Origin of the sequence: uncultured Mailhella sp., from assembly GCF_944324615.1 — a bacterium.
Classification (GTDB): domain Bacteria; phylum Desulfobacterota; class Desulfovibrionia; order Desulfovibrionales; family Desulfovibrionaceae; genus Mailhella.
In genome coordinates this window covers 1-54859 of record NZ_CALUWY010000013.1, presented here as the reverse complement: position 1 = coordinate 54859, position 54859 = coordinate 1, and the positions used below count along the sequence as shown (strand labels likewise).

Sequence of the window (54859 nt, the reverse complement as noted above, 5' to 3'; positions counted from 1 at the left end):
AGTGAGAATGGATGAAAGTATAATTTTATAGACTGTTAATCACTAGGTTGGCGGTTCAAGTCCGTCTCGGGGAGCCATTTATGGCTCTGAAGAAGAATCCCAAAGTCCAATAAGGCTTTGGGATTCTTTGTTTTAAGCTTTTTTCAGCGTCCAGCGGAATCCAAGGGCGTGCATTTGCATCCAATTTTTTTGTGGGTATATCTGTGGGTATGAATGTGCTATGCATATTCCGATACCCACAGGTTAACCGGTTAGAAAATAAAGCTTTTTCAGTCCATGTGGGTATCTTCCAATCCAATAAGATCCAAGGAGTACCTACATGCCTCTGACAGAAACCCAGATCCGCAATCTAAAACCCGCCTCCACGCCGAAAAAGCACTTCGACGGCGAAGGTCTTTTCCTCTACGTCACCCCGGCCGGAAGCAAGCTCTGGCGCATGGCCTACCGTTTCGAGGGCAGGGAAAAGCTCCTCAGCTTCGGCAAATATCCCACCGTTTCCCTGAGGGATGCCCGCGCCCGCCGCGATGAGGCAAAATCCCTGCTCGACAAGGGCGCAGACCCTTCGGCGGTCAAGAAACAGCAGAAGCAGGAACGCGAGGCTGTGACCCGCGACACCTTCGAGCTCTTCGCCCGCGAGTGGCACAAAGTCCGCACGGCCGCCTATTCCGAGGCCTACGGCAAGGCCATCCTCTATCGGCTGGAAACGTATGTGTTCCCGGTCATCGGCAAGACGCCCGTGACGCGCCTCGCGCCCATGGACATACTTGGCGTGGTCAAGCCGCTGGACGACAAGGGCCATCACGAGACCGCCAGCCGTATTCTCCAGATCATCGGGCAGATTTTCCGCTACGCGATCATTCTCGGCAAGGTGAAGCAGAACCCCGTGAGCGAACTTCGCGGTGCGCTGAAACCTCACAAGGTGGTGCATCGGGCGTCCGTGACTTCGCCGCCGAAAGTCGGCCAGCTTCTGCGCGACATCGACCGCTACGAGGGCTATTTCCCCCTAGTCTGTGCGTTGAAGCTCGCCCCGCTGGTATTCACTCGCCACACCGAACTGCGTGCCGCCGAATGGAAGGAGTTTGACTTCTCGAAGTCTGAATGGCGTATCCCCGCCGAACGCATGAAGATGCGCACGGCCCACATCGTCCCGCTGTCCCGACAAGCTGTGGCGATTCTGGAAGAATTGCGGCTCTACTCCGGCGAAGGCAAATACCTCTTCCCCTCGATTCGCACCGACGTGCGCCCCATCTCCGAAGTGACCATGCTCAATGCCCTGCGCCGCATGGGCTACGAGAAGGATGAAATGAGCGTGCACGGCTTCCGCTCGCTGGCATCCACGCTCCTTAACGAACGTGGATACAACCGCGACTGGATAGAACGCCAGCTTGCGCACTCGGAACGGAACGGCGTTCGGGCGGCCTACAACTACGCGGAATATCTACCCGAACGCCGCTGCATGATGCAGGAATGGGCCGACTACCTCGACGAACTCAAGAACGCCGCCTGACACGGAGGGACGACAAATGAACAATACCGCTGACGAAACGAGAATCTACGCTCCTGCAGAGATTCCCTCCTATGAGACCGAAGGCTATCCCCAACTCTCTATCGCCGATAACGGCTGGACGGACGAAGAACGGAACGCCATGCTCCAACACGGCTACGACAGCATGGATATGCTGAGAGCGTGGCTCGGCTAAGCCCCCATCCTCTTACCCTAAATAATGGGCGGACTTCCCGAAGCTGAATTATGGCCTCTGGAAGTCCGCGTTTTTTTCTTATCGCTTCCTCGTGAAGCATCAAAAAATCCCCCTTACAAATTCCCCTTCTGATACTGGACAAGTGTGAACCAGTTCTTATTTCTATGAGGGGGTAGGGGGAGTATTAATATTAACTTCTTAATATTAATGAGTAGCCAGATTTTGACTGGGAGCAGTCAGATTTTGGCTACCTGTAGTCAGAATCTGGCTCCCCGCGCTTCTTCTCTTCTTCGCCCCTTCTTTCTCTCGCGGCACTTCCCGCCGCGCTCTTTTTCTCCCGACACATTCCCTTTCTTTTCATTCCTCTCTAACAAAAGGAGGCTCTATAGACATGCCCGAAAACGTCCACATTCCCCTTGGCAAAGTCCAGGCCGCGTACGGCCTGACTGACGACGAACTCTACGACCTGATCCAGAAGCTATGGGAGCGCAAGCAGCTCTTCTATAAAGAACTCTGGGCAGAAACCTACGAAAAGTACTGGCACTTCGCCGCCACTGGATCTCTGCCGTCCACGCAGGAAAAACTTTCCGAGCTTCCCGAGCCCGACAGCCGTCACCAGTCCAACTTTTATCCCATATTCTACGGCACGCAGATGGTGCGCTACCTCATGCAGCTCATCAAACTTGTTTCCTACAAGCCGTTCCGGCTAGGACTGGATTACCTCTTCGATACGGCCTTCGAGGATGGTCACAGCGTTGCCGCAGAAGAGCGCGACATCCTCTATAAATATTTCGAGTTCACGGAGCTTGACCGTAAGCCTCCCCGAAAAGATTATTACAGGCATTTCAAGGCCGGCCAACCCTATCTCGTAAGTTTTATTTCCAGAAATATGACGGGAACGCTGATGGCCGACCGTGACGCGGTCATCGAGTTTCTTGGCGACTATCCGTTGAAGCGCGAGGTCAAGGGGCTAACGCACCGCGTGGTGAACTCCATTCTGGACAGACTCGTCACGTCTGCCGCTAACATTCAGCTTGAAATCCAGCCCGAAATTCCCGTTGAAGCCTCCGTCTCGTCCTTGCCCTCTGCCGAAAACATCGTTGTTCCGTCTTCACTCTGGATGGGCAAAGCTCCGGCCTCCGTGCGCGATGCCATGAAGGAAGACTTCGACGAGTGCGTCACTGCCCACGTTCTCCTGAACTGGTGCAAGCTTGGCAAAACTCAGGTCGGCAGGTTGCTCTCCCCGAAGGAGTTCGGTGACGACAAATCCTATCGCAATCACGTGGATAAACTATTGCTTCGCGCCGCCCGCCTGAGCATCCGTCAGGAGTGATTCCCGTTATCTTCCCGGTTTTCCACAAAATTCCCGGAAAATTCCCGATTTCTTCCCGAACATTTCCCGCCGTTTTTCCTAACCTCCGAGGTGCTAAATCCACCAAGGAGGTTTTTCCTTATGCAAAAAACAATAGCACTTCCCGCAGTCGGCTATGTCCGCCTGCCCCAGCTCCTCAAGATCTTCCCCATCAGCAAGAGCGCATGGTGGGAGGGCTGCCGAAGCGGCGTCTTTCCCAAGCCCGTGAAGCTCGGGCCGCGCACGTCAGCGTGGCGCGTGGGGGACATCCGTGCCCTCATGGAGCGCATCAACACGGCGAGCATCGCCTATGACTAGGGAGCCGCTATGTCGTACCTCGTCCTTCATATGGATAAGTTCAAGCGCGAGTCGCTGCGCGGCATCCAGAGCCACAACAGGCGCGAGCGGAGAAGCCGTTCCAATCCCGACATCCGGCACGAGAAGAGCCACGAAAACTACGACCTGCACCAGCCGGAACTGCGCGACTACGCCCGCGCGGTGCAGGCCAGAATCGAGGCACTCAACCTGCCCAAGGCCGTGCGCAAAGACGCCGTTGTGCTCTGCGGCCTGATTGTCACCTCCGACCTGCCTTTCTTTGCCCGCCTGCCACCAGAGGAACAGCGGCGATTCTTCGAGGAGAGCCGCGACTTTCTCACCCGTTTCGTGGGGCGTGAGAATGTCATTTCGGCCATGATCCACATGGACGAAAAAACGCCGCACATGCACTTCCTGCACGTCCCGGTGACGCCGGACGGTCGGCTCAACGCCAACGCCATCTACACGCGGGAAAGCCTGCGCCGCCTGCAAAGTGAGCTACCCGCACATCTCCAATCCTGCGGTTTCCGTATTGAGCGCGGCGTAGAGCAGGTTCCCGGCGCGCGGCGCATCCACCTGAACACCCGCGAGTTCAAGCAGGAAAAGGAAGAGCGCGAGCGCATCGCCGCCGATAACGTGAAAGTCCTGCGCCATGCGCTCGATACGCTCTACGCCGCGAACGAACTCGAAGAGCATCTCAAGGGCAAGATCAAGGACTACGAGAAGCAGGCCCGCGTGGCCGAGCGTTATCTCAGCCGCAACGAAGAACTGCCCGAAGCCACGCTCTTCAACTTCAAGACTGTGCTGGCTCAGGCGCGGCGCGTCATTGAGGAGCAGAAAAAGGCTCTAGCCGAAAAGGCCATTCTGGAGGGACGGAAGGAAATCGTTGATGGACTTCTTGCCGAGCGAAATCGCGAACTGAAAGAACAGGCCCGTAGGATCGACCGCCTCCTCCGAGAACTTGAGGAAGTCAAAGCACAAAAGAGAAAAGCCGAAGGGGAGGCTCATGCGCTCAAAGAGTTCATTGCCCAACCGGACGAAAAGCCGCGCTTTGAGAGGTTCCTCGCTGACAAGCAGGAAGAGGAACTCCGTGCCGAAATGGAGCGGCAACCCTGCCTCACCACACGCAAATCTACGCCTGCCCACGAAGACGATGGGCCTTCCTTCTCTTTTCACTAATCGGCACTCCCCAAACCTTGGCCCAAGGCCCAAGATATAGCCCACTATGCTTTGCAGGAGCAAAGCGTGGGCGACCGTCCCGCTCGACCGGGAATCGGTGAACCTCTAACCCGACGCAATGCATACGTCGAAAGGATGAATCTATGATCAAAACCAATACTGAGACTGTCCGCAAGATCATAGCGGAATTTCCCAACCTTCAGCACGAGAAAAAGACGCTGGAAGGCAACCACGAAATGACGTTCCGCGAGGCTATCCGTGCCCTTTATCCGACACTTCGAGACATGAAAAAGCGCGGCTTCACCACCAGAGAAATCGCTGAAAAGCTGAAGGAGTACAGAGTGTATATCGAACTCTCCACGCTCTCCAAGTATATGCACGATATGGCGCAGGAGACGTCCCAGAAGAGCAAGGCCAGCTCCACGCGCCGCGTAAGGAAGCCTGCCTCCCAGCCTACCAGCTCCGCAAAAGCCTATGCTCCCGCCACGCCCAGCGAGACCGAATAACCGTGCCGACGCACTGCCACCGCAAGGAGCCCGCCTATGGAGAAGGTTTATGGATACGTCCGCGTATCCAGTACCGATCAGCACGAGGACCGCCAGCTCATCGCCATGGCGGAACGCGGCATACCGCAAAGCCGCGTCTATATAGATAAGCAGTCCGGCAAGGACTTCGACCGTCCGCGCTACCGGGCATTGATGAAAAAACTGCGCCCCGGCGACCAGCTCTGCATTACGAGCATAGACAGGCTGGGGCGCAACTACGAAGAAATTCAGGAACAGTGGCGCATCCTGACGCGCGAAAAGAAGGTGGACATTCTGGTCTTCGATATGCCTCTTCTCGACACGCACCGTGACAAAGATCTGGTCGGTACGCTGATTGCCGACCTTGTTCTTCAACTGCTGTCCTTCGTAGCCCAGAAGGAACGCGAGAACATACGCCAGCGGCAGGCCGAAGGCATAGCGGCGGCAAAGGCTCGCGGTGTCCGCTTCGGACGCGAAGCCCGCCCTCTGCCTGAGAACTTCAGCCGCATGGTTTCGCTATGGAACGAAGGAAAGATTTCCGGAACTCAGGCCGCGAAAAATTGTGGGATTCCGCTCTCCACGTTCCGCTACCATGCAAAGAGAAGAAAATCGGATGAAAAGGAGAATTGTTAAAGATTTCTGTAGCTAAGTGTACTTTCTTGCAAAGGGAAAATTGGGAGGATGCTGGCAGGCCAGTCAGAAGAGGCGGAGTTGTAACTTTGCTAGATTTATGGCAAAAATGGAGTGCTCAATTTTGCGCTCACGGCTTGCAAGAAAGTACACCTTTTTGCAAGGCCGGCGGGCGTATTCCCAAGGGATAACGGCATGGTCAGCAGAGATAAGTCGTTGGAAACATACAGGAAGGAAACCTCCATCCCCGATCGGAGGTTCCATGGCAAAGCTTGAAGAACTCACCGTCGGCAGCAGTGTTCTCGGCATCGCACCGCAGGAAGCCGTAACTATCGTGGCGGCCCAGTGGTACGGCAACGCCGTTCTGGACATCACCTATAAGGACAGCCGGGGCACGCCGGGCACTCGCCTTCTCTATCGGGAAGACGAGCCCTCGCTCACGCTCCAGAAGGCCGAACTGCCGTGGAGCTTCGATGCCGACGGCGCACAGCTCCGCCTTGCGTCCGAGGCGTGGCGCATCCACTACGCCCACCTCTTCGACCCGTACCTCGCCGTCCACACATCCGATGTCGAGCCGCTCCCGCATCAGATTTCCGCTGTCTATCAGGAACTTCTGGGCCGCCTGCCCCTGCGCTACATCCTTGCGGATGACCCCGGTGCGGGCAAAACCATCATGACCGGCCTGTTCATCAAGGAACTTATCGCTCGCGGCGATCTGAAGCGTTGCCTCATCGTAAGCCCCGGTTCGCTGGCCGAGCAGTGGCAGGACGAGCTTTTCCGCAAGTTCCACCTGCGCTTCGAGATACTCAATAACGAGCGCATCGAAGCCGCCGCTTCCGGCAACGTGTTTCAGGAAGCGGGCTTCGCCATTGCGCGGCTCGACAAGCTGGCCCGCAACGAGAACCTGCTCGACAAGCTCCGCGTCACCGACTGGGACCTGATAGTCTGCGACGAAGCCCACAAGATGTCCGCCACGGTCTGGGGCGGCGACGTGAAAATGACGCGCCGCTACCAGCTCGGCCGCCTGCTTTCCAGCATCACGCGGCACTTCCTCCTGCTCACCGCTACGCCGCACAACGGCAAGGAAGAAGATTTCCAGCTCTTCCTCGCGCTCGTGGATCAGGATCGCTTCGGCGGTGCCTCCCGCACCGGCGCACAGTCCGTCAACGTGTCGGATGTCATGCGCCGCCTGGTGAAGGAAGAACTCCTGAAGTTCGACGGCTCTAAACTCTTCCCCGACCGCCACGCCGCCACGGTGGACTACAGCCTCTCGCCGCAGGAAGCCGAACTCTACAAGGCCGTGACCGAGTACGTGGAGAACGAATTCAACCGCGCGGACAAGCTGAACAACGAACGCCGCACTACCGTGGGCTTCGCGCTCACCATTCTCCAGCGCCGCCTCGCGTCCTCGCCGGAAGCCATTTTCCAGTCACTGCGCCGCCGCAAGGAACGCCTTGAACGCCGCCTTGAAGAAGAACGACTCGGCCAGCGCGCCCAGATGTGGGAGCGAGACCACGCCCTCCTCGACCTTGCCGACGCGGAGTTCGATGACGACGACCTGCCCTCCTCCGAGCTGGAAGAAGCCGAAGAGCAGGTGGCCGACCGCGCCAGTGCCGCGTCCACCATCGCGGAACTGGAAGCGGAAATCGCCACGCTCAAGGTGCTGGAAGCTATGGCAGCCCGCGTGCGCGCCAGCGGCAAAGACCGCAAATGGGAAGAACTCTCCGGCCTGCTTCAGGACGAAGAGTGCATGTTCGATTCGGACGGCTTACGCGAAAAGCTCATCATCTTCACGGAACACCGCGACACGCTCCGCTACCTCACCGGCAAGATTCGCTCGCTCCTCGGCAGTGAGGAAGCCGTGGTGGTCATCGACGGCGGAATGCTCCGCGACGAGCGCCGCAAGGTGGAAGAACGCTTCAAGCAGGACAAGGACGTGCGCATCCTCATCGCTACGGACGCCGCAGGCGAAGGTCTCAACCTCCAGCGGGCACACCTTATGGTGAATTATGATTTACCTTGGAATCCCAACAGGTTAGAGCAACGCTTCGGCCGAATCCACCGCATAGGCCAGACCAAGGACTGCTGGCTCTGGAACCTCGTTGCCGCCGAGACCCGCGAAGGCAAAGTCTTCAAAAAGCTCTTTGAAAAGCTGGAGCAGGAGAAGCAGGCGCTGGGCGGCAAGGTCTTCGACATACTCGGCAAGGTCACGTTCAACAACCGCCCCCTGCGCGAACTGCTCATCGAAGCCGTGCGCCACGGCAGTGACCCCGCCGTGCAGACCCGCCTCGATGCCGACATGGACTCTGCCTTCGACCGCGAGGCCATACGCAAGCTGGTGCAGGATCACGCGCTCACGCAGAACGTGATGGACGCCGAAACCGTGGCCGTCATCCGCGAGAACATGGAGCGCATGGAAGCCCGCCGCCTCCAGCCGCATTTCATCGAAGCTTTTTTCAAGGAGGCGTTCCGCGAACTGGGCGGCCGCATGTCCCCGCGCGAGAAGGGCCGCTGGGAAATCACCTTCGTTCCCCACGCCGTGCGGAGCCGCGATATGCAGGTGGGCAACGGCGAGCCCGTGCTCACCCGCTACGAGCGCATCTGCTTCGACAAGGCTTACCGCAACATTCAGGGCGCTGTGCCTGCCGCGTTCATCTGCCCCGGGCATCCCCTGCTCGAAGCCGTGCTCGATGTGATGCGCGAACGCTCCGGCGACCTTCTGAAGCGCGGGGCCGTGCTGGTGGACGAGAACGACAGTGGCGAATCCGCGCGCCTGCTCTTCTACATCGAGCACACCATTCAGGACGGCACGCTCCTTGCCGATGGGAGCCGCCGCGTCATCTCGCGCAACATCCATTTTGTGGAAATCAGCGAAGACGGCACGGCCTCCAACGCAGGCTATGCGCCGTACCTCGATTATCGCCCCGCCTCTGGCGAAGAGCGGCAGGCCGCGCTCGAACACGCCAGCGGCAAGGCTTGGCTTGCGGGCGGCGTGGAAAGCCTCGCCCTCGGCCACGCCGTGACGCGGCTCATCCCCGGCCACCTGAACGAGGTTCGCACCCGCAAGGAACGGCTCATCGACAAGACCGAGAAGGCCGTCAAGGAACGCCTCACCACCGAGATACAATACTGGGACTACCGCGCCGCCGACCTCAAGCTCAAGGAGAACGCGGGCAAGCGCAACTCCCAGCTCAATTCCCAGATGGCGGAACGCCGCGCCGAAGAGCTGGCCGCCCGCCTCAAGCGCCGCATGGACGAGCTGGCCGCCGAACGCACCATCTCGGCCCTGCCGCCGGTCATCATCGGCGGGGCGCTCATCATTCCCGGCGGACTGATGGCGAAGCTCACGGGCCGCGCCACACCGGAATTCTGCGCCGACGCCCGCGCCCGCAAAACCATAGAAATGGCGGCCATGCAGGCGGTGATGGAAGCCGAACGCGCGCAGGGCTTCCTGCCCCGCGACGTGAGCGCGGAAAAATGCGGCTACGACATCGAAAGCTCCGTGCCGGACGCCCTCGCCAAAGGCGTGCCCAGCCTGCGTTTCATCGAGGTGAAGGGCCGCGCCGCCGGGGCGACCAACGTCATCGTTTCACGCAACGAGATCCTTACCGCACTGAACCAGCCAGAGCAGTTCATCCTTGCCCTTGTGGAAGTGGACGGCCCGCGCACCCGCACGACCTACCTGAAACGGCCCTTTGTGAATTCGCCGGACTTCAGCTCGGAAGGCAGTATTTTCAACCTTTCCGCGCTGATGAGCAATGCGGAAATCATCTACGAAGGGTAAGCCATGAGCCAGATAAAGAAACTCATCGAAGTCGCACTTCCGCTGGAAGCGATAAATGACGCATCTGCTTATGAAAAAATGCCTGGCATTGGCCCACATCCTCGCGGCATTCATCACTGGTGGGCCCGCCGTCCGCTGGCCGCCGCCCGCGCTGTTATCTGGTCTTCTCTGGTGGACGATCCTTCCTCTCACCCTGAACTTTTCCCCACGGAACAGGAGCAGGAAAAAGAACGACAGCGTTTGCACTCCCTCCTGGCGCGTCTTTCAAACTGGAAAAATGTCAATGACGAGGAATTGATGGACGAGGCTCGCGCCGAAATAAAGAAGTACATGGGCGAAGAGCCGCTGGTGTTCCTCGACCCCTTCGCGGGTGGCGGTGCAATCCCGCTGGAAGCCCAGAGGCTGGGGCTTGAAGCTCATGCCCACGACCTGAACCCCGTGGCCGTGATGATAAACAAGGCCATGATTGAGATCCCCCCTCGCTTTGCCGGGCAGGCTCCCGTGAACCCCGAAGCCCGCGCCAAGCTGGGGCAGGATCGCTCGTGGCGCGGTGCCACCGGCCTTGCCGAAGACGTGCGTTACTACGGCGAATGGATAAAGCAGGAAGCTGTCAAGCGTATAGGTCATCTTTATCCTACGGTACAAGTCCCCATTGAACTGGGAGGAGGTAAGGCGACCGTTATCGCATGGATTTGGGCGAGGACAATAAAATGCTCGAATCCTGCCTGTGGCTGTGAAGTCCCACTGGTGAATAATTTTGTACTTTCCAAAAAGAAGGGCAAGGCGGCTTGGATTGAACCGCACTTTGAAAATGGGACGGCATCCTATGAAGTGCACCATAGCGGCAAACCAAACATTGAAGGAACGGTAAACCGTAAGGGGGCAGTATGCGCTTGTTGCGGTACCCCTGTACCGTTTACCTATATTCGCGAACAGGGAAGAGCCGGAGCTATGTCTGCTCATCTTATGGCTGTCGTAGTCGATGGAAAAAATGGTCGTTTATATCTTTCCGCAGATAGTATTCATGCAAATGCTGCCCAAACCGGAAGACCAGAAGATTATCCCGATGCTCTTCTGCCGCAGAATCCTAGAAATTTTAACACTCCCAATTATGGTCTAAGTAATTTTTCTGACCTATTCACAGATCGCCAACTTACAGCACTCACTACATTTAGCACCCTTGTAACCGAAGCCCAAAAGAAGGCCATGAGTGATGCACTGGTTGCTGGAATGGACAGCGATGAAACATCTCTTGCCGAAGGTGGTTCTGGAGCATTGGCCTATGGGCAGGCTGTAGGGACATATTTGGCTAATGCAGTTGATCGTCTTGCTGATTTCTCGACCTCTGTTTCCAGATGGTCTGCATCTAATGAAAAGCCGATGAACTTGTTTAGCAAACAGGCAATCCCTATGACTTGGGACTTTCCTGAGACTAATATACTAGGCGAAGCTGTTGGTGGATTCTCACCTATTGTTCAATATGTAGCAGACTGTATTTTAAAACTCCCCAAAACATCCACAAGGGGTTTCGCAACACAGCATGATGCTCAGAGTGATTGCGGCCTTCGTAGTATAGTCATATCTACAGATCCACCGTATTACGATAATATTGGCTACGCCGACCTTTCAGACTTCTTTTATGTCTGGTTGCGGCGTTCTTTGAAAGCTACCTATCCTCAGCTTTTCCGCACCATGCTCGTTCCCAAGACGGAAGAACTGGTGGCTACTCCTTACCGTTTTGAAGGAAGCAAAGAAAAGGCCCGAGAATTCTTTGAAGACGGCATGTTCAAAACCTGCTGTCAGCTTTACAAATATTCTCGGGAAGATGTGCCTGTCACTATCTATTATGCGTATAAACAAAGCGACTCTGATGAAAGTCAAAACGACAGCCAAACAGCATCTACCGGTTGGGAAACCATGCTTTCCGCTATCATTCAAGCTGGCTTTTCCATCACTGGCACTTGGCCACTTCGTACTGAGCAGGCGTATCGTTCTGTAAGCATGAACACCAACGCGCTCGCGTCCTCCATCGTGCTGGTCTGCCGCAAGAGGCCGGAAGATGCCCCCTCCTGCACGCGGCGTTCCTTCATTGCCGAGCTGAAGCGCGAACTCCGCACAGCGCTGAAGAAGCTCCAGTCCAGCAACATCGCCCCGGTGGATATGGCGCAGGCCGCCATAGGCCCGGGCATGGGCGTGTATTCTCGCTACAGCCGCGTGCTGGAGGCGGACGGCTCGCCCATGAACGTGCGCAGTGCCCTGCAAACCATCAACGCCGAGCTCGACCTGTATTTCTCGGAACAGGACGGCGTGCTCGATGCCGAAAGCCGCTTCTGCGTGGATCTCTACACGCAGTTCGCCTTTAACAACATGAAGTTCGGCGAGGCCGACGTGCTGGCCCGCGCCAAGAACACATCCGTGGAACGTCTGGCCGAAATGGGGCTGGTCTATTCCGAAAAGGGCGTGGTGCATCTGTTCGACCGCTCCGAACTGCCTGAGTTCAAAGCCGAGGCGCGAAGCTCCACGGGCCGCTGCCTCTGGATGCTCACCCAGTACCTTTGCCAGTTCCTTGAAAAAGGCGGCGTGGAGGCCTGCGCCATGCTCTGCATGGACTACCCCTCCGACGCCGAACGCGCCCGCGACCTCGCCTACCGCCTCTTCTCCCTTGCCGAGCGCAAGGGCTGGAACGCCGAAGCCTACGCCTACAACTCGCTCGTGGTCTCGTGGCCCGAGATACAGCAGAAGGTTTCCGAACTGCGCGCCGTGCGCCGCTCCGCCCAGCAGGGTTCCCTTATCTGATGAGAGTTAGCCATGACCAATAATAACGAACTCGTTTTCCGCGGTTTCCGTGCCCTGCTCATGGGCTTTGCTCCGTACATCTGCGCCGCCCTCCGTGTGGAGTATGGGCCGGATTGGTGGCGGCAGGCTGTGCTCACCACCCTGCATGAGCTTCAACGGCGCGGCCTGCCTCTCGAAGGGCCGGATCAGAAGCTTATGGAATCGCTGGATATCCAGCGCTGTCTCATACTTTTCGATGCGCTGTGGGGCGACGTGTTCCGCAAGCGTCTTTCCATCGACCACCGCACATGGGCCAAGGAACTCATGGGCGTGCGCAACAAGCTGGCTCACATCGGCGCGGACGATTTCAACGACAGCGACACCTGGCGCGCACTCGACACCATGTCTCGCCTCTGCGAGCAGATAGACGCCGAAGCCACCGAAGAGATTCGCGCTCTCCTGCGTGAATCCCGCTACGGCTCGGCCGCCGGTTCTACGGCTGTCACCGCTCAGGCCGCTCCGCAGGCCGCGCCCGCCGCGCCCAAGGCTTCCGGCATACTTGCGGAATCCCCGGCCAACCTGCCGAGCTGGCGCGATGTCATCGAACCGCATCCCGACGTGGCGCAGGGCCGCTACCGCAACGCCGAGTTCGCCGCCGACCTCTCGCAGGTGGCACGCGGCGAAGGCTCCTACGAATACCGCGACCCGGTGGAATTCTTCGCCCGAACCTATGTCACGGAAGGCATGGCCGGCCTTCTGGTGCAGGCCTTGAAACGCGTTTCCGGCAAGGACGGCGAACCCGTCATCCAGCTCAAAACAGCATTCGGCGGCGGCAAAACCCACAGTATGCTGGCCCTTTACCACCTTCTGCGCGGCACAGTTTCCGTGGACAAAATTCCCGCCGTGCGCCCGGTTCTGGAGGCCGCAGGGCTTGCCAGCCTGCCCAAAGTCCACGCGGCAGTGCTGGTCGGCACTGCGCTCGACCCCAGCAAGGTGAAGCGCCCGCAGAATCTGCCCGGTATCACCGTGAGCACGCTCTGGGGCGAAATGGCCTACCAGCTCGCGCTCTCGGCCCAGAATCCCAAGCTCTACGACTTCGTAAAAGAAGCCGACAAGAAAGGCATTTCCCCCGGTTCCGAGGCCCTGAAAGGTCTCTTCGACGCCTGCGGCCCCTGCCTCATCCTCATGGACGAACTCGTGGCCTACGCCAAGCGCATCTATGGCGTGAACGGCCTGCCGTCCGGCTCTTTCGATAATTTCATCACCTTTATTCAGGAGATAACCGAGGCCGCCCGCGCCAGCCGCAACAGCCTTGTGGTGGCCTCCATCCCCGAATCGAACATCGAGATCGGCGGCGAGGCCGGGCAGACCGCGCTGGAAGCCATCGAGCACACCTTCGGCCGCATGGAATCCATCTGGAAGCCCGTGGCCGCCAACGAAGGTTTTGAGGTCGTGCGCCGCCGCCTCTTCCTCGACTGCAAGAATCCCGCCGCGCGCGACATGGTGTGCGAACATTTCAGCGCCATGTACCGCGAGAACACGTCGGATTTTCCGCTGGAAACCAAGGAACTTGAATACAAGAACCGCCTCGTTTCCTGCTACCCCATCCATCCTGAAGTCTTCGACCGCCTCTACGACGACTGGGCCACGCTGGAGCGCTTCCAGCGTACGCGCGGCGTTCTGCGCCTCATGGCGGCGGTCATCCACGAGCTGTGGATGGGCAACGACGCGGGCCTGCTCATCATGCCCGGTTCCCTGCCCATGGACGTGCCCAACGTGCGCGACGAGCTGACCCGCCACCTCTCCGAAGGCTGGAACCCGCTCGTGGACAAGGAAGTGGACGGCAAGCAGTCCGTGCCCTACCTGATGGACAAGGCCAACTCGCGCTACGGCAAGATCCTCGCCGCCCGCCGCGTGGCCCGCGCCATCATGCTGGGCAGTGCGCCCACGGTGCGCCAGCAGAACGTGCGTGGCCTTGAGGCGTCGCGCGTGCGCCTTGGCGTGACCCAGCCCGGCGAGCAGGTGGCGCTGTTCAACGACGCCTGCAATACGCTCAAGAACAAGCTGGCCTACCTTTACACCAATCCTTCCGGCGACCGCTTCTGGTACGACACGCGGCCCACGCTGAGAAAAACTGTGGAAGACCGCGCCACGCAGGTTGCGGCCTCGGACGTAGAGTTTGAAATCGAACGCCGCCTCAAGAAACTGCGTAAGGAAGCGCCGTTTGCGGGTATTCACGTTTGCCCGGCGTCGTCGCTGGACGTGCCGGATGAACAGGCCGTGCGGCTGGTGGTTCTGCGCCCGGCGGAAAGCTACGCCCAGTCGGCTCAGGACTGCGCCGCCATGCGTGCGGTTTCCGAAATGTTTGAAAAGCGCGGCACTGCCCCGCGTATGTACCGCAATATGCTGGTCTTCCTTGCGGCAGATCAGGCCCTTATGGCCAACCTCGAGCAGGAAGTGCGGCGCTTCATCGCGTGGACATCTATTAAGGAAGACAGTCAGGACTTGAACCTCGATGCCGCGCAGAACCGCGAAACAGAAGTCAGCCTCAAGCGCAGTGACGAGACCGTTGACTTACTGCTCAAGGAAGCGTGGTGCTGGCTCCTCGTGCCGAGCGTTGACACCTACGACCGCAAAACGCTGGACTGGGAACGTACCCGCCTGAGCGGTGACGGACTCATCAGCCGCGCGGCTAAAAAGCTCCTGCAAAATGAATGGGCTGTGACCAAGTGGGCTCCGGCGCTCCTGCTCATGGAACTGGATAACCTGCTGTGGCAGGGCGTGAACCATATTGCCATCAAACAGCTCTGGGAATGGCTCTGCACCTACTGCTATCTGCCTAGACTGGCGAGCTATGACGTTCTGGAAGAGGCTATTGTCAGCGGCCTCAGCGAAGAGGAATTCTTTGGCTATGCCGCCGCCGTGGGCGAAGACCGCTATATCAGCCTGAAGCTCGGCCAGAGTGTCCGCCCCGAAAAGAGCGGCTACCTTGTGAAGGTGAAGGCCGCCAAGACGCAGATAGGGCGGGAGAAGGAAGCCACGACTCCGCCGGTACAGCCGCCTGTCGTTGAAACTGTCGTGCCTACTCCTGACAGGCCAGCTCCTGTTACTCCTACGCCTCCCGCGCCCCAGCCGGTTCAGCCCACCCCGCCTGCGCCGAAGAGCATGAGCTTCTACCTCTCGACTCAGCTCGACACCACCCGCGTGAACCGCGCCGTGCAGAAGATCCTCGAAGAGGTGGTCTCCGTCCTCACGCAGGAAAACGGCGTCACCGTGGAACTACGCTTCGACGTGCAGGCCTCTGCTCCGAAAGGCCTCCAGCCAAGCACGATACGCGCTGTTTCCGAAAACTGCCGTACGCTGAAGATCACCAACTTCGGCTTTGTGGAAGAGTAGAAAAGGGAAAGAACTAAGGGAAGTTTTAAACGCATCAGGCCGCCCATTGGCGGCCTGATAAAAACATGAGAGGAGAAGAAAAATGGCTAAGTTTTGTAGCCCCAGAAAAATACTTAATCTGACCCTTGAAGTAGCCAACCATCGCAGAGTTGGAAGAGATTACCATAATAATGCATTTCGCGCGATGCGAGATGCGGCCCTAGAAATCAATAGATTACTCGTGGAAGAGCCCTCTGGGTATGAGGAAATGAAAATGAAAATTTCAGTCCAGCCAAAGGTTAAGAATCCATCGTCGCGAATAGAGGTTCACCTGAAAAATATGCTATACTATGCGTCGCCCGACATCGCTCCCCAATGGGGCTTATTGAGTGCTTTAAATTTAAAAAGTACTAATGAGCTTCCGCCCTGCTTTGAAATAGAAGCAAGAGGAAGAGTATTTGTTTTCAGAGATGATTATGACGATAATAACATGAAGCTAATAAAAATAGCGGATAAGATCAGAAGTCCTCTCTTAGAAGCTATGAGTAATAAGGCAATGATATAAAATGAGTCGCTCTTCACTTTTTGAAGAGCGACTCATAAACTATATTTAGTTGTGTCGCTGTCATTAATTACTGTTTGCGACTATTCAATAAACCAATCATTAGGGATAAGGCTATTATCGTTAGACAGCCAAGACTCAATTGTTTTCTCACGAAATGTTTCATTATCGAGGGCGGCGTGGTCAACAATAATAACCTGAAGTTCTCCCTTCAACTCTTGTACTCGATCAAAAATAAACTGATACATCTTGTCTACTTCTTTCCAATCAGTTCTCAATTCGTCTGTTTCTGACGGAAAATAAACCTGTGATGGTTGATCTATAAATAAAAAATTAGGCACAGGGCGTTTGCCTTCAATAAAATATTTATGAAGGGCAAAATAAGTAATGAGGTGTACACCAACCCAGTTTGAGCCACTCCCTAGTTGTTTAAGGGGAACAGGTCGTTCAGGTTTATCCACCACAACGGTGACTTTTTTTAAATCAAGGCGATAGGGACTATTGCTGTATTCAAGCTCTAATTTTTTTGCCCAATTTGTCATATCGACTTGTATGCGAGATAAAGCAGACTGCTTGCGCTCCTCAATCAATTCTGCACTGAGTTGTTCCTCTATTGCTTGTATTCTATTTTCTAAATTTTTTATCAATTGTAACTGAAGCTCTGAGTCGAAATCATTTTTAACGCTCTCAAGCCACAGGCTAATGCGTCCAACAACCTTTGCTCGACGAGAGTTTAAATCTCGTATTTTTTGAGCTGCATCCTGTTGCTCATACAATCCATCTATTTCTGACTTCAGACCTCTAATCAGTTCTCGCTTATTTTGATATTCGTGTTCAAGAGAATCTATGTAGCTACGAAGCTTTGGTTGTTCTTTTGTGACGTTAGAAATTGCATTGTCCAAATCTAAGATAGATTTTTTCATTGCCTCAACAGATGGAAGAGGAGAGTTCAGCCTTCCAGAACATAGCGGACATCTTTCTGGATCAAAATCTAGCGATTTAAATAGTCCGATAGATTCAAGACGTATTTTTTGATGTAGTGCTTCCGTGGTAAAGTCATTGGTTTCTCCACTATAGAGTTTAGCCTCTGAAATATTTAGTCTAATTTCATCCAATTCGTCATTAGCTTGAGCTAACTTGGATTGTAGCATGCTGAGACGATCCATTCCCGAAGCGCTTACATCTAGTGGGATCCAATTGGTTGTATTCTTCAAAAGAGAGTGCATAGCTTTGTAATCTGAATAGTTAACAGATTCAGTATTTTCTATAAGCCCAACTTTGACTGCTTCACCAAGCAGTTTTATGGCTCGCTCGCTTCCTCCAGATAGTAATTCATTTTCTTTAAGTTTTTGTTTCTTTAATGTAAGTTGGCGCATTAATCTGCTTCGTTCCTTTGAAAGAGAAAGAGACTCGTCATCGATAGCACCAAGAAAATAAGGCAAAGTATCTTTTATTGCTTGTGTAATAAAGTCTTCTGATTGATTATGAAAAAGATTGTTTTTGGCAGCAATCTCTTCCTGGCTTTGAAAACAATAAAAAAGAGCATGTCGGATATTGGCAGTCAAAGCATCACGACTTTGACCCTCAGTAGGAGTATGCAGGTTTTCTGCTATACCAAGTCTATTGGACAAAATTTGTATAACGCCATCAACATTAATATTTGGTGCAAAATTGCATACTGGCGGAACTTCTAATTTTGTTCCAATTTCTATATAACAGAGGCTGGTTGTCTGATGACCTGGGTCAGGATTTTTGCGAGCAACAAAAACACGATCATTTGAAAACTGTAGAAGAATTCCGTACCATGCAACTTTTTCACGTACTACACCTTCTGCAATATTGCACGTTTCTTTACCAAGACAATAATCAATAATATCACCAACTATAGATTTTCCTGATTTTGAACGCCCAGAAATAATATTTATACTGCCAAGAGAGAAAGTAAGATGACGGACCTTGCCATTATGTCCGTATAAAACTAATTCCCGTATCTGCATCATGGTCTTACTCCTAAGCTTATGTATATAGTTTCAATTCTACCAGTATTGGCAAACCAACGCGCAACATGTTCGCTTTTTTGAATACATTCACTTATTTCTGAATTTACAAATCGTGTTTTGCTAAGAGATTTTTGGGCAGCAGTAATGCTAAGTTTTCCAGTTGTGGTAATCTGAACTGTTTCTGATTGAAGAAGTAACTCAAGAGCTTCATTTGTAATTACAACTAATTCTTTAGTTCTTCTTGCAAAGCCAATTAATAAATGCTGATAGTTCTTTGTCCAAAGCAGTAATTGCGTACGACTATTAATTGTAATTCTTGTTTGTTTGTGCAAGACAAGAGGTAGGATTAAGTACACAAGTGGAAAAGGAAAATCAAGCTGAGTTTTATGTATATATTCTTTTATTGCGGCATAGAGCAATCTTCCGCAAAAAGCAGGATTTAGCAGATATGCAACTTCACGAGTTCTTTCATTCCAGCTCTTCATGTGTAGTGCCTCTTTTCTGAATTGATAAATTTTGAGTTATTCTTTCTTGAAAATCAACATGCCAACCAACTTTTAACTGGTTTGCTAATATATGATAGCTACCCCTCATTACAAATGCATCCTGTACCTTGGGACGAATACGAATATCTCCCTCTCTAATTTTTTTAAATAATGCTTGTCCCTCTCTAATTTTATCTTCTTCGGTGGCGGGTATAGCGAGTATGGACAAATTGTCTTCCATAGAAGCAAAGTGATGCTCCCATTCATCAATTAGACGATAGTCGTAATCATCTAACTCGTTCGTATAAAGCAATTCGTTTCTAACCCAAATTGCTCTTTGTGTAAAAGAGCGATAGTAATCTCTTATCGCTATCTTAACGCTGTTATCACCTAAGCGTATGAGTTTTAGTTGTTCACAAAAATTTTTTTTATTAGAAATAATATCATCATTGATAAAGTCATCATCTCTAAATACATCAATTGGTAAGGTCTCGTCTGTAAATTGATGACTTATAGATACAATTTTTGTTCGAAGCTGGCGCTGGGTATAGAATACAGGAGTGTCTGAACATAGTGCTTCTATTACGCATTGAAACCACCATCCCTCAATTTGTTCACAAATTTGATCCTCGTGGTTTGGTTTACAACTATAACGTATCGCCCTTCGTAAATTATTTGAAATATCATTAATATTGCTTGATTTGTCAATAATATAAATATGATTTAAAAGGTTTTTTATGGTTGCTACATCAAGACTGGAAAAAGCTTCGTAATATTTTTTGTGATTTTTATTTTCAGAGGATGTAGCAATAGCATTTAGTTTTTCATAAGCTAAATCTACATTTCTTATACCATATTTTAGTAATGATGCCGCTGAATTTTCAGGTGCTGTTGCAGTTGTTATAATTAAAAAATTGGTATCTTGTAGTAGACTTGGACTTGCAGAAATTTTATCTATCCATACATTTAGGGTGCGCCAGATATCAGTGCTTGCATCACTTAGATTTCCATGCTGTCTAACATGATGCTTTAACTGAATCAGTTGCTTCGGTGTGCCGTTTTGCCTGAAATCGACATCATCAAATTGTTCTATACTTATTTGATAATCTTCGTTGTCAGTATTTAGCAATAGATCAAGAGCACATCGAACTTGATACAGATATCCTAGCATTTGCTCTGATGCTTGATGCGTGGACATCGTTTTCACCATCCTTATGCATTACGGTTGTATCTTCTGATTCCCATACCAAACAGCTTGGTCATTATTCGACCTTCAGGAATCCTTCATCTTTGCCAACGATAAAGCCTGATCTGCTAAAAGCCATCCCTTCAATTGGTGTCAGACATCAGAGATGGGGGTTATATTATCCTATACCACACACCGCGTCCCTTACCGATAATTTCAAGGTACTTCCCATCAACGAGCTTATGAAGATGACCTTTAACGGTATTCCTATTTGCTCCTGTCAAGGTAAGAATTTCACCCATCGTGACGCGTCCATGCTCTCGGGCAAATTCTAAAATCTGAAGGGAGAGAGCGGGCAGTTCGGCAAGCACGAGGTGCTCGCGCTCGACCTTTTTCTTGAGACGCCACATCTGCTGCTGGAGTGCTCGCAGGAAGAATACCAGCCACGGCTGCCAGTTGGGGCTGTCGGTGCGGATTGTCTGCTGCGTCTGGCGTAGGGCGAGATAGTACCCCTGTTTGCTGTTCTCAATCACACTTTCAAGGGAACTGTAGGGCGTGTAGGCATAGCCGCAGCGAAGCAGAAGAAGCGCGGTTAGGATGCGAGATAGGCGTCCATTGCCATCTTGGAATGGGTGGATAGCCAGAAACGCCACCGTAAAAATACCGATGACCAGAAGCGGATGAAGAGCCTTTGTCTCAAGAGTTGTGTTTGTCCATTCGATGAGCTCTGACATGAGGCGCGGCGTATCGAAGGGAGTAGCCGTCTCAAAGACGATACCTATCTGCTGGCCATTCTCATCAAAGGCAGCAACACTGTTCGAGCTATGCTTATAGCTGCCGCGATGCCGTTCGTCCTTATCGCTGTAGCGCAGAAGATCACGATGGAGCTGTCGGACGTGATTTTCGCTCAGCGGAATATACTCCCAGGATTGGAATATCTGCTCCATTGTGTCAGCGTAACCTGCTACTTCCTGCTCATCTCGAGTGCTGAAAGCTTTGATAGCGATATTGCTCAGAAGCTTTTCGACCTCGCGATCGGAAAGACGACTTCCCTCAATACGCGTGGAAGAGCCTACACTTTCAATGGTGGCGACACGGCGAAGCGCGGAAAGTCGATCAGGAGCTAGAGTGCCAAGAGCTTTCCACGAGCCCTTGAACTCGTCGATCTCAGAGATGAGATTAAGAAGTTCTGGAGTAATGGTAAGAGAATTGGTATTGATCATATCCAAAACTACACCCATTTACACCCATTTAGCAAGCCAAAATTCCACCCGATTACACCCATTTTCTTTTGGGATTCAGAACGTCCAACTACGTCCACCAAAATATTTTCAGAATGTGGGTATTTTTGTGGGTATTTTGGATTTTAAAAACTTGAAATATCCTGTAATTTCGCAAAATTACCCCTTGAAAATTTATCCGTCTCGGGAGCCAAATTTACGGAAAAGGGCTTACGATGAACATCGTAAGCCCTTTCTGCGTTTAAAACTTCTTGTAGAAATGCGCTACAGGCAACAGCATAAGCTTTGCTGATGAAGCAGAAGTTTTTACCTCCGGCAGCCTTCCGGGGGAATACGTTTATGGTTATTTTAATAATGGCAGAGAGATGTTGCGGAAATATCTCTCTATTTGATAACAGGCAGGATGCGTACAGGTTTTTATGGAGATATGATCTTGACTTTTAATGAAAAAATATTATAGTAAACATACTGATATTTGATGACGAGATATTTTTTCATACAGGATGGTACAATGAGGAAATTTCATTCTCCCGTAGAATTGTTTGAGAAATATGCGAAAGTCGAGAAACACCGTCATCACAGTGACAGTTATAGAATAAACGGCTTCCTCGCAGTCAGAGGCGGTTCCCTGGCAATAAATAAATATATAGTAGAAAATCAGCCTGGCTATGCTGAACTGGTGAAGATAATAAAAGAAGTTACAAATGTTAAAAATCCGGAAGTCAAAGTCTGTGACCATATAAGAAACCTCAGATATAATTCATCTGAGGATATTGCTCCCCAGTGGGGGCTTATGGATGTTTTAAAAGTAAAGACTTATGATGAAATTCCTCCATGTATCATTGTTACCGTAGATGGTGAGGACAGAAGTCTTATGAATGATGAAACACCTGATGCAACGATCCTTTTGAAGAAGGCAGAAAAGATAAGAAGTCCTCTTCTGGAAGAACTTTCATCCCTGGCAGAGAAGTAACTAATTATTTTTGATGTGAAAATATTGAAACAGCGTGTGTTATAAAGCATGGCTGTATCCTGAGCATTGACTGTAACATGGATATTATTTTTAAAAACATTGATGAGGTGATATCCATGGAAAAGAAGTATGATGTCACTGCATTAATGCAGATAATGGCGTCTGTCATTCTTTGTCTATGGTCTTTGTATACTTTTGATCCTTATATGTATAAAATATGTGGTCATGATTACAGTCTTGCTTTGTGACGCACTGTTTCTGTAAGTGGAGAAAGGTGAAAGAATAATTTATGGTTTTCTATCGGTTGCACGGATCTTCCGGGACATCGTTTTCAACGGAAAAGGGCTTACGATGAACATCGTAAGCCCTTTCTGCGTTAAAAACTCCCGGAGCCCTGAGGACGTCCCCCCTCCGCCGGGAGGGTTTCCGGGACGACGCTTTCCGGCTCCGGCCTTTTGCGGCATTCATCAAAAACGAAACCGCGCCGTTCAGGCAGGGAAGCTCCCTGCGCCGGACGAGGCGCGGCTTCAAAGGCGGGAAGGGCGGAGCGTGCGGCTCCGGGGGCTTCGCGGCCGTCAGCGTGAAATCAGTCCCGGTCGTCCTCCTCCCTGTCGAGTCCGAGCCGGGCGATAAGGGCTTTGTCCTTCACATAGGGGAGGTTGTCCCTGTCCATATTCACGGCAAGCCTGATCACTTTTTCGGAAGGATTGTTGATGTAACGCAGTATGGTGCCCCAGCCGTTCTTCACAGCCAGCAGGCAGAGCTGTTCGGTCTGATCCTGCACGAAACGGATGGCATTCCCTGAGAATTTCACTGCTGCACGGCAGATGGCATCGGTCTGATGCTGCACGAAACGCAGGGCGTCTCCGGAGGACTTCACTGCGGCGAGGCAGATGGCATCGGTCTGATGCTGCACGAAACACAGGGCGTCTCCGGAGGATTTCACGGCGGCCATACAGATGGCTTCGGTCTGCTTGATGACGTACTCAAGCGCGTAGCCGTTCTGCTTTACGGCGGCCATGCAGATGGCCGGCGTCTGATGGCGCACATAGGCCAGGGCTTCGCCGGAGTTCTTTACCGCGGCCATGCAGATGGCATTGGTCTGGTTGCGCACGGAACACAGGGCCGAACCGTCGTTTTTCACGGCGGCCATGCAGATTTCCTCGTCCTGATCGAAGATATACTGAAGGGCCAGGCCGTTGTTTTTCACGGCCTCCATCTGTACCTCCCGCGAGGGCGATTCAATGTAGCGCAGGGCCAGGCCGTTCTGACGCACGGCGCAAAGCTGCATGGCTTCGGAAGGGGCGGGGACGAAGCGTATGGCTTCGCCGTTATCCATGACCGCGGCAAGGCATACGGCTTCGGTTTTGTCACGAACATGGCACAGGGCTTCGCCGCAGTCGTTTACGGCCGCAAGACAGAGGGCTTCCGTCTGTTCGCGGACATAGCAGAGCGCGCGGGAATCGGAGCGCACGGCGGCTTCGCAGATGGCCGGAGTCTGTTCGTTCACGAATCGGAGCGTTCTTCCGTCCCGGGTCACGGCGGCGAGGCAGAGGGCTTCGGTCTGATGCCGCACGAAGCGGAGCAGGTCCGCATTCTTCCCTATGGCGGCGAAGTACATGGCCTCGGTCCGGTCCTTTTCGGGGATCGACAGCAGGCAGTCGCTGTCCGCCATGATGGCCCGCACGCATTGTTCTTCCGTAGGAGCCTTCAGCGCCCGGAGCGCATTGCCGCAGGTGCTGGGAAAGGAGAGAAAGAAATCGGCTTCTTCGGCAGGCACTTCAAACGAGCCGTAGTTGCAGTTGTTGCCGGCAAGAAAGCGCGCTTCCGCGGTGAGGGGATGGCAGCAGGTGGCGGCTTTTCCCGACAGGCCCAGGGCCAGACGGATCAGTTCGGGAGTTTTCAGCTCTGCGGGGACGTACTCCAGGGCATCGCCGTCGCTCATGACCGCAGCCCGGCAGATTTCGGGCGTCTTGTTTTTCACGAACTTCAGAGTCTCGCCGTATTCGTTCACTGCGGCAAGGCAGAGGGCATCGGTCTGGTTTGTGATGTATTCCAAGGCGCTGGCGTTGCTGGAAACCACGAAAAGGAGATCCTCCTCTCCGAGATCGGGAAAGTAGGACAGGAGGCCGGGATATTCGCAGAGAATGCCGATCAGTGTGGATTTGTCCATGAGAACGCTCCTTTTTGTGTTGTCTGCCATGGGCGGCCGTTATAAAATTTTCCCCGGGTGCACATGGTTCCGGGCGCCTGCGCCGATACGGCGGAGCATGCGCGGGCTTTCCCGGAACATCCGGCTCCGTAAATATGTTCCATTTTGCATGCAGAAGCAATGGAATTCTGCAAGATCCATCAGTCATGCGCATCTGACATGCGGCAAGGCGCACGGCAGACGGAGATGTTTCTGTGCGTGAGGGGCAAACGGCATGGTGCGGGTGCGCCCCGGCGGCTTTCGCCTTTCCGGCGTGAGGCGGGAGAACAGGCTGAGGCGCGGCCGGTGTTCCGGGCCGGGGAGGGGGCCTCTATGGAGGAACCATGGCAACAGAAGGAGCCTTGTGCATGCTCGTGCCGCAAGGTTTCCCTTTTCAGGCAGGGGCATGAGGGAACAGGAGCATCGCAGGCTTTGTTGTTCATGACATGTTGTTGCAACAGGCACGAAAAACACGATGTGAGTACGATGTTTTTGGGGATGATGGGGGCGAACCTGGTTGCGCGGGGCCGGGTTCAAGTATAGTATTAACCAAATTTTGTTTTTTAATACGTTTTTGTGCCCGTTTTACGAGGAGGAAAGGGAACAATGGCGAAAACCTGTCTTGTAGATGTCCCTATTGCCAGTAAAGACAACGACCAGCTGGAGGTCGGTGTTTATGTGGACGCTCTCAAGGAATTTCTGGAAGAGGCGGATACCCCGCTGACCATCGCCATACAGGGTGAATGGGGCAGCGGCAAGACATCGTTCATGAATCAGCTTTCCGAGGAGCTGTGCATGAGCTCCGTCAGCAAAGGAACCTGGCCCGACGGCGGCCGACCGGAGGAAGCGCCGTACTTCGGTATCTGGGTACATGCCTGGGAATATGCCCTGCTGAGCGCGCAGACCAACATACTGGTCGGCCTGATGAGCGGCATCATTCGCGAGATACGTGCCGAGGTGGGCAGATACACTTCCGATAATTCCAATGTGAACAAATTCTGTCAGCGTGCGCTGGACATTACCAAAAAGCTGGCAACGGCAACCTGCTATGTGGCCGCCGCCTATGTGGGCGTGCCGGGGGAGTCCGTGGGCGGTGTGCTGGGCGGCAGGAACAGGGAAGAAGAAAATGAGGTCGACATAAGCGAGCTGAAGCAGGCGCTGCGGGAGGCCATCTCTGCGGGCCGTGCCGCGCTCCCGAAAAAGAAGGGGTTCATATTCTTTGTCGACGATCTGGACAGACTCGACCCTGTCATTGCCGTCAATTTTCTCGAACTGCTGAAGAATATCTTTGACCTGCCGAAATGTATTTTCGTGCTCGCCATCGACTACGACGTGGTGGTGAGGGGGCTCAAGCCCCGGTTCGGTGAAAGGACGGAAAAGAACGACCGGGAGTTCCGTTCTTTCTTCGATAAAATCATACAGATGCCTTTCACCATTCCCATGTCGGACTACAATCTCCGGAATTATCTGGATGAGTCGCTGAGAAGCATCGGCTTTTTGACGGAAGAAGAGGAGTGTACCCTCATTCCGCTGAAGGGTGCCGGAGACTTTTCCTTCTCTTCGGAGACCGGGGAGAAAAGCAGAGAAAGATTTGCCATGGACATCCTGGTGTATTTGACGGAATGCTCCGTGAAAAATAATCCCAGATCCATCAAGCGCCTCATGAACCTCCTTTCTCTGCTCGACAAGATACAGCGGAAGAAGTCTTTGACGAACCAGAAGCCGGCAACGGAATATGTATCTGATACGGGCAGGGTGACGGAAAAGGTCATTCTGTACGCGCTGGTCTGCCTGCAGGTGGCGTATCCCAGTATTTATGAATTCCTGGCGACCAATCCCGCATTCACCATGTGGAATGAAGACGACGCGGTGACGCAGGGATATAAAAGGTTGACTGATGAGGAGAACGAGTTTCTGAATAAGGAAGACAGCCCGTACGAGCAGAGCTTCTCACATGTCATTTATCAGCTCTGCCGGAACGATCCCTACCTCAAGTTCAGAAGCCGCAATATCCTGGGGATGTTCCAGATCCTCGGCGGCATCATTCTTTCTTCCGATCACAGGAAATTGTTCGGCACAGAACAGATTGATAATATTAAACTTATTGAAAAATACGATCTTACCATGCTGTATGAGAATCCGGACGGGGATGAAAATGCAGATGAGGGCCCGTTGCAGGATCTTTCCGAGCAGGAGAAGGAAGATCTGTGGAGCGTGTTGCACAATATTATTTTCCGTGCTCTCGATAAATTCCTCTCCATCTCCGGCATGACCAGTGTCGAGTCCGGCTCCGCGACTCCGGCGAGGCAGAGCGAGCCGCGCACCTATACCAGGCAGACCATTTATGACTCTCTGGAAGAATATGAGAAGCATCTTTCGGAAGGCTTTGAAGTTTCGCTGAAGCTGTTCAGAGAAGTAAAGAATAAGCTCGACGAAATCTTCGGTCAGGAGTTCATCCAGCATGAGTATAAGGAAGACGGCACGATCAATGTCCGCCCCGTGTACCGCAGAAAGGGCAAGGGGCAGCCGCCTGTTTTCCTGTCCTGTGTTCCCATGAAGAAGTCCGTCAAAAAGCGGCTGAAAATAACGTGTGGGGATGAAACCCTGTATCTCGCCGATTCCATCGAGCCTCTTCTCGGCGAGTGGCCCCAGCTCATTGACTACTTCAACGCGGAGATTTCGAGCAAGTCTGTTGCGCTGCCTTCCCGGAGATAAAATCAGGATTTTTCTGCCTTGTTTCGGGAAGGAACCGGGCGGGCGAGGGAGAAAAGCCGTCAGTTCCGTGTGTTCCCGGAGTGATGAGAAAAGGCGGAAGTTTCTTCTGCCTTCGGATGCAGCAGAGAAGTTCTCTTTTCGTCTGCGGAATCGGAAAAGAAAGGCCCGTGCAATGCGCGGGCCTTTCTGTAAACCCTCAGGTTGCCGAGGGTGGGGAAGCGGTGGGAACAGCACCCGCTGAGGATGACCGGGGTGATGCCTGAAAGGAGGTTTTCCGGGGTACGGAGTGGTTCGGTCTGCCGTACGCCGGCTTTCCCGGTCCGGCGCATCGGAAGGACACGCCGGACAAGGGAAGGTTACTGCTTTCTGAACATGGCCACGCCGCCCTGGGGGAACGCTATGCTCAGCATATTGCCGTTGACGTAGACGCGGTTGGTGCCCCGCTGACCGGGAGCGGAGCCGGAAACAATCGTATAGTGCAGCTGATCCCCCTGAAGCACAAAGGTGCCCGTTTCCACCAAGTTGCCCATGGTGCAGCGATACTGATTGCCGGTAAAGCAGAAGGTGGTGATGACGGGCAGGTTGGTGCTGACCCAGCAGCCTTCCAGCATCGTGCTCCCTCCCGAGGGAGCAGCGGAACCCCAGGTATTGCCCTGAGGTGCGGGAGCACCGCCCCAGTTGCCACCCTGCTGAGCGGGTGCGCCGCCCCAGTTTCCGCCCGAGCCGCCGCCCTGACGGTCGTAACGCTGGTTGTCGAGATAGATGGCCTGGGCGTCCATGCGCAGCTGCTTGACATACGGTCCCATGCCTGCGGGATGGAACTGCACCGTGCTGCCCGCGACCTGGTAGGAACCGGATTCAATGACCTGTCCGCCGCGCAGTACCTGATATTGTCCGGCCTGGAACATCAGCGTGATGCCTCCGCCCGTCCAGGTGCCGTCGATGGACTGGCCGGAAGAGGCGGCAGGCGCGCCGCCCCAGTTGCCGCCCTGCTGTGCGGGTGCAGGAGACTGAGCCGCAGGCATCTGCTGCCTGATGAGTATGGTGTCGCCATTGTCCAGAATGAGCTGATTGCCCTGCACCTTGTAGGTAAAGCTGAACGTCTTGCCGTTCTGAAGCTGCAACGTCAGCTTGCCTCCGGAAGCGGTGTAGGTGCCGCAGAGACGCTGCGTGTTGTAGCTCACGCAGCAGACATTGCCCTGAAACATCATGATGACCGTGGTCGTGCCGTCGCTGGCGGCCCAGGTGCCGGTGAGTTCCGCAGATCCGCTGCCGGCGGGCTGCTGCCCTCCGGCCTGCCCTCCGGGCTGGGCACCGGGCTGGGCCTGGCTGTCATCACCGAAGAAGGGCGGATACTCCGATTCCCCGGCGCGCGGCATTGCCTTGAACTGATCCGTTATGCGGGCACCGAGGTTCCCGTTGGCGGTGGACTTCTGAGCCATATCCGCAAGCCCCACGGACTGTTGCGGTTCCTTGTCCCCGGCCCCGGCGTCGGACACCTGAACGCAGAAGGCGAACAGCGCGATCAGAAGGGAAAAAAGCCATACCCGTTTGTTCATATGCAGTACCTCAGGTTAAAAATGACGAAAACCATGCTTTGCAAGGGCCTGATCCGGGGCGCGTTCCGTGTTTTGCCGTATGTACCAGAAGGCGGAACGGCCCCGGAGAAAGGGTGACAGCCTGTCATCAGAGGGAATGACCTTCTGCCGGGCAGACTTTTTTTCATCCTCAGCCGTCGTCATGACGGCTCCCGTACAGGGCCGGAAGTCCGGCCGCCCGGCGCTTCGGGCGTCATGCCCGCCGCGCCGCTGCGCGTTACCGCACCCGGGAAAAGACCGTGCTGCGCCCGTCGGGGAACTTCAGGGTCAGCGTCGTTGCCGTCAGCGAGAAGTATATCTGCTGATGCGAGCCGTCGCGCAGCGTGACCAGGAACCTGTCGTTTCTGACGGCAAAGGTGCCCACCGTCACCCGGCCGTCTCTTCCCACCAGACGCATGTTGAACCAGGGCGTGCCGGATACCTCCTGAATGGTGACGCCGCTGTGGTCCGCGCCGGCGGCGGCACGCCATTCTCCCACAGGGGAGGCAGGCGCGGCCGCAGGCTGCGCGGAGACCGGGGCGCCTTCTCTTGTGAGCATGGAGGCCACGCCTTCCCGGGACATGAGCACCAGCTTGCCGCGCGCACGGTCCACATGGAACGCATAGTCCTTGAAGGGCATGCCGGTGGCGCTGAAGCGGTTGCCGTCCACCTTGATGGTGCCCGAGCCGGTCTGTCCGTCCCGGGTCAGGGTGACAGTGTTGCCCTTGAAGACCCAGCGTTCCGTCTTGCTGACCCAGGTGCCTTCGAGTCCGTTCTGATAGTATTCCATGGGATACAGCGCCCACCGGGTACCGTCCCCGATGCTGATGAAGTACCAGCTTCTTGTCGGGCCCGTGCCGTCAAGGAAGGTGTACCAGGAGGCAATCACCTTGGCGGGCAGCCATTCCTGCGGCGCGGCTTCGTACAGCGTCAGCATGGGCGTGGCAAAGGATGTCCATGTGAACGGCCCGGTGCCCTTGCCTTCCAGTTCCCATTCCGGGCCCTGGGTGGAAAGACGCAGGGTGTGGAAGGTGGGCAGGATTTCCACGCCGTCCCTGGTGGTCGCGTACTGAAGCATGGCATAGCGGCCGTCCAGCCCCTGCATGCCCCATGTGCGCGTGTTGTTCAGCAGCGCCTTCTGCGCCGGATCGTGATACACGGGCAGAATGTCGCTCCAGGCCGAGGCCTTCTGTCCGCCCACGGTTTCCACTTCGATGAGGTTGCCGATTTCCGTGCCTTCCTCAACCAGCCCGAGGGTCAGCAGCAGGCCCTGATTCCAGGCCATGGGCTGCCCGAATTCCGTCCGGATTCCCTGCCTGTTCATGATGGTCTGGCCCGGGCGGAAGAATCCGTCCTTCCGGGGCTGAATGGCGCGCGCACTGACGCGGCCCTGGGCATCCCGTTCAATGGCCGTCACCGACTGCACCATGCGGAATTCCGTGTTGAAGACCAGCTGCACGAACAGTTCCCTGCCGCCGAGGGTGGGGTCGGTATAGAGGCCGGTGGCCGTGGCCTTGTTCATGGTGGAGGAAATGTCCGTGTTGTCCACGGTGATGTCGGCCAGCTCCGAGCCGTTGGTCACCTTGAAGCGCTGACCTGTGATCTCGCGCATGAGCATGGTGGTGCCGTCGTTGTACACGGGCGAGAGCGCTTCCAGCAGCGAACCGGCCTTTTCCCTGCGCTTTTTCACGGCGTTCTGATCCACCACCAGATCGGTGAAGTGCAGCACCGCCTCGTTGCCCCGCCGCTGATACTGCGTCATGGTCGTCCAGAGTATGTCGGAGCCGACCACCTCAAAGCGCACCACGCTGTGGGCGAAGGGGCGGATACTCGTCAGAGGAACGATGTTGAAATCCTCGGGCATGGTGCCGTCGCGCCCTTCACGCACCTCGGGCCTGCCCATGACGATGTTGCGCACGGCCGGCTTGGAACTGCCGAGGGTTTCCTGCGCCTTGAACAGCTCCTTCAGATAGGCGAGCTTGCCCGAGGTCGTGGCAACGGGCGAATCGGCAAACATGGGGTGCGTATCTTCGCGGCGCAGGGGCAGATAGGTGGTGATGCCGCCGCACCTGGGGATGTTCGGCGTGTTGGCCGTGGCAATCAGGAAGGGCTTGAGCGCGTCGCGCAGAGCCTTGATCTCCTCCACCGGCCCGTCGGGCATTTCGGCTTCCAGGCGTGCCAGCCAGTCGTACAGCTCAAGGCTGGAAAAGGAACCGCGGCCGCGCTTCAGATCTTCCGTGCCCTCATGGCGCACGGTGTAGCGCGTGGCCCGGGTCAGTTCCCGGAAGCGGGTCGGGGCCAGCGTGGTGAGCTTCTGCATCAGCTTCTGGTGCGCCTCAAGAACAGGTTCCAGCTTCGCCATGTCGAAACCGGAGAAGGAGGCGGCGATGCCGAGTTTTGTGTAATAATCCGTGTTGTATTTGACCGTGTGCATCACCAGATCGCGGGTGCTCACCCCGGCGCGGAACTCAGGCAGCACGGTGAGATAGTCCGAACCCTGACCGGGTTCCACAGGGGCGCAGGCCACCACATAATCGGCCAGCCCGGCACTGTTGGACAGCACGTCAAGCTGCGCCATGAGGCACAGTTCGTACTTGAGCAGATCAAAGCGTCCGCGCGGCAGAGCCTTTGCCCCCCGGCGCGCGGCTTCGGCAAACTGCTCCACGCTCATCAGCCCCTTGCCGGGAGCGCCGTTGCCGCCGTCCTCATCCTGCAGCAGGCCCGTCCAGCCGCCGCCGTGATTCCACGGGATCAGCGCATAGCGCTTTGCCGGAAAACGTTTTGCCGCCGTTTCGATGAAGCGCGTCAGCACGGCGGGGTCGCTCATGTCCACCTCGCCCCATTCTTCCAGAAGCTCGGAAGACAGCTGTGCGGGCAGCTGTGCGTCGGGATAGCCGATGTTGGCCCGCAGCAGATCCACGGGCGGGGCCTTGCGCACGCGGTACAGGCGCGCGTTCTTCCAGTCGCCCAGTATGTTCGTGTAACCGGCGTGCCTGTCCACCAGCACAATGACTTCCGTGCCTTCCGGCAGGGCCTGCTCCATTTCAAACAGGTCCAGCATGGCCGGATATTCCAGGTTGTTGTCCGCGCACATGTAGACCATGACGGTCCATTCCGTCTTTACGTCGGACGCCTGACCTGCCTTTGCCTTCTGCGGCGAGCTGTCTTCCGATTCGCATGCTCCGAGACAGAACAGCAGAGCCAGCAGACAGACAAGCACGCAGAACATGGGCCCCCGTGTTTTCCGCTTTTTTTCTGAAGAGGTCGCCTCAATGGAAAGAGAACGTTGTTCGAACATGGGCTGTCTCCATCTGCACCATCCGGATGCGCGTGGTTTGACAATATGTTGTCCTTAATACCTGACTAAGAGGTATCTAAAAATAACGGTCGCGTCCAGAACTTTTCGCAATTTCAGTGATTGAAATGGTAAAAATGCGTAAGCAAATTTTCATGATGAAAACAGAAATGAACCTTTAAACAAGTCTTTTCATAGTATTACGCTTCATTTCCCATGAGCGTGAGTGCCCCGTTAAACCCTCATTTATTAAGGGAAAAAGAAAGTTTAACCATAATTTTCATAGTATTACGCCAGGGAAAGAAACGGATGCCGTATTTTTTTTAAGTTCTGCTTAACCGGGGCGCATTGTGCCGGCATAACGTGCTCTTCTTGGATGCGGAGCGTCCGGGACAGCAGAAATTTTCTCAATGACATACATTGGATACAGCATGCCTTCGCGCATGTCCGCCCCTTGAGGGGAAAAAGGGTACCGCCCGTGGGGGCCTGAGCCGCCGGATGGCCATATCCGCCCCTGCAGGGAAGAAGGCCGGGGAAAAGCAGCGTTTTCCGCCTGCTGCGGGGGCGGAAAAAAGCGTTGCCGCCGGCTTTTTCCGTGCCTGCGGCCCTGCAGGAGGGGCGGAACATGCGGCATGGCGGCGGAACAAGCGTTTCTGCGCATGGTTATGGAGAAATCCGCCCGGAAGGATGCGCGGGCGGCGTTGCGGCCCGGTTGCTTTAATACGGATAGGAAAGAGAGGCCGCAGCCCCTGCCGGATTTTTCCGTCACGCAGGGCGGCAGGCGGGGAGAGGAGGCGGGGGGCAACGGGGGGGGCCGCGGGCGTGCCGTTATGGATTCAAGGGGCAGGCCGCAGGCTCACCCCGCGGGCGTGGGAAAGGGTTCGATAGTGCCCTGCACCTGTATCTCGGCATGAGTTCACCCCCGCGGACGTGTGCATGCAGGCTTCCGCATGTGCAGGGAAGAGGCCTGACGCTGCAGCACGCCGCTCGCGGCGATGCCCCGCGCGTGCAGGGAATGTCGGCACGGAGCAGGGGACAGCCTCCGCCACTCGGGAAACCCCGACGCGGGGGAACATCAGAAAAGAACATGTTCCATGAAAGAAATGAGCAAGGTAACGGCAACGGTCACGATGACGATCAGCATGTCCATATTGTTATCTCCCTTGTTGTAAAAAAATGAAGAAAAGCAGCACGGCAGCCATGCCGGAGCACGGCGCGTGCGGGGAAACAGAACCTCCATGGAGGAACCGTATCGCAGCCCCCGCGCGTGGGGGATGAGGAGTACCTTTGCTCCTGTACGACTTACGGAATTACCCCGCGCCAATGGGGAAGATTTTCGATATATTCGCGAGAAAAGCGTGCCGCAGAAAAAATATGCGTGCGGGGGAGACGGGCAGCGCCAAAGTATCGAGGAGACGGGCAGAGCCCCCCACGCGTGGGGGGAAGACTTCTCCCCGCTCTTGGAAAAGACTATGTCGGGAGAAACACCCCCACGCATGTGGGGACATGGGCCGCCCATGTCCTTGCTGTTATTCTCATCCGGAAACACCCCCACGCATGTGGGGACATGATGGCATATTATGAAAGATTCCGGGAGGGGGCAAAGGGGAGTTCATCGTTTTCCAGAGCAAGCTGAAGCCCTGAAATTTCCTTCAGGCGGCGGCGTGTGTCTCCCATACCGTGTATTCTGTACCCGGGAGCGGAAGAAATTTTCTGAAAGATCAGCAGTCCGCTCCGTGCAGGGCAGTGTGCAAAAAGATAGTCGATGACGCTTGTTGCCACAGCATCCCTGATGCCGGAAACAAAAACGTTTGCCCTTGCCTCCACAAACCAGAGTTTCATGCGGCCGCGCACGGCGGGCGGCAGATCGTTAGCGATAACGACGAGCATGTCTTTCTCCTATCAGGCAGTCGATATCTTCCGGGATGCGTTCCAGAAGCTTCATGTTCAGAACACGCTTTCGGAAGGCTTCCGAAACGGTATATTTGTTGTATACGCCCGCAAGATGCAGGGTGAGGGAAAAGGCCAGATCCACACAAAGCTCTTCCTTGTACAGGTCCGCAAGGTCGTAGATGAAGGGCAGAGGGCTCCCGGAATGGATGAAGCCCAGATGCGGCGAATAGCCCAGCGCATGCACGCAGGAACAGAGCACGCCGTAGAGGGCGGCATTGGCCGAGGTGAGTATCTGATTGGTAAGATCGCTCAGTTCAAACCTTCCCGGGGTGAAGGAGCGCCCCTTCCAGCCCACGTTGTACTGCCGGGCTTTTTCTTCATAGAGCTTGCGCACGCGCAGGCCTTCCATGCCCATCATTTCCTGAAGGGTTTTCTTGTTCAGGTCGGCATCGGGAAAGCGCCGGGCAAAAAAGGCGCGCGCCACAGACAGGGAATGTTCGGGGTGTGCGGCAAGGCGCGCCTGCCTGAGCAGGTTGCGGGTGTTCGCCGTGGGAGAGCAGCCCGCAGCATAGAAAAGAAGGGAATCCTCTCCCACCCAGCACAGGGAGCAGTTGGCGGCGGCCGCCGTCTTCACGGCCTCGTGGGTGACGCTGGTGCCGGGCCCGAGCAGAAGGGCGTTGATGGTGGCAACGGGCAGACGTACACGGTCGCCGTCGGCGTCGATCCACTTCAGGCTGCTGTCGTCGATTTCCAGCCTGCCGCGTTCCAGATAGAGAAAGGGATATTTGTCGGAAACGCGGGGAAGTGTTTCGCGTTTGATGGGAATGAACAGCCTTCGGGAGGCTTGTGCGTCGGAACATGGGGGCATGCGACCTCCTTGGGACGGATTGTTTGCCAAAGATGCGTTGATGCTCTTCCGGCGGGAACGAGTCTCCCCCCCCACGCATGTGGGGAAGACTCGAATCGGCCGTACTATTCATCTTACCAAGAGTCTCCCCCCCACGCATGTGGGGAAGACTAATATTGTTGAATCATTTTCTATCAATCTTTAGTCTCCCCCCCACGCATGTGGGGAAGACAGCGCCTCCGGGGCCATGCCCCTGCGTATGTCAGAAACACCCCCACGCATGTGGGGAAGACCCTCCTCCCCGCCTGCGCTACATTGTCCTGACAGAAACACCCCCACGCATGTGGGGAAGACCTGGTCGAGCATGAATGTCCGCCGTATGGTCTGGAAACACCCCCACGCATGTGGGGAAGACTCGTAGCTTTCATCCCTTTGTAGGCTTTATCCAGAAACACCCCCACGCATGTGGGGAAGACACATAAAGACAAGAAAAGCAAAGTTACATAAAGGAAACACCCCCACGCATGTGGGGAAGACAGCTCATAAGCGATGACGGCGGCGGAACGCCCGGAAACACCCCCACGCATGTGGGAAAGACCTCTCAGCTCATCGCCCAAAGTAACGACATAGAGAAACACCCCCACGCATGTGGGGAAGACGAGAACGCCATTTTCGCCATTGGGTCCGATATGGAAACACCCCCACGCATGTGGGGAAGACGCCATGCGCAGCAAGTCCAAGAGGATCTGTGTAGAAACACCCCCACGCATGTGGGGAAGACCCGTTTTTGAAGTCAACGCGCAACTCGCTTTCGGAAACACCCCCACGCATGTGGGGAAGACGCTTCCGCCATTTTGTGACAGGTATAGATCACAGAAACACCCCCACGCATGTGGGGAAGACCGGCCTACAAGCTGCCCGAAGCTGTTCCTACCGGAAACACCCCCACGCATGTGGGGAAGACCCCGGATTGCCCTTGCGGCCGTGGGCGCGTGTAGAAACACCCCCACGCATGTGGGGAAGACCGCGGTTTCCGCACTCACGGCACACGTCGCGGAGAAACACCCCCACGCATGTGGGGAAGACGGCGCGCCGTTTTGGTCATGGTTTCCAGGGCGGGAAACACCCCCACGCATGTGGGGAAGACCCGGACACCTGGCCAGGCTGGTAAAACTTGTAGGAAACACCCCCACGCATGTGGGGAAGACGCTCCCGGCAAGGGCGGGGGTGGCAAAAACGTGGAAACACCCCCACGCATGTGGGGAAGACCCGGAATCGCGGGCGGGGACGAAGCGGTAAACAGAAACACCCCCACGCATGTGGGGAAGACAATACAAGGAAAAATCCCAGAATCGCCCGCATAGAAACACCCCCACGCATGTGGGGAAGACGGTTTCGGTGCAGCTGTAATCTTCCATCACGAAGAAACACCCCCACGCATGTGGGGAAGACCCCTGGGGCTGTCCGCCTCAAAGGGGTAGCGTGGAAACACCCCCACGCATGTGGGGAAGACTCTTCAGGACTATAGCCCCACGAGGCAAGCATAGAAACACCCCCACGCATGTGGGGAAGACGTGCTTTTCAGGGAAGCGATGAAGCCATGTCTAGAAACACCCCCACGCATGTGGGGAAGACGGACATCAGACGCGAAGCCAGACTCCACACGGAGAAACACCCCCACGCATGTGGGGAAGACCTATGGCTACCACGGCCGAAGAAGTGGCTGCTAGAAACACCCCCACGCATGTGGGGAAGACCCGGCAAGGAGGTTCGTATGAATCAGGCTCTTGGAAACACCCCCACGCATGTGGGGAAGACTACAGCCCCAGATACCCGCAGGCGTCCACAATGGAAACACCCCCACGCATGTGGGGAAGACGGTGTACTCTTCACGGAGGGGTCGGCGTGCACGGAAACACCCCCACGCATGTGGGGAAGACAGAAAGTAAGCCCGGTGGTGCCGCCGCTGAGGAGAAACACCCCCACGCATGTGGGGAAGACAGTGGGATATTATTGAACTTTTCAGTCTGAGTCAAAGGCGCTTTGTCCCGGGGCCCGGAGTTGCCCCCGGGCCGGGGGAGGGCGCTTACGCCACGGGCAGGTCGATGACGGTGACGGTTCTGTCTTCGTAGCGCTTGTACAGGCCGAAGGCGACGGGCACATCGTTCACGCAGAGGGCGTTGCCTTCCTCATGCAGGCCGGAAAGCACCTTGAAGACGGGAACGCGCCTTTTTTCTCCGGCAAGGATGCCGGCATGGGCCAGTGCCTCATCCTCATGGTCGAAGAAGCCGCGGTACACCCTGTCGGAAGGCACGCAGCTTTTCCGGCCGAGGCAGATGGGCCACACCGGCGCCACGAGGGCGGAGGCGATTTCCTCTTCCATGTCATCCGGCACGGCAAGGGCGCAGGCATAGGCCATGTCCTGAAGGTAATAGCGGTAGGTGAGCTTGGTGCCCGAACCCACGGGGCGCCTGCCGTCCGCCTTTTTGGGAATGAGCATGTCCTGCCACGGGTCGGCGGCATCGTACCCGCTGCCCACCATGTGGAAATCCTGCAGAAGCGGCTGCCTTGCGGGCCTGCCCTGCCGGTCGGCGGGGGCGAAGGCCATGACGGTCTGCGGCAGGTGTTTCATGGTGGCGAGCCAGTCGCGCTGTTCTCCTCCCCTTCCCATGGCGCAGCACAGCAGGCCGAGTATGCCGGAGCGGGTGGGGAAGGGGAGCGTGTCGCGCCTGCCGTAGCGGGAACCGGCTCCCCAGGACTGCAGGGGAGCTTCCAGCCAGAGAAGCAGGGTTCTCATGCCTTTTCCTCAAAGGGCCGCACGAAGGCGGCGAGGCCTTCGGCCAGTTCGTCGATGGAGATTTCGGCATCGGCCCTGCCGAAGGTGAACCCGGCCTCTTTGCCGTAGAGCGAACCCGCCTGCTTTTCCTGGCGGGCTATGGCCGCATCCAGCGCCGCGATGCTGGGCGCAAGGTAGCCGTTCTGGGAACGCACCGGAGTATCGAAGCTCACCTGCATGCCCTGCCCCCTGCGGATGAGCACCCGGGCGTAATCCCAGAGGTGCAGGCCGGTCTGCGTGGTCTGCCGGGCCGAGGGAACGGCCAGATACAGCGCCTTCACGAAGGCGGACACCGCGCGGGCGAGGCCGCAGCCTTCCAGCGTGCAGGCAAGCTGACCGAGATCGAGGCTCACATACCGGTAATAGGTGGCGGAATTGAATTCCAGACTGCCCATGTGGGCCGAACCCTGGCTGATGATGCCCATGGGGTCGTCGTCAAGGGCGGTGAAGAATTCCACTTCGCTGTCCGCCCGGTGCGTGGAAATGGCATGGGCAAAGCTTGCCGCCGCGGCCACGTTGAGCTCGGGCGCCTGCGCCACCATGCGGCCGAAAAGCGCGATGTCCAGCCCGTCTTCGGCAGGATGGAAGTATTTTTTATGGATTTTTTTGAATTCTGCGGTGAGGGTGTTCTTTTTTATGGCCGCCTCCACGGAGAAGTTGCCGGAAAGCGCGGCTTCGGCCACGGCGCGGGCTTCACTTTCGGAAAAGAAGAGCAGCGTGTCATCCACAAGGGTATTGGCAAAGGCTTCGGAAAAGGTGTTCGCCTGCTCCTCAGCGGCTCCGGCCTCCACACAGGCGCGTTTGAGCACTTCGGCCACCTGCTTGGTGCGCAGGGCGGTTTTCACGCCCAGCTGCTGAAGCTGGAGGCGCACCTGCCTCTTCCAGCACTGGGAACTGACGCGGGCGCGGGGCACGCCGCCCACCACGGCGCTTTTGGGCGCGCCGACATCGTCGCGGTTCAGGCAGGTGACGGGGAAGGACTGGAGAATATGGAATTCGATGCGGCAGCCTTTGAGATCGTTCATGACGGGTTCCTTCTGCAGGGTTAGAAAATAAGGGGGGAAAGCTGGAGCAGTCCGCAGCCGAAGGCCTTGCCGTGGCCTATGCCGCAGGTGAAGCTGTGGGTGAAACGTTCCTTGTCCGCCACGGTGAGGGCGCCGGTGACGCGGGCCCTGGAGAGGGTGACCTTCTTGCCGTCGGCCTTGGAAAAAACGTCCACCGCAATGTCCGCCACCTGCACCGACGGGGCATGGGGGTCAAAGCCCCAGGAAGGAGCCTTTTCCAGAAACCATGCCTCCACGGCTTCGCGGCCGCGCACGGGTTCGCGCCGGCCGTTCTGCTTGCGCACGGCGTTCACCACAAGTTCAAAGCGGTAACGGGGGTAGTTCAGAAACTCAGCGGGAAGTTCCCGGCTTTCCAGGCGGCCGTGTTCCGGCGCAAGGGCCTGCCTGTCGGAAAGAATGAGAATGCGGCGCAGGCCGTCGCTTCCGCCCTTGTCGGCAAAAAGAATGCCGCTGGGGCCGGGCGCTCCCGCGCGCACGTCCGGGAAAAGCCCGTATACCGCCCGGTGCAGGGAATACCCGTCCGTAAGGCGCAGGGCGCGGCAGTCGCGCAGGGTGAGAAGATAGTGGTGAACGTACATCATGCGGCTTCTCCGTCGGGAGCGGGGGCTTCCTCCTTTTCCATGCTCCAGTATTCCTTTGCCCAGCGCATTTTCACGTTCTGCCGCCGTCCGGCATGGCGGAAGGCCAGAATGTCGCCCAGAAGCCGGGCATAGGAGAGCTTTTTCTTGGCCTTGGCATCCATGAAGGAGAGCAGCGGCCGCAGCTGAAGGCACAGCTCGTCCGTGCCGTCGCAGTTCAGAAGGCGGCGCAGGCGCAGACTTCCCTCCTTCCTGTCGTCGAAGCAGGAGGCCAGAGCCTGGCCGAGAGAGGCCCTGCCGTCGACGGGATCATCCCTGCGGCACAGGGGCGCAAGCACGGTGAGGCAGGGCGTGAAGTCCTCATCGGCAATGTTGAAGCGGATCAGCAGCTCCCAGGCCTGCACGGCAAAGCGTTCACTGCCGTCGGCCCGCTTCAGCCGGGCAATGGCGCCCGTGTCTCTGATGCTGGGCGAAGGGCCGAGCCTTTCCATAACCCACGCCAGAAGCCGGGCATGGTCGTTTCCTGGTTGTTCCATACGATATTCCTCCCGGGAAAGGGGGCGGTGTATGATCCATTCCTCGGCCTGCCGCCCCGTCCCGTGGGGGCAGGCCTCGTCGTAAAGCATGAGCGTCAGGCCGTGGCAGCGGCCGAGAATCGCGGTGCGGGAGGCGCTGTCTTCGCAGCCGTCAATGATGTCCTGCAGCAGGGGTTCCACCATCTGCCAGAAAAGACCGGCGCTTTCCGCTGCGGCAGCCGCCGCGCTTTTTTCGTCCATCTTCATGGCCTTGCAGTAGCTGTTCACCGCGCGGTACAGAATCTGGGCGCGCTTTTCCACATCCTCCATGAGGTCGCGGAAGGCGGAAAACCAGATTTCGCCCAGCTGGGAGCTTTCAAACCAGACTTCCGATTCCAGCTCGTCGTCCTTGCCGGTGAGGTACTGTTCGCCCGCATTGCTGCTTACCCTTACCCCGCCGCTCCATATCCCGATGGTGTCCACAGGGCACAGGTCCCGGTACTTCTTCACCCTGTCCAGCCCCTTCTGAAGGCCGAGGCAGTAAAAGCCGGAATTGCTCTGCTGCGCGTCGAGGAAGGAGAGCAGCGCCGGAAGCTGACGCCAGGGCCGTTTTTCCGGATCCGTCCACAACATGCGGGGTTTGGCCCGGGAAGCGTCCATGGCGGCGGAAGGATCGACCATGCCGGACTGATAGTCGGGGTGCACGATGCCTTCGGTAAAGCGCAGGCCGCCCTCATCCAGCAGGCAGAAGCGCGCCAGGGGCACAAGCCTGCCCATGAGGCTCGACTTGAGCGCCCGCGCCGCGGGGCAGTTCTCCCCCTGAGGCATGGTTTCCCACGGGGGAGTGCCGAGTCCTGCTTCCCACTGTTTCTGCCCGGCAATGTCTTCCTGCGTGAGCAGGTTGAGCCACAGGCTTTCCACAAGGCTGCTCCCCAGAAGGAAGGAGTGGAGCAGGCCCATGTGGCAGAGAGCCGGGCCGGGTTTGCCGCTGACCTTTTTCTCATAGCCCGGGCTGAGCACGAGCTTGTTGTACGGCTTCTTGCCGCCGAGGCAGAGGGACATCTGCTCCAGAAGAAGCAGCGCCCTCTCCGCATCATCCAGCTCCGGTTCAAGCTGCTGATGGGAAAGCCACGTCGTGTTGCCGGAGGCCACTTCCGGCATGGCCGTGCCGTAGCTTTTGAGTTCGGCCCTGGCACAGGCCGGGAACTGGAGAAAAGGCCGGTCGCCGTAGAGCCAGAACTCGTCGGCATGCCTGTCCAGATAGACCAGACAGCGTTCCGCCAGCCCCTGCGGGCCGAGGGCAAGCCACTCCTCGTCGTTTTTGGGCGTGGCCGCGGCCTGCGCAATGGCCAGAAGCGGTTTGAACACACTTATCCTGATGAGCGGAGGCCCCCCCGGCGAGGGGGGCAGAGCTTCGGAAAAGACCTGCCGGAGGGATACCCGGCCATGGTCGGCAATGGGAATCCACGGTTCGGCAGTAAGATTGAAGCGGTTTTTCGTCACGGTTCCTCCCTGGAAAAAGGATGGATGGTTGAAATTTATATTTACCTATTTCATGTTTAAGTCAAGTAGCGGAGGAAGAAATCTTCCCTCGTTGTGGAACGTTCCTTTGCCGTGTTGTTCCCGGCAGGCCCCCTGTGCAGGCGGAAAGAAGCCCTCCCGCCCTTGAAACATGCCTTTCCGGCAGGCGCATGAAGGCGTTTTTCCCGGTTTTGGGGAAAAGCAGGTATCCCCGGCCGGTCCGGCATGGGGTTCTGGTGCTCCTCTGGAAGAAGGAGGATGAATCGGAGACACCTAATTCATGTTGTTAAGTCAAGCGGTGCAGAAAAAAAGGGAAGAAATCTTCCCTTTTGCCCCCCCGGATGAGGGGAAGTCCTTCCGCATGACCTAATTCATGGAAACACCTCCACCTGGGTGGAGACATCCCGTTCCGAAGAGGAAGGCGGGCAGGCTGCGGAATGTATCCTGTTCTTTTATCTGACATTGTTTATTCTGGCAAGTCTTCCTTTTCCCAGCCTGTGCGCGAGGTGTAGCGGCCGCAGGTATGGCCTGCGGCGCAGAGGTCTTCCAGAACGTCGTCGGGGCGTATGCGGGCAAGGAAGAGGGGCTCGTAGTTTTCCTTCACCGGCAGATAGGGCTGAAAAAGGCGGCGTTTTTCCTCCGAGGTGTTGACGGACTGCGTGAAGGCGCTGCTTTTTTTGCGGATGCGCACGATGCTGGAAAAGAGCGCGGCGGAAATTTCCCTGCGCGGGGCGGCGTCGAAGCGGATGACCCTGCCGTCGGCCAGGGTGCAGCCTTCCCGGGAAAGGCTGCGTACCAGAAGCACGGGGCAGGTTTCCTCTTCCACAAGGCGGGTCTGTCCGCTTCTCTGGCTGCCGTCGCTCCGGCTGGCAAGGGCCAGGGTGCGCAGTTGTTCCACCTTGCGCAGAAGGTCGCGCTTCACGGCGTTCAGGGCGGCGGTCTCCTCCCTTTCCGCATAGGTGGCTTCCAGCATGGGGCGTATGTCGGCAGGAAGGCTGACGCTTGTCTTGCCGCTCCACACCTCAAGGGTGCGGGCAAGCACATAGGGTGCGTACACAAGGCCGGAAATGCCGAAGGTCGTGGCCGGGCAGGCGAGGGCCTCTTCCTTGTCCGGGGCGAGCACCCATGCTTCGCGCACGGCTTTTGCGGGGCGCGGCGTGCCTGCATGCCGCCACAGTCGGCCCATGCGCTGGAAGAGCATGTCCGTGGGGCAGAGGCGGGTGATGAGAAAGTCGGCGTCGATGTCGAGGGACTGCTCCAGTACCTGCGTGCCCACAAGAATGCGGCCGCATTGCGCGCGATGGCCGGCGTTCTTGCCGTAAAGGGCCGTCCAGCGGCTTTCGTTGCGTTCTCTGTCCGCAGGGGTGAAGCGGGAGTGGAGCAGGCCTGTTTCCACGTTCATGCCTGCCGCGCGTGCGGCAATGATGCGGAAGAGCCTCTGGGCCTCGGTCACGCTGTTTTCTATCCACAGCACCTGCTGGCCCTGTCCGGCGCGGAGCAGGGCCTCGTTGAGGGCTTCCTCCTCCGCGGCGTTTTGGCGAAGCTGCACCGTGCTGCAGGGCATGGCGCCCGCCCCGGTTTCCAGCAAGGGGGACTCGCCTGCCGGAAGGGCGGTGATGAGGGGATAGGCGTCCTTCCGGCCTTCTCTGCCGATGATGCTTGCGCGGCGCAGGCGCGTGAGCGTGGCGCTCAGCAGAATGACGGTGCAGCCCAGCGCGCGCAGATGTTCCACCAGCGCATCGAGCAGGGTGCCGGTGTAGGCGTCGTAGGAATGCACTTCATCGAGAATGACCACCTTGCCTGCAAGGCCGAAACTGCGCACCGCCGCATGACGCACGTTGATGACGGACATGAGCGCCTGATCCAGCGTGCCCGCGCCGAAGGGCGCGAGAAGGCCGCGCCGGCTCTGTTCAAACCACGAAGCGGCGTTTTTTCCTTCCTCGTTGTGCGTGGCGTAGAGCCAGGCCATGCCGTGCAGCAGCAGTGCGGAGGCCTGGCGGCTTTCCGGGGCAAGCACGGTGTGCAGGAAGGGGAGCAGCCGGGCAAAGATGTTGTTGGAGGTGAGCTGCGTGGGCAGGGCGAAGTACAGACCGCGCGCCTTCTGCGCGGCAAGCAGCCGGTAGGCGGCAAAGAGCGCGGCTTCGGTTTTGCCCGTGCCCATGGGCGCTTCCAGCACATACACGCCCGGGCCTGTGACGGCCTGCGCCAGAGCCTTCTGCACGGCGTTCGGCGCAAAACCGAAAATATCCTGAAAAGCAAGGTCCGGCACGAAACGGAGCGGAAAGAAGCCCGCCTCCTCCACGGCGCGGGGCACAAGGGGCGGCCAGGGCTGACCCGGATCGTCGAAAAGGGAGCCTGAGCCTATCCAGTCGGCCACGGCGGTAAGCCCCTTGAGCAGCGTTTTTTCCTCCTTCGTGTGCAGGCTCGGCAGGGGGCGGCCTTCGCGCAGGCGGCGGATGAGTTCGAGCCGCAGCTGCTGCCAGCCTTCGCCCCCGCATATCTCGTCAAGGGCCGAACACGCTTCCGGCGCAAAGCCGTGATGCCAGCCCGCCACCTCCGCCAGAGCAAAGGATTCCTTCAGGAGCGCGGCCCGGCTTACGGAGGCGTGGGAAAGGGGGCGGGGAGCATCCAGAAAGGGCGCAAGCTGGGGAAAGCGCTGCGCATCGTGCGCCGCCTTGTGGATCATGGCCTGAAAGAAGGGAAAGACCTTGCCTGTGTCGTGCACGGCCACGGCCAGATCGCTCCCTTCGGGAAAAAGCCCTGCCGTGCAGAGCGGAAAGGCGGAAAGCAGCGCCTGCGCCACGGCTCCCGTGATGCGGCAGTGCTCTTCCACCGTGCGGCCGGGAAGCGTTTCCCCGTCCTTGACGCGGCTTTTGGCCAGACATTGTTCCAGCGGCAGGGGTTCCATGGCGGGGGAAGTGCTTTTGCGGCGAATCATGGCGTTTTTCCCGGGAACAGGTTGGCCCTCCCCCGGCGGGAGGAGGAAAAGGAGAGACTACTCTGGGGGAAAGGGCGGCTTTTGTTCTGCGTTATGGAACTGTCCGGCCTTTCATGCCGTGTGTCCGGAGGCTTTTCATGCCCCTGCGGCACGCGCATGCGGTGTTCAGCCTGCAATGTCATGCAGAAGGGGCAGGAAGGCTCGGCAGAAGCTGAGGCTCCCGTGTGCATGAAACTGTGCGATGCGCTCCCAGTCGGCTTCGTGGTAAATGCTGACGCCGCCGAGGACGAGCACCACGCTTGAGTGTTTGAGCTCGCTGTTGCGCTTCCATTGCAGCACACCGGTTTCCTTTTCTATGTCCGCACGATGGGCATGGAGAAGGTCGAATATCCTTTTGTTGCGTTCTTTGCCGGAGCCGAGGTACAGCTCCACGCGCGCTTCGTCCTGATTGGCCACGCAGAGAATCTGGATACCGGCATAGCCCAGGCTGGCGCCCAGATAGTTTCGTCGGGAGGCTGCGGCATGGCGGAAGGGGCCGTCTGTATGGGATTCGCGCAGAATTTCCAGCGCGTATTCCCAGTAGCGGCGGCGGGTAGTATAGCGTGCGGCTTCGTTCAGGGGCTGTTCGCTTTCTTCCTTCAGGGAAAAGACAAGCTCTCCCTCGTCGACGCCGTAAAGTTGGAAGAAGCGGCGCAGGCGCACGATTTTTGCCTGCGTGCTCATGTGCGTGAGAAGCCAGATGTCCGGCGCAATTTCCACCCAGCTGCGTTCATCGGGCTTTGCGGCGGCAACGGCATTGCCGAGAAGGGCGTCGCTGTCTGCCGACTGCGTCAGCCTGAGCAGCACGGAAGGATCGTCCGCATGGAGCCAGGAAAGGATGTTCTGATACATTTCCGACCACTGGGAGGTGCAGTGTTCTTCGCCCCGCCAGCGGAAAGCCACAAGCTGCCGCCCGGTCAGATTGCGGTCTTCGCCAAGGTCGCAGAGTTCGAGCTGTTTTTCTTTCGGCCGGAACGTCGATTCACAGCGCGGCCAGATGTGAAGCGCCTGTTGCAGGAGCGCCTCGCTGCGCTCTTCCAGTTCGGCCGTGCCCCACGCATGCTTCTGGGCGATGAGCTGATTCATGCGCAGGCCGGAATCACGAAAGCCGTTTTTCACATCCCTCTTGTCGGTGAAGGAAAGGTTGCTGTACGCGGAATTGTAGCTTTTCGCCACTATGGTGAGGTTGGCGATGCGGTGCAGCCATGCGGCATGGATATGTTCCGCGTCCGGGCCGAGGTGTTTTTTCCATTCCGGGCTGAGCGTCTGCGGCATGATGTGTTCAATGCTGTAATCCCCGTCCGTGAGGTGCTGCCATACGTCCCGGGTTTCCAGCGTGCCGTGATTTTCCAGCCGTTCAAAGAGATAGGTCTTGTTCTTGGCCTTCATCTGATAAATGTTTCTGGTGGTGAAGGCGGCACCGAATTCCTCATCATCCGGGAAGCGCCCGCTTTCACGCCGTACGGAAAGCACATATTTCAGCTTTTCGACATACTGTGCTGCCGTTCCGTCAAAGCGCAGGATTTCCTTGTGCAGCGTAAGGAATATTTTGTTCAGGGAGTTGGCAGGTACTTCACAGATGATGCGCCGGAAAAGAAAACTTTCGATAATCTGGAAGATTGTTTCAATATCCGCAAGGCTGAGGCTCTTTTCCTGTTCATGAAGGCGCAGAATTTCCAGCAGGAAAGGCCGGCTTACCGTGCTTTCCAGCCAGTTCAGGCGGAATATGCAGTCGTTGAGCGTTCTGCTTTTGGTGCCTCCCGTCAGAAGGAGCCTGTAATACCTGGCATAGGTGAGCAGGTCTTTGAGCAGCTCCTCAATGTCATGTCGCGAGGGGGACGGCCATGTCTTGTAGACATATTCTTTGAACGCAAGGTAGGTTTTACTGATGACGGGAGTGACCTGCTGCTTGATGCTGAGAAAATCCCGCACGAAGGCGCTCACGTCATAGCGGGTGCATTCTTCGATATTGTTCCAGTATTGTTCGTAGAATGTTTCCTGCGTGAGGGAATCCAGCCCCATCAGAATAAAGTTGCGTATCTTGTCGCCTTCGCTCAGGGCGAGGCCCGTAGAGTTCAGGCTTTCAAAAATGAGCTGAGGGTCGTCTTCGGAAGCGCTCAGTCTGATATGAATGATGACCAGGCGCTTCAGGGCGTCGAACAGGGCATCGACGGGAAGCGTCTTTTCACGGAGCCTTTTGCAGAAATAGTCGTAGTTGACCGTGAGATTGGAATCCCTGATGTGGTCGGCGGGGCTTTCAAACAGTTTCTGAAAGGCCTTCTGATCGTTTTTCACCGGCTTGAGCTTGATGCGCGTGTCGTTCGATTTCCACTTGTTGATGAGATATTCTTCCTGAATCATGGAGGCGAGGTGCGGAGAGTCCGACACAAGCTCGCCGGACGCGAGAAGGTCGTGGAGCGCAAGCAGAAGAAGAGAAACAGTCGTCAGCCTTTGCTGACCGTCGATGATGAGGAACTGCTCACTGTCGGCTTCCGCATCGTAGAAAGAAACGATGCAGCCGAAGAAATGGCTTTTGCGGCCGGATGTTTTCAGCCGCACAAGGTCGTCGAAGAGCTGTTTGCACTGTTCGTTCTTCCAGTCGTAATTTCTCTGATATACGGGAATGACGAAGCGTTTTTTGGAACTCATGTATTCAAGAAGAGAAATGGCGTCGCCTTTCACGGAGAACTCCTTTCTATGCGTCGGCTCCGGGTCATGGAGGCAGGGTATGTCAGTTTGCACGGCATGACAAGATGAAGGGGCGTCTGCCCCGGTCTCACGCCCCGCGCCTGTCTCCTTTCCCCCTGTTTTCTGCCGGAAAACGTCCTTCGGGGGCATTTTTTGTCCACACAGTGGTGGACGGTGTGACGGACGCTATGGAAAAAAAGCCGGTTTCGGGGTATGCTGCCGGCTGTTTTTTTCAGAACAGCCGACATTCGGACAAGGGAGACGGCATGCAGGTCATACTCGGCAGGTACATGGACGGCGGCGCGTGGCCGGATGCGGTGACGGCCTTCGGAGGCGGGAGAAACGCCGTGGACGGCGTGAAAATCTGCGGTCCGGCGGGCTTTCTTTCCGTGCTGGAGGAAAAGCTCGGTCTTCCCGGCCGGGAGGATGCGGCGGGCAGGCGCACGGCGGCGTGGGAGGCGCGCCTTGCGCGGCATGTTCCGGCGGAACCGGAGGAAGGGGAGCCTTTTTATGCCGCCTCCTTCCGTGTGGACGGCTGGAACACGGCAAAGCGCCTTATTGCGATGCGCGACGAGCTGAAGGATGCCGGGGCGCTGGAAGGGGGAGAGGCCGCGCTTTGGAAGAGCGCCGGAGACTGCGCCGCGGCGGGGCTTTTCCGCCTTGCGGCGCTGTTTTCTCTTGAGGCGGAGGGCGGGCCGGATGAGGCCGACCGCGTGCCTTTTCTCTGCGCGCATATCCGGGAATGGGGCATGGGCGGCCTTGAGGAACTGCGTCTTGCAGAGCCGCGTTCCTGCTGGAGCCGGTCATGGAACGTCCTGTTCGATGCCCTTGTGCAGGAGGGCGTGCGCCTGCACGAGGCAAAGGAGCCTGCGTGCGACGCGCTGAAGCTCCCCGGAGAGAGCTTCCGTCTGGAGGCGGAGAACCCTTCGGAAGCGGCGCTGGCCCTGGCCGCGGTGCTTGGGCGTGAGCAGCGGCGGGGCGCTCCGGGCCGGGTGCTCATCATCCGCCGGGAAGAGGACGGGGAACTGGATACGGCGCTGCACGCCTTCGGCCTGCCCGGCACGGGATGCCGCCGCCGTTCCGCGGCCCGTCCGGCCGATCAGCTTTTTTCCCTGTATCTGCGGGTCAGTCTGTCCGCCTTTGAGCCGGAGCTGCTGCGTCAGCTGCTGCTTCTGCCGCTCTGTCCGCTGGAGGAGACGTTTGCGGCAGAGGTGCTTGCGGCGCTGCGCTTTTCCGAGGTGCTGCCGGAGCGGGGGAAGGACTGGTCGGGCGTATCGGCGTGGCCCAAGGCCTGGCGGAACCTTCTGGAAGAAGACGGGGAGGGAACGTGCCCCCTTTCCGCAAAGGAGCGCCGCGAGGCGCTGGAATGGATTGTGCCCGAGAAGCGCATGGATGCGGAAGAGGAGGGCCTTGCCGCCCGTGCCCGCGCCTGTGCCGCGAAACTGCGCCGCTGGGCGGCGGAGGCGGACCGGCCGGAACTTGCCGTGACGGCGGCCCATTGCCGCGCGCTGGAACAGCTTCTGGAAGGAACGGAAACGCTGACGCGCAGAAGGCTGGATATGCTCATCGACGACGTGACCGGCCGGGGGGAGAGAAGCGCCCCCTGCGCGGAAGAGCGGCCGTGGATCGTGCTTGCCTCCCCGGGGCAGCTCTGGGAGGCCGGCGGGCCTCTCACCGTGATCTGGTGGAACTGCGTGGACAGCGACGCCCCGGCCGCAGGCACGGCATGGAGCTGCGCCGAACGGGCCTGGCTTGAGGAGCAGGGCGTTCTGCCGGAAGGCGCGGCCCTGCGGCTGCGCGCCCGCAATGCGGCCATGCGGCGGCCTTTTCTGTATGCGGAAAGGCTCATTCTCGTCACGCCGCGCACGGCAGGGGGGGAGGAGACTTCGCCCCATCCCGTCATGGCGCTGCTGAAAGAGGAAGGCCTGAGAAGGGTGAAGGCGCAGAGCGTGCTTGCGGGAAAGGGCGGCGCGGAGGGCGGAGCCTTCTGGGCGGTGGACATGCAGGAACTGCCCGCGCCTGTGCCCGTGCTTCCCTGGGAGGGCGGCGCGGCGCGGCCCCTGAGCCTGCCTGCGGAGCTTTCCCCTTCCTCGTTGAAAACGCTGCTCGGCTGCCCCCTGCGCTGGTATCTGGAAAACAGCCTGGGCATCAGGGACGGCGGGCGCGCCCTTCAGGGCGATGCCGCGCTGCTCGGCACCCTGGCCCACAGCGTGGTGGAAGAGCTTTTCACGGAATACGGCGAGGGCATGAAGCGGATGAGCCTGACGCAGGAGGAGATGTTCCGCCGCCTGCAACGCGCGGCGAAAAGGCAGGCCGCGCGCTTCAGCCTGCCCGAAAGGCAGGTGCTTCTGCATGACATGGCCGCAAGGCTTGTCCGGAGCGTGCGGGAACTGTGCCGCTTCCTTGAGCGGGAAAAGCTGCTTTTTCTGGATACGGAACGCTCCTATGAAGGCGAGCTGGAACAGGGCGTGGCCTACAGGGGGCGCTACGACATGGCCTTTGCCCGGGCCGGGGCGCCGGAGGAACCGGCCGTCATCGTGGATCTGAAATGGTCGTCGAGCGATGTTTTTTTCAGGGAGATGAAGGAAGGTTCCGTACAGCTGGCCTCCTACAGGTATCTGCTCCGGCACGGCACGCTTCAGCCGGGGAAGAGGGCGGTTCCCGCCTCGCGCCTGCATCGTCCCGCCGGGCACGATATCGAGGAAGTGTGCTATTTTCTCATGAAAAAGGCGGACATGGTGCGCAGCAGCGAGGATTCGCCCCTGACGCTGGATGAACAGTGGGCGGCCGTTGCGGCGCGCTGGAAGAAGCTCAGGGCCTGCCTTGCGGCGGGAGAGCTTCTTTCGGCCCCGGAATGGGCGTGCAGGCTTGCGGAAGAGGAAGATGAGGAAGCGTGCAGCAAGGCCGCGGCCGCGCAGGCCGCTTCCGTGTGCCGGTACTGCATGTTTCCCCTGCTGTGCGGGCGGAAGGTGGAAAAGGGGAAGGATGTGGCATGAGCGCTCTGGAAAGAATCGTCATCAAGGCGGCCGCAGGCACGGGAAAGACCTTCAGGCTGGTGCAGGAATACGGCAACGCCCTGGGCCTGGGAGAGAGCACCCTGCACGGAGGAGCCTGTTCCCCCGAGGAAATCATTGCCGTGACCTTCACGCGCAAGGCGGCGGCGGAACTGCGCGACCGCGTGCGCAGAAAGCTGCATCGGGCGGGCAGGAGCGACCTTGCGGAAAAGGCGGAAGGCGCCTTCATCGGCACGGTGGACAGCATCTGCCTCAGGCTCATTCAGGAATACGCCCTGGACGCCGGATTTTCCCCGTTTTTGCGCGAAGTTGCGGAGGAAGACGGGCGCAGCCTCTTTGACAGGGCGCAGGCGGCCGTGCTGGAAAGCCGGGGAGAAGAGGAGCACGACCTGCCTTCCCTTTACCATGCCTTCGGCCTGTACGATACCCGGAGCAACCCGGACGAGGGGGTGGAGAGCGAACCCGTATGGCAGGCCGTGGTGCGCGAACTGGCCGAAACGGCGCGCGTGCACGGCTTCGACCGCAGGGACATGGAGGAGGCGGCCGAAGCCTCCTGCGCGGAGTTTTTTTCCTTCATCGTGCCGGGGGCGGCCGTTCCCCGGCTTGCCGATCTCAAGCAGCGCATAGCCGGGGCGCGGCGGGAACAGTGCCGCGACGAGCTGTACCGGCCCTACAGGGGCGCAAGAAGCGCGAGCACGCAGAAACATTTCGACCTGCTGGAAAAGCTCGATACCATGCGCCTTGAAGACATGCGCTGGAAGGACTGGTTTCTTCTGGCCGGCGCCGATCCCAGGCCGAAAGGCGGGGACAGCGCCCCTCCCTTTGCCGACATCCTGCACCACATCGCCTTCGACGCATGCCGCAGCCGGGAGTTCGGGGAAGATGTGCGCCGCCTCATCCGCGAGAGCTTCCGGGCCGCCTCCGAAGTGGTGGAACGCTTTGAGCAGCTCAAAAAAGAGGAAGGCGTGCTGGATTTCACCGACATGGAGCGCAAGGCCGTGGAGCTTCTTTCCCTGCCGCGGGTGCAGGCGCTTCTGCGGGGGCGCTTCCGCGTGCTTTTTGTGGACGAATACCAGGATACCAGCCCGCTGCAGCTGCGGATTTTTCAGCTGCTGGGGCAGATCATCGAAGGCGGCGAAAAGCCGGGCCGCGTCATCTATGTGGGCGACGACAAACAGTCCATCTACGGTTTCCGGGGGGCGGTGCCGGAACTGACCCGCGCGGGCACGCCGCGCACCGTGGGCGGCAGGGCGCGGTGGAAGCACGACACGCTTTGTGTGTGCTGGCGTTCTCTGCCTGCGGTCACCGGTTTCGTGAACGCCTTCTTTTCCTCGCTGGAAGAAAGGTTCGGCCGGGGCTTTCTGGCGCAGGAGCCGGGGGGCAGGCTCGACATACGGCATGCGCTGAGCGACGAGGCCGCCGCACAGCGCAGAAAAAGCGGCGAGAAGGAGGGCGCTTCCCGCGCGGGGCAGCTGGCCCTTGCAGAGGCCGTGCCTTCTCTTCAGCTCTGGCATCTCGCCCTGTCGGAAAAGGGCAGGTGGAACAATACCGGCCGCGCCTCTGCCGTGGCGGCGCTGGTGAAGCGCGCGCTGGAGGAAGGGCTGCCTGTGGACAGAAAGTCCGGGCAGGACATCACGGGCCTGCGTCCTCTTGCGCCCGGCGACATTGCCGTGCTCTGCCGCACCAACGTGCAGTGCCGCGCCGTGGCCGATGCCCTGAGCGCTCTGGGCATTGCCGCAAAGCTCAGGCGCAGGGGACTGCTCGAACAGGATGAGGTGCGGCTCTGCCTGTATGCGTGCCGTCTTGCCGCCGACCTGCACGACACCCTGTCCATGGCCTCCCTGTACCGTCTGCTGGTGGGCGGCGACTGGTTTTCGGCCGCCTCTTCCGGCGGGGAGGGGCTTTTTCCTCCCCTTTTCGAGCCGCTCCGGCGGCTGCACGCGGCCATGACCCGTCTTTCGCCTTCGGAACTTCTGGATGCCGTGATAGGCGACATGGACGTGTACCGCAGGGTGTGCGCGTGGGGGCACGGGCAGGAACGCACGGCCAATATCGAGCTTCTGCGCGACTTTGTGCGCCATTATGAAAAAACGGCCCGGGCCGCGCGCCGTCCGCTCACCGTGCAGGGCTGGCTCGACGCGCTGGAAGAGGAAAATCCCGAACGCGCCTGCGTGGGCGAAGATGCCGTGAGCGTGTGGACATGCCACGAAGCCAAGGGGCTGGAAAGCCCCATGGTGGTGCTCTACGGGCTTTCGGGCAAGGCGCGCGAACCTTCCCCGTGGGGCGTGCGCCGCACCTGCGACCTTGCGGACTTCACCGGCGAGGAAGACCCGCTGGAGCGCTGCTCCTTCCGCTGGCTGCCCGATATTCTGGAAAAGGCATTTCCCCCGGCAAGGTTTCAGGTTCCGCCCTTCATGGATCCGGAACGTCTGCAGAAGGCGTTCCGGGAGGCGGAACAGACCCTGCGCGAGGAGGAACTGCGCCTGCTCTATGTGGCCATGACGCGGCCGAAGAGCATTCTTGCCCTGGTGACGGAAACCGTTTCCGAACATAAGGTCGACATTGCGGCCCCTGCGCTCCGCATCTTCAGCCCGCAGGCGGGGCGCGAGCTTGACGCGCTGGTGGAACATGAGGGCGAGGGGTACCTGCTCGGCAGGCCCTGCCGTGTTCTGCGCATGCTTCCCGAAGAGGTGCAGACGGGGGAGCAGACAGCGGAGCCTGAAAAGCGGAGCTTTCCCGCAGGCGGCCCGGCCCCGGCAGCTTCCTCCCTGCCGGAGAAGACCTTTTCCGTGACTGCCCGGTGGCAGGAGGATGTGCCGGGGTACAGACCCGTGCGCGGCATTGTGGAGGATGCCCCGCGCGACAGGCTCGGCGACATGCTGCACGGCTGGTTTGCCGTGTGGTTCGGCATGAGCGGGGAGCGGCGCAGCGAGGAGCGCGCCTGCGGCAGAATGCAGAAGCGGCTTGAACGCTTCTGCGCGCTGTGGAACGAGCCGGAACCGCTCTGGCCGGATGCCGCCCTGTACCTGGAAGAGCTGAGCGAACACCTGGGCACGGCCCTGCAGCGCTGGTTTGAAGGGCGCGCGGACAAAAGGCCGGGCGATGCGCTGGTCATCCGTACCGAATGGCCCGTGGAGCACCTGCCGGACGGGGAGGCTTCCTTCCGCACCGATGCCATGCGCCTCGACCTTCTGGCCGAGGTGCGCCGCGCCGACGGAACCTGCGGCCCCTGCCTCATGGTGGATCACAAGTGCGGCCGGTACGAAGAGATGGATGAAACGGTGCTGGCGGAGCGCCTGAAGGAGGCCTACGGGGCGCGTCAGCGCGACTACATGCTTGCCCTGCGCGCCATGGGCCGGGAATGCCGCTGCCTGCTCCACCTGCCGCTGGAAGGCAGGTTTTTGGAACTGCGGCTGACGGAACAAGGGCGGGAGTCCTGAATCCGGCGGCGGTTGTTCCGGGAAACGCCCATGGCCGCCGGAGCGCGCAAAAACGGCGCCTTTTCCGCCTTCTGCCGTCTCAGAGCGCAGAAGGCGCGGCCTGCCCCATGCCCGGAAATAAGGGATGCGGCGCCTGTGGTGAAAAACGCTGCACAAAAAAACGCCTTTCTCCAAAGAGGCGTTTTTTTACCCCCGGCATGGGATTCATCACCGGAAAGGCGCTCCGGCAGGCCGCCCTGTTCCATGCAGGGGAGGGCCGCGCCCTGCGGCGCAGACGCCCGGGGGAAGCACTTTTTTCTCCATACAGGGCGTTCTGCACGCTTGTGGGAAAAACGTGCCTTCCCGCTCCGGGCGGCCCTGCTGCGGCACATTGCGGCGCGGCGGATGAGGCATGAGGGCTGTCTTTCCTGGGGAAGAACGCTTCCCCGGAGCTTGGGAACGGCGGGCCTTATGAGAAGTTTTCCAGGAATAATTCCTGATAATAGAAGCAGGGCACAGAGAAGCGGCAGCGCCCTGTGCCGCGTTCACCGGCAGGGCGGGCCGGGAAGGGCCGCTCACCCGTCGTTTCTGGTAAAGTAAAAATTGCAGTCGTCGGAATAGGTGCAGGTATAGCCGTAGGATTCCGCAAGCACGGCAAGCGCGAGATAAAGATTCCCCCGCCGCGGCTCTGCGCCTGTTCCGAACCAGAAATAGCGGATGGGATGCGTCTTCAGAAAATGCAGAAGGATCCGTGCCGCCCTGCGGTAGACAAGCATGCCGAGAATCTTGTTGCGGGCGGGGACATAGGCCGTTCCCGGAAGGGGCGTCTGGAAATCGTCCAGCGGGGGATTCAGCAGTTCCAGAACCACCTGAAAGTCATCCGTCATGACAAGGCGGTAAGGCTCCATTCCCGGAATACGGATGTATTCTTCAAACAGCAGAAAATCTTCCATGGCGTTTTTCCGGCAACCACGGCCGACCGTGAAGCCCCCTGTGGCAGTTCAAGATGCCTTTTGAATCAAAGGCGATGAGTCACAACCACGGCCGGCCGTGAACACCCCTGTGGGTTTGAGGTTGATGACCAGGAGTGATGGTAGAAGTCACAACCACGGCCGGCCGTGAACACCCCTGTGGGACTGTGACGAGTACGAAAAACTTTCCTTTGTGTCACAACCACGGCCGGCCGTGAACACCCCTGTGGGATTATCCCGTTTATAGAACCTGAACAAGATGTCACAACCACGGCCGGCCGTGAACACCCCTGTGGGCCTATCGATACTGGATATCCGCCTCATATGAGTCACAACCACGGCCGGCCGTGAACACCCCTGTGGGTTTACTGGATAAGCGTCCCATACAACCTCTATGGGTCACAACCACGGCCGGCCGTGAACACCCCTGTGGGATCGTGGCTCTGGCTGGAAGACGTCTTGGAAGGTCACAACCACGGCCGGCCGTGAACACCCCTGTGGGTTTCTATACTAGGATTTCGTGTAAATAGTTTTTGTCACAACCACGGCCGGCCGTGAACACCCCTGTGGGGGTTATGGTGAAGGAATTCGTCGATGGCAAGTCACAACCACGGCCGGCCGTGAACACCCCTGTGGGGCTTGTCTTTTTTTATCCTTATATTTCAGGCGTTGCAAGCA

Annotated in this window: 32 protein-coding genes and 2 CRISPR repeat arrays; of the genes, 15 read left to right on the top strand and 17 right to left on the bottom strand. The window is 57.7% G+C overall.

Annotated elements, in window-relative coordinates:
* The first annotated feature begins 319 nt into the window (after positions 1-319).
* The 11 genes from Q0K07_RS04920 to Q0K07_RS04870 all read left to right on the top strand — a co-directional run bounded on the left by Q0K07_RS04920 (position 320) and on the right by Q0K07_RS04870 (position 16198).
* The gene (locus Q0K07_RS04920) at positions 320-1507 is read left to right on the top strand and encodes an integrase arm-type DNA-binding domain-containing protein (protein WP_077072818.1); all 1188 of its coding nucleotides are present in this window, start codon (positions 320-322) and stop codon (positions 1505-1507) included.
* A gap of 16 nt (positions 1508-1523) precedes the next feature.
* Positions 1524-1700 (top strand): hypothetical protein, encoded by a 177-nt coding sequence (locus Q0K07_RS04915; protein WP_154674806.1) that lies wholly within the window; start codon positions 1524-1526, stop codon positions 1698-1700.
* A gap of 391 nt (positions 1701-2091) precedes the next feature.
* The gene (locus Q0K07_RS04910; RefSeq protein ID WP_077072819.1) at positions 2092-3033 is read left to right on the top strand and encodes a hypothetical protein; all 942 of its coding nucleotides are present in this window, start codon (positions 2092-2094) and stop codon (positions 3031-3033) included.
* 120 nt (positions 3034-3153) lie between these two features.
* The gene (locus Q0K07_RS04905; RefSeq protein ID WP_077072820.1) at positions 3154-3369 is read left to right on the top strand and encodes an AlpA family transcriptional regulator; all 216 of its coding nucleotides are present in this window, start codon (positions 3154-3156) and stop codon (positions 3367-3369) included.
* 9 nt (positions 3370-3378) lie between these two features.
* Positions 3379-4545: a MobV family relaxase gene (mobV, locus tag Q0K07_RS04900; protein ID WP_294557222.1), complete on the top strand. Its 1167-nt coding sequence runs from the start codon at positions 3379-3381 to the stop codon at positions 4543-4545.
* Between the two features lie 143 nt (positions 4546-4688).
* Positions 4689-5051 (top strand): hypothetical protein, encoded by a 363-nt coding sequence (locus Q0K07_RS04895; protein WP_077072822.1) that lies wholly within the window; start codon positions 4689-4691, stop codon positions 5049-5051.
* A gap of 36 nt (positions 5052-5087) precedes the next feature.
* On the top strand, positions 5088-5702 hold the full coding sequence (locus Q0K07_RS04890) for a recombinase family protein (protein WP_077072823.1): 615 nt from the start codon (positions 5088-5090) through the stop codon (positions 5700-5702).
* Positions 5703-5961: 259 nt separating this feature from the next.
* A complete protein-coding gene (locus tag Q0K07_RS04885; RefSeq protein ID WP_077072824.1) occupies positions 5962-9483 on the top strand; it encodes a helicase-related protein in 3522 nt (1173 codons plus the stop codon).
* A 3-nt stretch (positions 9484-9486) separates the two neighbouring features.
* The gene (locus tag Q0K07_RS04880) at positions 9487-12279 is read left to right on the top strand and encodes a DUF1156 domain-containing protein (RefSeq protein WP_273524162.1); all 2793 of its coding nucleotides are present in this window, start codon (positions 9487-9489) and stop codon (positions 12277-12279) included.
* A 12-nt stretch (positions 12280-12291) separates the two neighbouring features.
* Positions 12292-15654 (top strand): Swt1 family HEPN domain-containing protein, encoded by a 3363-nt coding sequence (locus tag Q0K07_RS04875; RefSeq protein WP_077072828.1) that lies wholly within the window; start codon positions 12292-12294, stop codon positions 15652-15654.
* A gap of 82 nt (positions 15655-15736) precedes the next feature.
* Positions 15737-16198 carry a hypothetical protein gene (locus Q0K07_RS04870; RefSeq protein ID WP_077072829.1) on the top strand — a complete coding sequence of 154 codons (462 nt, stop codon included), beginning with the start codon at positions 15737-15739 and terminating at the stop codon, positions 16196-16198.
* 80 nt (positions 16199-16278) lie between these two features.
* Here Q0K07_RS04870 and Q0K07_RS04865 read toward each other — a convergent pair whose 3' ends face one another.
* From Q0K07_RS04865 to Q0K07_RS04850, 4 genes are all read right to left on the bottom strand, one after another.
* On the bottom strand, positions 16279-18195 hold the full coding sequence (locus Q0K07_RS04865) for a DUF3732 domain-containing protein (protein WP_083717286.1): 1917 nt from the start codon (positions 18193-18195) through the stop codon (positions 16279-16281).
* A complete protein-coding gene (locus tag Q0K07_RS04860) occupies positions 18192-18680 on the bottom strand; it encodes a three component ABC system middle component (RefSeq protein WP_077072831.1) in 489 nt (162 codons plus the stop codon). The genes Q0K07_RS04865 and Q0K07_RS04860 overlap by 4 nt, the downstream gene beginning before the upstream one ends.
* Positions 18664-19878 carry an ABC-three component system protein gene (locus Q0K07_RS04855; RefSeq protein ID WP_144277298.1) on the bottom strand — a complete coding sequence of 405 codons (1215 nt, stop codon included), beginning with the start codon at positions 19876-19878 and terminating at the stop codon, positions 18664-18666. The genes Q0K07_RS04860 and Q0K07_RS04855 overlap by 17 nt, the downstream gene beginning before the upstream one ends.
* A 161-nt stretch (positions 19879-20039) precedes the next feature.
* Positions 20040-21089, bottom strand: coding sequence for a Fic family protein (locus tag Q0K07_RS04850; RefSeq protein WP_077073032.1), 1050 nt, complete (start codon positions 21087-21089; stop codon positions 20040-20042).
* A gap of 529 nt (positions 21090-21618) precedes the next feature.
* On the opposite strand from Q0K07_RS04850, the gene Q0K07_RS04845 reads away from it, so the two are divergent.
* Positions 21619-22080, top strand: coding sequence for a hypothetical protein (locus tag Q0K07_RS04845; protein WP_294557205.1), 462 nt, complete (start codon positions 21619-21621; stop codon positions 22078-22080).
* A gap of 586 nt (positions 22081-22666) precedes the next feature.
* Here the strand turns inward: Q0K07_RS04845 and Q0K07_RS04840 are convergent.
* Complete coding sequence (locus Q0K07_RS04840; RefSeq protein WP_294557204.1) at positions 22667-24253, bottom strand: DUF4116 domain-containing protein; 1587 nt, start codon at positions 24251-24253, stop codon at positions 22667-22669.
* A 624-nt stretch (positions 24254-24877) separates the two neighbouring features.
* Between Q0K07_RS04840 and Q0K07_RS04835 the strand changes: the two genes are divergently transcribed.
* On the top strand, positions 24878-26986 hold the full coding sequence (locus Q0K07_RS04835; RefSeq protein WP_294557202.1) for a P-loop NTPase fold protein: 2109 nt from the start codon (positions 24878-24880) through the stop codon (positions 26984-26986).
* A 356-nt stretch (positions 26987-27342) separates the two neighbouring features.
* On the opposite strand, the gene Q0K07_RS04830 is transcribed toward Q0K07_RS04835, so the two are convergent.
* The 11 genes from Q0K07_RS04830 to Q0K07_RS04780 all read right to left on the bottom strand — a co-directional run bounded on the left by Q0K07_RS04830 (position 27343) and on the right by Q0K07_RS04780 (position 46771).
* Complete coding sequence (locus Q0K07_RS04830; protein ID WP_294557200.1) at positions 27343-28545, bottom strand: hypothetical protein; 1203 nt, start codon at positions 28543-28545, stop codon at positions 27343-27345.
* A 256-nt stretch (positions 28546-28801) separates the two neighbouring features.
* Entirely contained in the window at positions 28802-31861 is a 3060-nt protein-coding gene (locus Q0K07_RS04825) for a clostripain-related cysteine peptidase (protein ID WP_294557198.1), read from the bottom strand.
* 1072 nt (positions 31862-32933) lie between these two features.
* Positions 32934-33098 (bottom strand): hypothetical protein, encoded by a 165-nt coding sequence (locus Q0K07_RS04820; protein WP_294557196.1) that lies wholly within the window; start codon positions 33096-33098, stop codon positions 32934-32936.
* A 338-nt stretch (positions 33099-33436) separates the two neighbouring features.
* A complete protein-coding gene (gene cas2e, locus Q0K07_RS04815) occupies positions 33437-33748 on the bottom strand; it encodes a type I-E CRISPR-associated endoribonuclease Cas2e (RefSeq protein WP_294557194.1) in 312 nt (103 codons plus the stop codon).
* Entirely contained in the window at positions 33729-34619 is an 891-nt protein-coding gene (cas1e, locus tag Q0K07_RS04810; RefSeq protein WP_294557192.1) for a type I-E CRISPR-associated endonuclease Cas1e, read from the bottom strand. Before cas1e ends, cas2e begins: the two co-directional genes overlap by 20 nt.
* A gap of 62 nt (positions 34620-34681) precedes the next feature.
* Positions 34682-36599: a CRISPR direct-repeat array (repeat unit 28 nt; unit sequence GAAACACCCCCACGCATGTGGGGAAGAC).
* An 85-nt stretch (positions 36600-36684) separates the two neighbouring features.
* Entirely contained in the window at positions 36685-37395 is a 711-nt protein-coding gene (gene cas5e, locus Q0K07_RS04805) for a type I-E CRISPR-associated protein Cas5/CasD (RefSeq protein ID WP_294557190.1), read from the bottom strand.
* On the bottom strand, positions 37392-38459 hold the full coding sequence (gene cas7e, locus Q0K07_RS04800) for a type I-E CRISPR-associated protein Cas7/Cse4/CasC (RefSeq protein WP_294557188.1): 1068 nt from the start codon (positions 38457-38459) through the stop codon (positions 37392-37394). Before cas7e ends, cas5e begins: the two co-directional genes overlap by 4 nt.
* A gap of 20 nt (positions 38460-38479) precedes the next feature.
* The gene (cas6e, locus tag Q0K07_RS04795; RefSeq protein ID WP_294557186.1) at positions 38480-39079 is read right to left on the bottom strand and encodes a type I-E CRISPR-associated protein Cas6/Cse3/CasE; all 600 of its coding nucleotides are present in this window, start codon (positions 39077-39079) and stop codon (positions 38480-38482) included.
* A complete protein-coding gene (gene casA / locus Q0K07_RS04790; RefSeq protein ID WP_294557184.1) occupies positions 39076-41094 on the bottom strand; it encodes a type I-E CRISPR-associated protein Cse1/CasA in 2019 nt (672 codons plus the stop codon). The genes cas6e and casA overlap by 4 nt, the downstream gene beginning before the upstream one ends.
* Before the next feature lie 484 nt (positions 41095-41578).
* Entirely contained in the window at positions 41579-44050 is a 2472-nt protein-coding gene (cas3, locus tag Q0K07_RS04785) for a CRISPR-associated helicase Cas3' (protein WP_294557182.1), read from the bottom strand.
* Positions 44051-44215: 165 nt separating this feature from the next.
* The gene (locus tag Q0K07_RS04780; protein ID WP_294557180.1) at positions 44216-46771 is read right to left on the bottom strand and encodes a DUF4268 domain-containing protein; all 2556 of its coding nucleotides are present in this window, start codon (positions 46769-46771) and stop codon (positions 44216-44218) included.
* 272 nt (positions 46772-47043) lie between these two features.
* Between Q0K07_RS04780 and Q0K07_RS04775 the strand changes: the two genes are divergently transcribed.
* Complete coding sequence (locus Q0K07_RS04775) at positions 47044-49773, top strand: PD-(D/E)XK nuclease family protein (protein ID WP_294557178.1); 2730 nt, start codon at positions 47044-47046, stop codon at positions 49771-49773.
* Positions 49770-53231 carry an exodeoxyribonuclease V subunit beta gene (locus Q0K07_RS04770; RefSeq protein ID WP_294557176.1) on the top strand — a complete coding sequence of 1154 codons (3462 nt, stop codon included), beginning with the start codon at positions 49770-49772 and terminating at the stop codon, positions 53229-53231. The genes Q0K07_RS04775 and Q0K07_RS04770 overlap by 4 nt, the downstream gene beginning before the upstream one ends.
* 554 nt (positions 53232-53785) lie before the next feature.
* Here the strand turns inward: Q0K07_RS04770 and Q0K07_RS04765 are convergent.
* Entirely contained in the window at positions 53786-54163 is a 378-nt protein-coding gene (locus Q0K07_RS04765) for a hypothetical protein (protein ID WP_294557174.1), read from the bottom strand.
* A gap of 9 nt (positions 54164-54172) precedes the next feature.
* Positions 54173-54818: a CRISPR direct-repeat array (repeat unit 36 nt; unit sequence GTCACAACCACGGCCGGCCGTGAACACCCCTGTGGG).
* Positions 54819-54859 lie beyond the last annotated feature (41 nt).

Excerpts from the sequence above, each read along its gene's own strand:
- Q0K07_RS04905 (WP_077072820.1), top strand. The coding sequence starts at position 3,154 with ATGCAAAAAACAATAGCACTTCCCGCAGTCGGCTATGTCCGCCTGCCC.
- Q0K07_RS04845 (WP_294557205.1), top strand. The coding sequence starts at position 21,619 with ATGAGGAAATTTCATTCTCCCGTAGAATTGTTTGAGAAATATGCGAAA.
- Q0K07_RS04770 (WP_294557176.1), top strand. The coding sequence starts at position 49,770 with ATGAGCGCTCTGGAAAGAATCGTCATCAAGGCGGCCGCAGGCACGGGA.
- cas3 (WP_294557182.1), bottom strand. The coding sequence starts at position 44,050 with ATGATTCGCCGCAAAAGCACTTCCCCCGCCATGGAACCCCTGCCGCTG.
- Q0K07_RS04830 (WP_294557200.1), bottom strand. The coding sequence starts at position 28,545 with ATGAACAAACGGGTATGGCTTTTTTCCCTTCTGATCGCGCTGTTCGCC.
- Q0K07_RS04910 (WP_077072819.1), top strand. The coding sequence starts at position 2,092 with ATGCCCGAAAACGTCCACATTCCCCTTGGCAAAGTCCAGGCCGCGTAC.
- Q0K07_RS04765 (WP_294557174.1), bottom strand. The coding sequence starts at position 54,163 with ATGGAAGATTTTCTGCTGTTTGAAGAATACATCCGTATTCCGGGAATG.
- Q0K07_RS04880 (WP_273524162.1), top strand. The coding sequence starts at position 9,487 with ATGAGCCAGATAAAGAAACTCATCGAAGTCGCACTTCCGCTGGAAGCG.
- Q0K07_RS04890 (WP_077072823.1), top strand. The coding sequence starts at position 5,088 with ATGGAGAAGGTTTATGGATACGTCCGCGTATCCAGTACCGATCAGCAC.
- Q0K07_RS04840 (WP_294557204.1), bottom strand. The coding sequence starts at position 24,253 with ATGGACAAATCCACACTGATCGGCATTCTCTGCGAATATCCCGGCCTC.
- Q0K07_RS04915 (WP_154674806.1), top strand. The coding sequence starts at position 1,524 with ATGAACAATACCGCTGACGAAACGAGAATCTACGCTCCTGCAGAGATT.
- Q0K07_RS04870 (WP_077072829.1), top strand. The coding sequence starts at position 15,737 with ATGGCTAAGTTTTGTAGCCCCAGAAAAATACTTAATCTGACCCTTGAA.
- Q0K07_RS04875 (WP_077072828.1), top strand. The coding sequence starts at position 12,292 with ATGACCAATAATAACGAACTCGTTTTCCGCGGTTTCCGTGCCCTGCTC.
- cas7e (WP_294557188.1), bottom strand. The coding sequence starts at position 38,459 with ATGAACGATCTCAAAGGCTGCCGCATCGAATTCCATATTCTCCAGTCC.
- Q0K07_RS04895 (WP_077072822.1), top strand. The coding sequence starts at position 4,689 with ATGATCAAAACCAATACTGAGACTGTCCGCAAGATCATAGCGGAATTT.
- Q0K07_RS04885 (WP_077072824.1), top strand. The coding sequence starts at position 5,962 with ATGGCAAAGCTTGAAGAACTCACCGTCGGCAGCAGTGTTCTCGGCATC.
- Q0K07_RS04855 (WP_144277298.1), bottom strand. The coding sequence starts at position 19,878 with ATGTCCACGCATCAAGCATCAGAGCAAATGCTAGGATATCTGTATCAA.
- Q0K07_RS04865 (WP_083717286.1), bottom strand. The coding sequence starts at position 18,195 with ATGATGCAGATACGGGAATTAGTTTTATACGGACATAATGGCAAGGTC.
- cas6e (WP_294557186.1), bottom strand. The coding sequence starts at position 39,079 with ATGATGTACGTTCACCACTATCTTCTCACCCTGCGCGACTGCCGCGCC.
- Q0K07_RS04775 (WP_294557178.1), top strand. The coding sequence starts at position 47,044 with ATGCAGGTCATACTCGGCAGGTACATGGACGGCGGCGCGTGGCCGGAT.
- cas5e (WP_294557190.1), bottom strand. The coding sequence starts at position 37,395 with ATGAGAACCCTGCTTCTCTGGCTGGAAGCTCCCCTGCAGTCCTGGGGA.
- Q0K07_RS04825 (WP_294557198.1), bottom strand. The coding sequence starts at position 31,861 with ATGTTCGAACAACGTTCTCTTTCCATTGAGGCGACCTCTTCAGAAAAA.
- Q0K07_RS04860 (WP_077072831.1), bottom strand. The coding sequence starts at position 18,680 with ATGAAGAGCTGGAATGAAAGAACTCGTGAAGTTGCATATCTGCTAAAT.
- mobV (WP_294557222.1), top strand. The coding sequence starts at position 3,379 with ATGTCGTACCTCGTCCTTCATATGGATAAGTTCAAGCGCGAGTCGCTG.
- Q0K07_RS04820 (WP_294557196.1), bottom strand. The coding sequence starts at position 33,098 with ATGGAGGTTCTGTTTCCCCGCACGCGCCGTGCTCCGGCATGGCTGCCG.
- Q0K07_RS04920 (WP_077072818.1), top strand. The coding sequence starts at position 320 with ATGCCTCTGACAGAAACCCAGATCCGCAATCTAAAACCCGCCTCCACG.
- cas1e (WP_294557192.1), bottom strand. The coding sequence starts at position 34,619 with ATGCCCCCATGTTCCGACGCACAAGCCTCCCGAAGGCTGTTCATTCCC.
- Q0K07_RS04850 (WP_077073032.1), bottom strand. The coding sequence starts at position 21,089 with ATGATCAATACCAATTCTCTTACCATTACTCCAGAACTTCTTAATCTC.
- Q0K07_RS04835 (WP_294557202.1), top strand. The coding sequence starts at position 24,878 with ATGGCGAAAACCTGTCTTGTAGATGTCCCTATTGCCAGTAAAGACAAC.
- cas2e (WP_294557194.1), bottom strand. The coding sequence starts at position 33,748 with ATGCTCGTCGTTATCGCTAACGATCTGCCGCCCGCCGTGCGCGGCCGC.